Annotated in this window: 43 protein-coding genes and 1 pseudogene; 16 read left to right on the forward strand and 28 right to left on the reverse strand. The window is 69.9% G+C overall.

The window, feature by feature from the left end; genetic code table 11:
- From ABT130_RS28285 to ABT130_RS28295, 3 genes and pseudogenes are all read right to left on the reverse strand, one after another.
- Positions 1-566: pseudogene (locus ABT130_RS28285) on the reverse strand (membrane dipeptidase); the annotation flags it as partial.
- 458 nt (positions 567-1,024) lie between these two features.
- The gene (locus ABT130_RS28290; RefSeq protein ID WP_030909250.1) at positions 1,025-1,312 is read right to left on the reverse strand and encodes an HU family DNA-binding protein; all 288 of its coding nucleotides are present in this window, start codon (positions 1,310-1,312) and stop codon (positions 1,025-1,027) included.
- Positions 1,313-1,673: 361 nt separating this feature from the next.
- The gene (locus tag ABT130_RS28295) at positions 1,674-1,847 is read right to left on the reverse strand and encodes a hypothetical protein (RefSeq protein WP_350920360.1); all 174 of its coding nucleotides are present in this window, start codon (positions 1,845-1,847) and stop codon (positions 1,674-1,676) included.
- Positions 1,848-2,010: 163 nt separating this feature from the next.
- Between ABT130_RS28295 and mihF the strand changes: the two genes are divergently transcribed.
- A complete protein-coding gene (gene mihF, locus ABT130_RS28300; protein WP_350920357.1) occupies positions 2,011-2,319 on the forward strand; it encodes an integration host factor, actinobacterial type in 309 nt (102 codons plus the stop codon).
- A gap of 191 nt (positions 2,320-2,510) precedes the next feature.
- On the opposite strand, the gene aceA is transcribed toward mihF, so the two are convergent.
- Positions 2,511-3,803, reverse strand: a complete 1,293-nt coding sequence (gene aceA / locus ABT130_RS28305) for an isocitrate lyase (RefSeq protein ID WP_030909255.1) — start codon at positions 3,801-3,803, stop codon at positions 2,511-2,513.
- Between the two features lie 399 nt (positions 3,804-4,202).
- On the opposite strand from aceA, the gene ABT130_RS28310 reads away from it, so the two are divergent.
- Positions 4,203-5,672 (forward strand): helix-turn-helix domain-containing protein, encoded by a 1,470-nt coding sequence (locus ABT130_RS28310; RefSeq protein WP_451935806.1) that lies wholly within the window; start codon positions 4,203-4,205, stop codon positions 5,670-5,672.
- Positions 5,673-5,694: 22 nt separating this feature from the next.
- Here the strand turns inward: ABT130_RS28310 and ABT130_RS28315 are convergent, their stop codons facing one another.
- A complete protein-coding gene (locus tag ABT130_RS28315; RefSeq protein ID WP_350960259.1) occupies positions 5,695-7,506 on the reverse strand; it encodes a hypothetical protein in 1,812 nt (603 codons plus the stop codon).
- 131 nt (positions 7,507-7,637) lie between these two features.
- Here ABT130_RS28315 and ABT130_RS28320 point away from each other — a divergent pair, with 131 nt between their 5' ends.
- Positions 7,638-8,588 carry a glucosyl-3-phosphoglycerate synthase gene (locus ABT130_RS28320; RefSeq protein WP_350920351.1) on the forward strand — a complete coding sequence of 317 codons (951 nt, stop codon included), beginning with the start codon at positions 7,638-7,640 and terminating at the stop codon, positions 8,586-8,588.
- A gap of 246 nt (positions 8,589-8,834) precedes the next feature.
- Positions 8,835-10,049 (forward strand): acyl-CoA dehydrogenase family protein, encoded by a 1,215-nt coding sequence (locus tag ABT130_RS28325; RefSeq protein WP_350920348.1) that lies wholly within the window; start codon positions 8,835-8,837, stop codon positions 10,047-10,049.
- Positions 10,050-10,276: 227 nt separating this feature from the next.
- Here the strand turns inward: ABT130_RS28325 and ABT130_RS28330 are convergent, their stop codons facing one another.
- Positions 10,277-11,269, reverse strand: a complete 993-nt coding sequence (locus ABT130_RS28330) for a phosphatidylinositol-specific phospholipase C (RefSeq protein ID WP_350960261.1) — start codon at positions 11,267-11,269, stop codon at positions 10,277-10,279.
- 618 nt (positions 11,270-11,887) lie between these two features.
- On the opposite strand from ABT130_RS28330, the gene ABT130_RS28335 reads away from it, so the two are divergent.
- Positions 11,888-12,445: a TetR family transcriptional regulator gene (locus ABT130_RS28335; protein ID WP_350920342.1), complete on the forward strand. Its 558-nt coding sequence runs from the start codon at positions 11,888-11,890 to the stop codon at positions 12,443-12,445.
- A 216-nt stretch (positions 12,446-12,661) separates the two neighbouring features.
- Here the strand turns inward: ABT130_RS28335 and ABT130_RS28340 are convergent, their stop codons facing one another.
- On the reverse strand, positions 12,662-13,348 hold the full coding sequence (locus ABT130_RS28340) for a class I SAM-dependent methyltransferase (protein ID WP_350920339.1): 687 nt from the start codon (positions 13,346-13,348) through the stop codon (positions 12,662-12,664).
- A 283-nt stretch (positions 13,349-13,631) separates the two neighbouring features.
- Here ABT130_RS28340 and ABT130_RS28345 point away from each other — a divergent pair, with 283 nt between their 5' ends.
- Both ABT130_RS28345 and ABT130_RS28350 read left to right on the forward strand, forming a co-directional pair.
- Positions 13,632-14,264, forward strand: coding sequence for a GntR family transcriptional regulator (locus ABT130_RS28345; RefSeq protein ID WP_350920336.1), 633 nt, complete (start codon positions 13,632-13,634; stop codon positions 14,262-14,264).
- Positions 14,261-15,457 carry a CaiB/BaiF CoA transferase family protein gene (locus tag ABT130_RS28350; protein WP_350960264.1) on the forward strand — a complete coding sequence of 399 codons (1,197 nt, stop codon included), beginning with the start codon at positions 14,261-14,263 and terminating at the stop codon, positions 15,455-15,457. Before ABT130_RS28345 ends, ABT130_RS28350 begins: the two co-directional genes overlap by 4 nt.
- Before the next feature lie 106 nt (positions 15,458-15,563).
- On the opposite strand, the gene ABT130_RS28355 is transcribed toward ABT130_RS28350, so the two are convergent.
- Both ABT130_RS28355 and ABT130_RS28360 read right to left on the reverse strand, forming a co-directional pair.
- Complete coding sequence (locus tag ABT130_RS28355; protein ID WP_350960267.1) at positions 15,564-15,743, reverse strand: hypothetical protein; 180 nt, start codon at positions 15,741-15,743, stop codon at positions 15,564-15,566.
- A 164-nt stretch (positions 15,744-15,907) separates the two neighbouring features.
- Complete coding sequence (locus tag ABT130_RS28360) at positions 15,908-16,609, reverse strand: CBS domain-containing protein (protein WP_350960269.1); 702 nt, start codon at positions 16,607-16,609, stop codon at positions 15,908-15,910.
- Positions 16,610-16,772: 163 nt separating this feature from the next.
- On the opposite strand from ABT130_RS28360, the gene ABT130_RS28365 reads away from it, so the two are divergent.
- From ABT130_RS28365 to ABT130_RS28375, 3 genes are all read left to right on the forward strand, one after another.
- On the forward strand, positions 16,773-17,468 hold the full coding sequence (locus tag ABT130_RS28365) for a GntR family transcriptional regulator (RefSeq protein WP_350920324.1): 696 nt from the start codon (positions 16,773-16,775) through the stop codon (positions 17,466-17,468).
- A 28-nt stretch (positions 17,469-17,496) separates the two neighbouring features.
- Positions 17,497-18,504 carry a 1-aminocyclopropane-1-carboxylate deaminase gene (locus ABT130_RS28370; RefSeq protein ID WP_350960272.1) on the forward strand — a complete coding sequence of 336 codons (1,008 nt, stop codon included), beginning with the start codon at positions 17,497-17,499 and terminating at the stop codon, positions 18,502-18,504.
- Positions 18,505-18,595: 91 nt separating this feature from the next.
- Positions 18,596-19,054 (forward strand): hypothetical protein, encoded by a 459-nt coding sequence (locus tag ABT130_RS28375; RefSeq protein ID WP_350960274.1) that lies wholly within the window; start codon positions 18,596-18,598, stop codon positions 19,052-19,054.
- Between the two features lie 142 nt (positions 19,055-19,196).
- Here ABT130_RS28375 and ABT130_RS28380 read toward each other — a convergent pair whose 3' ends face one another.
- Positions 19,197-20,159 carry a threo-3-hydroxy-L-aspartate ammonia-lyase gene (locus ABT130_RS28380; protein WP_350960276.1) on the reverse strand — a complete coding sequence of 321 codons (963 nt, stop codon included), beginning with the start codon at positions 20,157-20,159 and terminating at the stop codon, positions 19,197-19,199.
- Between the two features lie 317 nt (positions 20,160-20,476).
- Here ABT130_RS28380 and ABT130_RS28385 point away from each other — a divergent pair, with 317 nt between their 5' ends.
- Both ABT130_RS28385 and ABT130_RS28390 read left to right on the forward strand, forming a co-directional pair.
- On the forward strand, positions 20,477-21,127 hold the full coding sequence (locus ABT130_RS28385) for an SRPBCC family protein (RefSeq protein ID WP_350960279.1): 651 nt from the start codon (positions 20,477-20,479) through the stop codon (positions 21,125-21,127).
- A gap of 342 nt (positions 21,128-21,469) precedes the next feature.
- Positions 21,470-21,907, forward strand: a complete 438-nt coding sequence (locus ABT130_RS28390) for a cold shock domain-containing protein (RefSeq protein WP_350920309.1) — start codon at positions 21,470-21,472, stop codon at positions 21,905-21,907.
- A gap of 166 nt (positions 21,908-22,073) precedes the next feature.
- Here the strand turns inward: ABT130_RS28390 and ABT130_RS28395 are convergent, their stop codons facing one another.
- On the reverse strand, positions 22,074-22,694 hold the full coding sequence (locus ABT130_RS28395; protein WP_350960281.1) for a S1 family peptidase: 621 nt from the start codon (positions 22,692-22,694) through the stop codon (positions 22,074-22,076).
- Between the two features lie 534 nt (positions 22,695-23,228).
- Positions 23,229-24,614: a glycoside hydrolase family 16 protein gene (locus ABT130_RS28400; RefSeq protein ID WP_350960284.1), complete on the reverse strand. Its 1,386-nt coding sequence runs from the start codon at positions 24,612-24,614 to the stop codon at positions 23,229-23,231.
- A 385-nt stretch (positions 24,615-24,999) separates the two neighbouring features.
- Between ABT130_RS28400 and ABT130_RS28405 the strand changes: the two genes are divergently transcribed.
- Complete coding sequence (locus tag ABT130_RS28405; RefSeq protein ID WP_350920300.1) at positions 25,000-25,506, forward strand: lytic polysaccharide monooxygenase auxiliary activity family 9 protein; 507 nt, start codon at positions 25,000-25,002, stop codon at positions 25,504-25,506.
- Positions 25,507-25,563: 57 nt separating this feature from the next.
- Here the strand turns inward: ABT130_RS28405 and ABT130_RS28410 are convergent, their stop codons facing one another.
- Positions 25,564-27,159 (reverse strand): extracellular solute-binding protein, encoded by a 1,596-nt coding sequence (locus ABT130_RS28410; protein ID WP_350920297.1) that lies wholly within the window; start codon positions 27,157-27,159, stop codon positions 25,564-25,566.
- Positions 27,160-27,208: 49 nt separating this feature from the next.
- Positions 27,209-29,203 (reverse strand): vWA domain-containing protein, encoded by a 1,995-nt coding sequence (locus tag ABT130_RS28415; protein WP_350960287.1) that lies wholly within the window; start codon positions 29,201-29,203, stop codon positions 27,209-27,211.
- 691 nt (positions 29,204-29,894) lie between these two features.
- Between ABT130_RS28415 and ABT130_RS28420 the strand changes: the two genes are divergently transcribed.
- Positions 29,895-33,896: an NB-ARC domain-containing protein gene (locus ABT130_RS28420; RefSeq protein ID WP_350960290.1), complete on the forward strand. Its 4,002-nt coding sequence runs from the start codon at positions 29,895-29,897 to the stop codon at positions 33,894-33,896.
- Between the two features lie 152 nt (positions 33,897-34,048).
- On the opposite strand, the gene ABT130_RS28425 is transcribed toward ABT130_RS28420, so the two are convergent.
- The 14 genes from ABT130_RS28425 to ABT130_RS28490 all read right to left on the reverse strand — a co-directional run bounded on the left by ABT130_RS28425 (position 34,049) and on the right by ABT130_RS28490 (position 48,347).
- Entirely contained in the window at positions 34,049-34,843 is a 795-nt protein-coding gene (locus ABT130_RS28425; protein WP_350920286.1) for an IclR family transcriptional regulator, read from the reverse strand.
- Positions 34,844-34,881: 38 nt separating this feature from the next.
- Positions 34,882-35,187 carry a hypothetical protein gene (locus ABT130_RS28430; RefSeq protein WP_350960293.1) on the reverse strand — a complete coding sequence of 102 codons (306 nt, stop codon included), beginning with the start codon at positions 35,185-35,187 and terminating at the stop codon, positions 34,882-34,884.
- The gene (locus tag ABT130_RS28435) at positions 35,184-36,260 is read right to left on the reverse strand and encodes a class I SAM-dependent methyltransferase (protein ID WP_350920280.1); all 1,077 of its coding nucleotides are present in this window, start codon (positions 36,258-36,260) and stop codon (positions 35,184-35,186) included. Before ABT130_RS28435 ends, ABT130_RS28430 begins: the two co-directional genes overlap by 4 nt.
- Positions 36,257-37,108, reverse strand: a complete 852-nt coding sequence (locus ABT130_RS28440; protein WP_350960295.1) for a cupin domain-containing protein — start codon at positions 37,106-37,108, stop codon at positions 36,257-36,259. The genes ABT130_RS28435 and ABT130_RS28440 overlap by 4 nt, the downstream gene beginning before the upstream one ends.
- On the reverse strand, positions 37,105-38,148 hold the full coding sequence (locus tag ABT130_RS28445) for an ABC transporter ATP-binding protein (RefSeq protein ID WP_350960298.1): 1,044 nt from the start codon (positions 38,146-38,148) through the stop codon (positions 37,105-37,107). Before ABT130_RS28445 ends, ABT130_RS28440 begins: the two co-directional genes overlap by 4 nt.
- Positions 38,145-39,110 (reverse strand): ABC transporter ATP-binding protein, encoded by a 966-nt coding sequence (locus ABT130_RS28450; protein ID WP_350920271.1) that lies wholly within the window; start codon positions 39,108-39,110, stop codon positions 38,145-38,147. The genes ABT130_RS28445 and ABT130_RS28450 overlap by 4 nt, the downstream gene beginning before the upstream one ends.
- Entirely contained in the window at positions 39,110-39,979 is an 870-nt protein-coding gene (locus tag ABT130_RS28455) for an ABC transporter permease (protein ID WP_350920268.1), read from the reverse strand. Before ABT130_RS28455 ends, ABT130_RS28450 begins: the two co-directional genes overlap by 1 nt.
- Positions 39,976-40,971, reverse strand: a complete 996-nt coding sequence (locus ABT130_RS28460) for an ABC transporter permease (RefSeq protein WP_350920265.1) — start codon at positions 40,969-40,971, stop codon at positions 39,976-39,978. Before ABT130_RS28460 ends, ABT130_RS28455 begins: the two co-directional genes overlap by 4 nt.
- 28 nt (positions 40,972-40,999) lie before the next feature.
- Positions 41,000-42,544: an ABC transporter substrate-binding protein gene (locus ABT130_RS28465; RefSeq protein ID WP_350920262.1), complete on the reverse strand. Its 1,545-nt coding sequence runs from the start codon at positions 42,542-42,544 to the stop codon at positions 41,000-41,002.
- 122 nt (positions 42,545-42,666) lie between these two features.
- Entirely contained in the window at positions 42,667-43,488 is an 822-nt protein-coding gene (locus ABT130_RS28470; RefSeq protein WP_350960301.1) for a VOC family protein, read from the reverse strand.
- Positions 43,485-44,936 carry an aldehyde dehydrogenase gene (locus ABT130_RS28475; protein WP_350920256.1) on the reverse strand — a complete coding sequence of 484 codons (1,452 nt, stop codon included), beginning with the start codon at positions 44,934-44,936 and terminating at the stop codon, positions 43,485-43,487. Before ABT130_RS28475 ends, ABT130_RS28470 begins: the two co-directional genes overlap by 4 nt.
- A complete protein-coding gene (locus ABT130_RS28480; protein ID WP_350960304.1) occupies positions 44,933-46,336 on the reverse strand; it encodes an aldehyde dehydrogenase family protein in 1,404 nt (467 codons plus the stop codon). The genes ABT130_RS28475 and ABT130_RS28480 overlap by 4 nt, the downstream gene beginning before the upstream one ends.
- Positions 46,333-47,556 carry an FAD-dependent oxidoreductase gene (locus ABT130_RS28485; protein WP_350920250.1) on the reverse strand — a complete coding sequence of 408 codons (1,224 nt, stop codon included), beginning with the start codon at positions 47,554-47,556 and terminating at the stop codon, positions 46,333-46,335. Before ABT130_RS28485 ends, ABT130_RS28480 begins: the two co-directional genes overlap by 4 nt.
- Complete coding sequence (locus ABT130_RS28490) at positions 47,553-48,347, reverse strand: maleate cis-trans isomerase family protein (RefSeq protein WP_350920247.1); 795 nt, start codon at positions 48,345-48,347, stop codon at positions 47,553-47,555. Before ABT130_RS28490 ends, ABT130_RS28485 begins: the two co-directional genes overlap by 4 nt.
- A 182-nt stretch (positions 48,348-48,529) precedes the next feature.
- Between ABT130_RS28490 and ABT130_RS28495 the strand changes: the two genes are divergently transcribed.
- Both ABT130_RS28495 and ABT130_RS28500 read left to right on the forward strand, forming a co-directional pair.
- Complete coding sequence (locus ABT130_RS28495) at positions 48,530-49,663, forward strand: class I SAM-dependent methyltransferase (protein WP_350960306.1); 1,134 nt, start codon at positions 48,530-48,532, stop codon at positions 49,661-49,663.
- Positions 49,664-49,673: 10 nt separating this feature from the next.
- Positions 49,674-49,895 carry a hypothetical protein gene (locus tag ABT130_RS28500; protein WP_350920241.1) on the forward strand — a complete coding sequence of 74 codons (222 nt, stop codon included), beginning with the start codon at positions 49,674-49,676 and terminating at the stop codon, positions 49,893-49,895.
- Positions 49,896-50,002: the final 107 nt, after the last annotated feature.

Below are 50,002 nucleotides of genomic sequence, written 5' to 3' on the forward strand. Positions count from 1 at the left end.
ATACCGATCTGGCGGACGCCGAAGCCGTACAGGATGTCCAGGCGATCGAGCTCGTTCTCGATCATCGTCGCCGCTTCCAGCCCGGCCACCAGCGCGAGCTGCCCGCCCGCCTTGGCCTTCTCGATCTCCGCGACCGTGCGGGCCAGGACGACGAAGTCCTGCTTGGCGAGGTCGGCGAAGCGTAGGCCGAGGTCGTAGATGACGTCGTCCCACTTCCAGCCGTGCTCGCTGGTGACGCAGTTGGTGCCGTTCATGAAGTTGTCGAAGAGCGCGGTCATGCCCGAACGCGACAGGCCCTCGTACCCGAGCACGTTGCGCCCTGTCCGGTTGTAGTCGCGCAGTTGCGTGACGTCCGCGGTCAGGACCTTGGGGTGCTCGTGCAGCGAGATGGCAATGTGCTCGGTCAGGAGGCGGCTGACTCGCACGGACTGCTCAGCCGACAGGCCCAGGTCGTACGCGGGAACACGGTCGAGTTCGGGGGCGAGGTCGAAGACCTTGAAGTCGGTATGTGGCTCCAGATAGTCGAACGACCGGTATCCCCGATAGCGATGGTTGGGGGGCTGCATGGGAGCACCTCCGAAAGGTTTGACCTTAAACGTCTGAGGTGCAACCTTCCATAGGAGACCTCTGGGCTACAAGAAGCCGGATGTGACATTCGGGTTACGGCGGTCAGGTGTACGGCGCGGGTCCCGGGGGTGTCCGGTGGCGAAACACGGGGCGGGGACGGAGTTTTCGCGCGGTCGCCGGGTTGGCGGAGATCTGTGGGTATGAGCGGGATCACACTTGGTGGAATCGGCCGATATCTCACATAGTGGTCGTATAATCACAGACCGTGACACTCGGGATCGTGTCGGGCTCGCGAGAACCCCTCATCCAAGGGGGAGAGGCAGCCGCTCAAGCTCAGGCTCTCGCTCCAGGCCCGGCGTTCGCCGCCGGGTGCCGGAGATCGGCCGGGTACGGGCGAAGACGGTCGAGTGCGCGTTCCGGGGAGCTTGCCGGGTCCGCTCGGCGAGCCGGGAGGGTGTCAGTCCTTCTTGCGCTGGCGGATCAGGCCCATGAACCCCGGGCTGGGCTTGAACTTCGCCGTCCAGGTCTCCGCGATCTCCAATGGCTCGCCGGTCTGTGGGTTGCGCCCGGTCCGTGCGGGTTTGTGGACGATCTCGAAGGATCCGAACCCGGGGATCGCCACCTTGTCCTCGGCCGCCACCGCGGTCTGGATCGTCCCCAGGATCGCGTCGAGAGCCGCGGCCGTCTGCCGTCGGGTGAGACCGGCCTCGGCGGCGGCCTTCTCGATCAGCTCGCGCTTGTTCATCACATCTCCTTGAGCGTGGAGACCCCGGGCCTCAAGCCGTGGGGAGGAGGTCAAGGAGAAAGTTAACGCCATCCCCACCCGATGAATCGAGCCCCGCCCTCCATCGGTCGCCGGTGGGGCGGGGCCCGCCCGGTTCGTGGGACGGGCACCCGCCCCCGTTCAGCGGTCGGGCTGGGCGGCCAGCCGTTCCGCCTCGGTGTGCAGTGCCTCGACGAGGATGAGCTCCAGGCGGAGATCTTCGTCAACGAGGCCGACCAGAACATCCATCGAGCCTCCCTGACTAGTCTGACGCCCCAGTGACCGCAGAAGTTGACAGTCGTACCGAACTGGACTCGGTCGTGGTCCGACCCTGAGCGTTCGCCTACGCGGGGACGAGCTCCGCCAGATCGACGTGCTCTCCGACCTCGCGGATGTTCATGCAGTACGCCACGAGAACCCGCCGCCCGTCGATCCGGCGGGTGACCAGCAGACAGGGGCCGTCGTGAACCACGATGGCCTCAACCTCTATGCCCTGAGGGCTTCGCCAGATACCCATGAGCCCGAGGCTACGGAGGGCCGGGTAAGGGCGGGGTAACCAAACGGGCATATCGTGATGCACAGTACGGGTCATGTGGATCTATCCGTAGGCTCTCCGATGATTAACCCAGTCGCTTTGGGTAACAGGACGCTGGAATTACCGTCATCAGGGAGAAAACACCATGGCTTTGCCCAAGCTCACCCCCGAACAGCGTCAGGCCGCTCTGGTCAAGGCCGCCGAGACCCGCACGGCCCGTGCCAAGCTTCTCGCCGAGGTCAAGAACGGCGCCCTCAGCCTGGAGCAGCTGCTTGGCCGCGAGGACGACATCGCCAGGCGCATCAAGGTCTCTCAGGCTCTCCGGGCGCTGCCCGGAGTCGGAACGGTCAAGGCCGCGCAGCTGATGGCGCAGGCCGATGTGGACGAGGCGCGCCGGCTGGGCGGTCTCGGCGCCCAGCAGCGCCGCAAGCTCATCGAGGCCGTCGGCCGCTGAGGCGCCGCCCGCCCCCGCGCGGTCGCGCCTGGGACGCGCCGCGGAGCGCGGGACGGGTACGGGAAGGCCCCGCCGTACGGATCAGGGGGAGATCCGCACGGCGGGGCCTCGGTCGACGACCTGGTCATCGCGCTCGCCCGGGGAACCGTTCCATGCCCCGGAAGTCGTCTGGGCGAGCCCGGTCCGGAGAGTCAGTGAGCCTCTGCGAACTGCTCCTCCTCCGTCGACCCCTTCAGGGCCGTGGTGGAGGAGTCCGGCGCGATGGCCGTGCTGACCAGGTCGAAGTATCCGGTGCCGACCTCGCGCTGGTGGCGGGTGGCGGTGTAGCCGCGTGCCTCGGCGGCGAACTCGGCCTCCTGGAGCTGGACGTAGGAGGTCATGCCGTCCTCGGCGTAGCCCCTGGCGAGGTCGAACATCGAGTGGTTCAGCGAGTGGAAGCCCGCCAGCGTGATGAACTGGAACTTGTAGCCCATGTGGCCGAGCTCGCGCTGGAACTTGGCGATGGTGGAGTCGTCCAGGTGCTTCTTCCAGTTGAACGAGGGCGAGCAGTTGTAGGACAGCATCTGGTCGGGGTATTCGGCCTTGATGGCCTCGGCGAACTCGCGGGCCACGTCCAGGTCCGGGGTGGAGGTCTCCATCCAGAGCAGGTCGGAGTGGGGCGCGTAGGCCAGGCCGCGGGCGATGCAGGCGTCCACGCCGTTGCGGACCCGGTAGAAGCCCTCCGCGGTGCGGTCGCCGGTGGTGAACGCCTGGTCACGGGGGTCGACGTCGGTGGTCAGGAGCGTCGCGGCCTGGGCGTCGGTCCGCGCGATGACCAGGGTCGGCACACCCAGCACGTCCGCGGCCAGGCGAGCGGCGCTGAGGGTCTTGATGTGCTGGCCGGTGGGGATGAGCACCTTGCCGCCCAGGTGGCCGCACTTCTTCTCCGAGGCGAGCTGGTCCTCCCAGTGCACGCCCGCGGCACCCGCGGCGATCATGCCCTTCATCAGCTCGAAGGCGTTCAGCACGCCGCCGAAGCCGGCCTCCGCGTCGGCCACGATCGGCGCCAGCCAGTGTGGCGCGTCCTGGTCGCCCTCCGACCAGGTGATCTGGTCGGCGCGCAGCAGCGCGTTGTTGATCCGGCGGACCACGGCCGGAACCGAGTTGGCCGGGTAGAGGCTCTGGTCGGGGTAGGTCTGCGCGCCGAGGTTGGCGTCGGCGGCGACCTGCCAGCCTGACAGGTAGATCGCCTTCAGGCCGGCCTTGACCTGCTGCACGGCCTGGTTACCGGTCAGCGCGCCAAGGGCGTGCACGTAGTCCTCGGTGTTCAGCAGGTCCCACAGCCGCTCGGCGCCGAGCCGGGCGAGAGTGTGCTCCTCCTGGACGGACCCCCTGAGTCGAACCACGTCCTCGGCCGTGTACGTCCGCTCGGTGCCCTTCCAGCGAGGGTTGGTCTCCCACTCGCGCCGCAGCTCGTCTGCGGCTCCCTTGAGGCGATCACTCATGGTGTAACTCCTTTTCGTCCCCTGGGTGCCTTACCTCGAGTGTGTGCCTCGACAAAACGGTCGAACAAGGCCGACTCCAGCGAAAGAATGAAGATTCTTCCCCTGTCATCAATACTCATCGGTATTCAGATGGGAAGAACTTCATAGTTTTCGCTATGGACTAGACCAATTCCGGTGGCGCGCTTTGCGGCTTGCCGGTCGTGGGTCGCCGGAGGCCGCCGCTCGGGATTTCGCCCCGCGGTCGCCACTGCCGTCACCGCGGTGCCCTGAAGGTCGCGGCCCCCCGCCTCCTCCGTCCTGCGGGGCCGACCGGAGTTTCCGGCGCGGGTGCTGCGGCGTTCTCCCAGGTGGCGCGCGTGGCTGTGAAATTTCCTAGGAAATTTCGTTTAGCATCGTGCTATGGCATCTTTGGTGGGTGAAGAACCGCTTTCCTTGACGCAGGAGCTCGATCTCATCGCGTTCGGCCAGCGTCTCAGGCACCTGCGCAAGCAGCGTGGCCTCACCCTGTCCGACCTGGGGGAACGGGTGAACCGCGCGCCCAGCCAGCTCTCCCTGCTGGAGAACGGCAAGCGCGAGCCGAAGTTGTCGCTGCTGAAGTCCCTGGCCGCCGCGCTCGGCGTGCCGATCGAGGAACTACTGCGCAGGCAGGCCCCCAACCGGCGGGCGCAGCTGGAGATGGCCCTGGAGGAGGCGCAGCGCGACCCCCTGTACGCCGGGCTCGGCCTGGCCAGGCTGAAGGTCTCCGCGCGCGTCCCCAACGACGTGCTCGAACACATCCTCGGCCTCTACGGGGAGTTGCGCTCACGCCAGGCCAAGGGCACCGCCACCCCCGAGGAGGCCCGTGCGGCGAACGCCGAGCTCCGCCGCAAGCAGCGTGAGCAGGGCAACTACTTCGCGGAGATCGAGCGGGCCGCCGCCGAGGCGCTCGCCGCGGTCGGCTACCGTTCCGGAGCGCTGTCGCAGAGCACGGTGCAGGCGCTGGTCAGCCACTTCGGCTACACCGTGCAGACGGTCCAGGACCTGCCGCGCACCGTGCGCTCCATCTCCGACCTGCGCAACCGGCGCATCTACGTCAAGCACGAGCAGGTCGGCATGCACACCCCCCGCACGATCCTGCTGCAGACCCTCGGCCACCTCTCCCTCGGGCACCACAAGCCCCGCGACTTCGCGGACTTCCTGCGCCAGCGGACCGAGGCCAACTACTTCGCCGCCGCCGTCCTGGTGCCCGAGGCGGCCGCCGTGCCGTACCTGAGGGAGGCCAAGAAGGACCGGGCGCTGAGCGTGGAGGACCTGCGCGACGTGTTCGCCGTCTCCTACGAGATGGCCGCGCACCGCTTCACCAACCTGGCCACCCACTTCCTCGACCTGAGCTGCCACTTCGTCCGCAACAACGCCGGCGGGATCATCTACAAGGCGTACGAGAACGACGGCATCGTCTTCCCCGCCGACGAGCAGGGGGCGATCGAGGGCCAGCGCATGTGCCTGCAGTGGTCCGGGCGCCAGGTCTTCCTGTCGCCCGACCGCTTCTCCGTCTACTACCAGTACTCGGACTCGCCCACCGGCACCTACTTCTGCGTCGCCCACGTCGACCCGTCGCGCGAGCGTGACTTCGCCATCACCCTCGGTGTCCCGTACCGGGAGTCGCGCTGGTTTCGCGGGCGCGAGACCACCAATCGCACCAAGTCGGACTGTCCCACCGGCGACTGCTGCCGCCGCCCGCCCGCCGAGCTGACCCAGCGCTGGGAGGGATACGCCTGGCCCTCGGCCCGGGGCAACTCCCACATCCTGGCCGCGCTGCCGCCCGGATCCTTCCCCGGCGTCGACGAGGCCGACGTCTACACCTTCCTGGAGCGCCACGCCATCCGCTGAGCGCGCGATCCGGGCACGGTGGTCACTCCGAGGGCGGGGGCGTCCGGCGCAGCGTCAGGGACGGGTGGCCGTGGAACCGGTAGGCGCCCGCGCTGTCGGGGGCCTGCCCGCGCATGGAGCGCAGCACCTCGGCCGGGGGCTCACCGGTGAAGCAGCGCCGGTAGAACTCCCGGGCCAGGCCCCCGCCGACCGGCCAGAGCGGTTCGACGACCCCGCTCGCGCCCGCGAGCAGGAACGCCTGGGCGTCCCCCGGTTCCTCCAGGAAGACGAACGGGGCACCGGCCAGGTCACGGCCCAGCGCCTCGGCCGCGGATCCGCCGGCTGTGAGGTGGACGATGTCCGGCCCCTGGCCGAGCACGCCCAGAACGTCGCCGAGCGCGGAGGAGACCTGCGTGGCACCGTACTCGGTCACCAGCGGGTGCGCCTGCGCCTCGTCGTACACCACCGCGACGTGATCCGCCCGCGCGCTCACCGGGGGCGGCAGCTCGGGGCGCCGGCCACCGAGGGGCCAGCGGCCGGTCACCGTCTGGCAGTTCAGATAGCGGGGGAGCGACGGATCGTACGGATGCTCCAGCACGGCCAGCTCCCAGGGCACGTGCGGCTCCTGGGAGAGGAACAGCACGCTCGGGCGGCGCGGTGCCACCCGGCCGGCCACCGCGTTCAGTAGTTCCCAGAAACCCCGGGGCACGCGCGAGCCGACCTTCCGTCCCAGTTCCTCGGAGAGGTGGCCCTGCTCGGTCAGTTGCCGGCCGAACTCCGAGGCCCGCATGCCGAGGTCGCAGAGCTCGGCCCGGTCGGGGGTGACGAAGTGCGGCGACCGGTAGGTCCACCACAGCCGTCCCGGCTCGTCACCGTGGACGATGGACACCGTGACGTCCGCGGGCTCGCCCACGAGGGCCGGACGGATCCGGGTGCCGGCGACCGGCTCGGGTGGCTCCTCCCGGCCGAGCCTGCCGGGCGAGCCGTGCAGCGTGATCGAGCGCAGGCCGAACCCGACCACCTGGCCGCGCACCGAACAGATCGCCTGGATCTGCCGGGCGACCTCGGGCTCCTGCTGCGCGAGGGCGACAAGGTTGACCACCGCGCGGGGGTAGGGCGACGCCGCGTCGACGCGCAGCCGTACCTGCCATCCGCCCGGTGCGTCGAAGCCCTCGGCGATGAGCTGGATGTCCAGATCGACCGGCTCGCGCGGCGCTGCGGTGCCGTCCTGCCCCTGGCCCGGGGCGACGCCGATCGACACCTCCGTGCCCCAGCCCGAGACCGACTCGGTGGGCGCCTCGATCAGCGGGATCCCCTCCCACTCCCACTGGGACTCGGGCGCCGGGGCGGGCGCATCCCCGCGCCGCCTGCGAAAGGCCCCGGTCAGCCGGTCGAGCATCGAGGAACCTCGGCTCCCGGCGGGCGGCGTCGGCGGTGCCTGCGGGGACGGTGCCTGTGGGGACGGTGCCTGTGGGGACGGTGCCTGCGGTGCGGCGCCCGCCTGGTCGGGGCGCATCCAGTCGACGCTCATGGCGCCGGTGGGGGGCAGGTTGTCGTATCCGCCGTCGTACGCGGCCCCGAGCTCCTGCGGGCCCGTGTCGGCGAGCATGGGGACCACCTGCTCGGCGACGAGGCCGTGGTCCAGGTTCAGCAGCGCGGAGAGCCGGTTCCAGGCCGGGCCGTACTGGGCGATCAGCATGATGATCGCGTCGGCCAGTTGCCCCGGAGGCCGGCTGCCGGCCTCTGCCAGCAGCGGATCCAGCCGGTCGCGAAGTTCCGCGGAGGCACCCCCCATCAAGCTGTCGAGTTCGTCGCGGACGGCGCGTGCCGCCCGCAGCACGGCTACCGGGTCCATGCCTTCCCTCCTCGTGCCGGACTGGACTGATCTTCCCACCTGCGCGGTGAGGACGGGAGCCGGTACTTGTGCGGAATCAGCGCCACATAAGGTGATACCCGTAAGTACCGAGGTGATGGGAAGGGTGGGCTGTGCTGCCTGAGGTCGAGGCATGGCTACGCGAGCGCACCTCATCCTCGGGCGACTGGTCGCTGCCGGAGCTGCTGAGAGCCAAGGGTGAGACGACGATCAGCGTCGTGTTGCCCGCGCGCGATGAGGAGGAGACGGTCGGGGAGATCGTCACCGCGATCCGCCACGACCTGATGGAGGCCGTGCCGCTCGTCGACGAACTCGTGGTCATCGACTCCCGCTCCGTCGACGACACCGCGGTACGCGCCGCGCGCGCCGGGGCGACGGTGATCGCGCAGGACGAGATCCTGCCCGACCTCAAACCGCTGGACGGTAAGGGCGAGGCGCTCTGGAAGTCTCTCGCCGCGACCTCCGGCGACCTGCTCGTGTTCATCGACGCCGACCTGCGCGAGTTCCGCACGTCCTTCGTGACCGGGCTGCTCGGCCCGCTGCTCGCCGACGAGGCGGTGGTCTACGTCAAGGGCTGCTACGACCGGCCTCTGCAGAACGTGCAGAGCGGCGGTGGCCGGGTCACCGAGCTCGTCGCGCGCCCCCTGCTCAACCTGCACTGGCCGCTGCTGGCCGGATTCGTGCAACCCCTCGCCGGGGAGTACGCCGGGCGCAGGTCCGTGCTGGAGAGCGTGCCCTTTGTCACCGGCTACGGCGTGGAGCTCGGCCTGCTGATCGACCTGCTCGACCTCGCCGGGCTCGACGCCCTGGCCCAGGTGGACCTGGGCCGCCGGGTCCACTCCCACCAGTCGACGGAGGCGCTCGGCGGGATGGCCGCCCAGATCCTGCAGACCTCCTGGTCGCGCCTGGAGCGCCAGAACATGATGGTCTCCCTGCACAGCCCCTCTCCCCGCCTGGCCCAGTTCCGCCGGGGCGCGAGCGGCCACCAGGTGAGCGTCCGGGACGTCGCCGTCGCCGAACGCCCGCCGATGATCACTGTTCCCGGCTACCGCTCCGCTCGCTGACCACGCCGTACGAGCGTGATCCCGGGCGGCGTACGGAGCCCGCGATGCCGGGGAGCGCGTGGCCCGGTGGCATTCCCGCACGGCGGTGGACGGAACCCGCGACGGCGGTGAACGAGGCCTCCGGGAGCGGGGCCGCTCGCCGGTCGGTGCCGGAGAAGGGGCGGTCCTCCGGTTGCGTGGAGCGATCCGTCCGCCGGTAAAGTTTGGGTGTTACCGTTGGTAACGCACCCTGAGGAGGCGTGGACGATGAGCGAGAGCGGCTTCTGCCCGGAGCTGAGTGACGACGTGCGCGAGGTGCGGGACTGGGTGCACGACTTCGCCCGCTCGGTGGTCCGCCCGGCCGGGGCCGAATGGGACGAGCGCGAGGAGACCCCCTGGCCGATCATCCAGGAGGCCGCCAAGATCGGGCTCTACTCCCTCGACTTCTTCGCCCAGCAGTGGTTCGAGCCGAGCGGGCTCGGGCTGACCGTGGCCTTCGAGGAACTCTTCTGGGGGGATGCGGGCATCGGCCTGTCCATCGTCGGCACCGGCCTGGCCGCCGCGGCCCTCTCGGCCAGTGGCACCCCCGAGCAGTTGGGCGAGTGGCTCCCGCAGATGTTCGGCACCCCCTCGGAGGTCAGGCTCGGAGCGTTCTGCGCCTCCGAGCCCGAGGCCGGCTCCGACGTGGGTGCCATCCGCACCCGCGCCGTCCCCTCGGGCGACGACTGGATCCTCAACGGTGTGAAGAGCTGGGCCACCAACGGCGGCATCGCCGACGTCCACGTCGTCGTCGCCTCCGTCGACCCGTCTCTGGGCACCCGCGGTCAGGCGTCCTTCGTCGTCCCGGCCGGCACCCCCGGCCTGTCGATGGGCCAGAAGTTCAGGAAACACGGCATCCGTGCCTCCCACACCGCCGAGGTCGTCCTCGACAACGTGCGCGTGCCGGGCTCCTGCCTGCTCGGCGGCAGGGAGAAGCTCGACGCCAGGCTCGCCCGCGTCCGCTCCGGCGAGCGGGCCGGGGAGCAGGGCGCGATGCGCACCTTCGAGACCACCCGCCCCTCGGTGGCGGCCATGGCGGTCGGCATCGCCCGCGCCGGATACGAGTACGCCCGCGACTACGCCCGCGAGCGCGAGCAGTTCGGCCGCAGGATCGGCGAGAACCAGGCCGTCGCCTTCCTGCTGGCCGACATGGCCACCCGCGTCGACATCGCCCGCCTGATGACCTGGCGTGCCGCCTGGATGGCCCGCAACAACCGCACCTTCGGCCAGGCCGAGGGCTCCATGTCCAAGCTGGTCGCCGGTGAGACCGCGGTCTGGGTCACCGACCAGGCCATCCAGATCCTCGGCGGGGCCGGCTACACCCGCGACCACCCGGTCGAGCGCTTCCACCGCGACGCCAAGATCTTCACGATCTTCGAGGGCACCAGCGAGATCCAGCGCCTGATCATCGGCCGCGCCGTCACCGGCCTGCCCGTTCGCTGAAAATGCCCGTTTCAAGAAACCGGCTCTGAGGGGCGTTTTGGACCCCTGGTCCGTCACTGGTCCGTCAGAGCCGGAAATGCGTCTCAAGCGCCCGTGCCGGGCAACCGCGCCGAAGTCACACAGAGTGATGGTCGGGGTCGAGGGTCACCCGCTGCAGTAGACCTCGAAGACGGCTGCGGCGGTCGTGCGGAGCGCGAGCCCCGATCGTCCCTGCCTGGCTCCAGGGATCAGAAGTTATGGGCGATGATCGTGTTCACCAGGTCCGGCCCGGGGAAGTCGGCCACCACTACGCCGGTCCTGGGCACGCTCCCCGTGGCCAGGTAGGTCAGCGCCCGCTCGTTCATCCCCGTGACGCCGAGCGCGCCGTAGGCGATCGACTTGGGCAGTGCCCCGCCGGAGGCGCTGAGGTGGTTGACGTAGAGGATTCCGCCGGCGCCGGCGCCCGCCTGCTCGAACTGGGCGCGCGCGGCGTTCCACTTCTGGGGGATGTGGAAGAGCGTCGGCAGTTGGTAATCGTCCTGGAGGTCCATGCGGTCGCCGTTCCAGCGCGGCCCGTAGCCGTGACCGCTGCCGAAGTCCTGCAGGATGACGATGCGCCCTCTGGTCTCCCCGAGGGTGGGGATCCGGCCGTCGTATCCTGCGGGCGGCCGCCACAGATGGTCACGCAGTAGGTCCCGTGTGTCGGGGTTGTCGTTGATATACCAGTTCAGGGTCTGCTCGTAGCTGCGGGTGTTCTCGGCGGCCGTGTGCTCCTGCTTCAACCGCATCAGCACCGACTCCCGGGGGTGGCCGGCCAGGAAGGCGGAGACCGAGCGCACCACGTCGGTGAAGTTGGCGCGCAGGTATTCGGCGCCGTGGTGGATCGGGAAGGCGTCGCGGTAGTGCCGGGTCCGGATGTCCAGCATCCGCACACCGGCCTGAAGTTGGACGGGCAGCGCGCTTTCCTGGGTGAGTGAGATGATGGACGCCTGGTACGCCATGGTGTCGTGCGTACCCGGGATCGACAGCGCGGCCAGGCTCGCGCCGTCGGGGAGCCCGCTCATCCAGTCGGGGTTCGACGCCAGCTGCAGGTCGCCGCTGTGCCGGCCGGCCGCCCACGCCGGGGCGGCGGGTGCGGCCACGGCGAGCGCCATGGCGACGATGAGCGAGATGAACGCGGCCAGGACGCGCAACCCGCCCCGGCGGGCCGGGGCGGGCGGACGGGGAGCCAGGGTGATCACGGTGCCTCCGTGGGGGGATGGGGAGCACGCGCCAAGTAACCCTACTGATCAGTAAGGTGGCGGGAACAGCATGGCACGGTGAGGGCGGCGGAGCCAGGCCTGAAGCCGAGCCGACCGGCCCCAGGCACGGCGAGCTCCGGTCAATCGCTATGCCCGGCTGTCGCAGCTCGGCCGGGCTGCCGTACCGCTTTTCCCGGGACTCCGCCGGTTTCGTGCGAAACGGTGTCAGCCCCCACCGGGTTTTGGTCGCGACCGGGTCTTTTCCATGGTGGTCTGCCTTGCCGGTCGGACGACGGTGGCCGGGGGCTCCCTCTTTCGAGGGGATGAGCGAGGTCCAGCGCCTGATCATCGGCCGTGCCGTCACCGGCCTGATGCGGCGTGCTGTGCGGCGCGGTGGCCGAAGACGACGGCGAGGGCGATGGTCGAGCCGGGGCCGGGGCAGATGTGGCCCGAGGCCAAGGCGGTGGTGTTGTCGTGGTGATCGTGTCGCGGTGAATCGCGGCGGCCGAGCCTGCCCGCCGTACCTGCGGCGGGGGGACCGGCGTCGTGATCCGTCGAGCGGTCATGGCGCTTCCGATAGCAACCGGACTATATAGTCCGGTTGCTATCGGAAGCGCTGTGACTGTCACGCGTCGACCCAACAGAGGACCCAGCGCCGCGGCGGAGAACCGGGCGGCGCTGATAGCGGCCGCCCGCGAGGTCTTCGCCGACGCCGGATACGACGCACCGCTCACCACGGTCGCCCGCGTGGCCGGGGTCGGTCAGGGAAGCCTCTACCGGCACTTTCCGGACCGCATCAGCCTCGCGCTGGCCGTGTTCCAGGACAGTGTCGCCGACCTGGAGGCGCTGGCCGCCGAACCCGGCACCACCCTCGCCGACATGCTGGCTCTGCTCACCGAGCAGACCATCGCCTCGACCGCGTTCATCGACATGGTCAGCGTGCCCTCGGCCGGCGATCTTCGCGTCGTCGAAGTGCGCGACCGGGTGGCGGACCTGCTGGCGGGCACACTCGCCGAGGCCCGGCGCGCCGGTGAACTCCGCGAGGACGTCACCGCCGATGACCTGGTACTGGCCGTCGGCATGCTCGCCGGGCTCCTCGCCAGGCTCCCGGCCTCCGAGCGGCGCACGACCGCCGAACGGGTGTGGACGCTGCTCCGTCACGGGATCGAGCCCTGACCGGGATCACCCGGCCCAGCCGGTCGGCGCCGAGCGCCTGACCGGCCTCGGGCGGATGAGTGCCGCACGACTCGCGGACGGGCCGGGGCGGAGGTGAGATGAGGTCTCTCACCTGACAGGTTCGCGACGGCCGCTTCGGCGAGGTGGCGGCCTGGTGCCCGTGTCACCGATGGGTCGATGCCGGCTCTGCTTCGATCGTTCGGAAAGGGGCGGGCGTCACAGAGGTGTGGCGCGTACCCACCCGCGGTCGTCGTTCAGGAATCCGGAGATGGTCAGGCCCACCTGGTTGAGGGAGTGTTCCAGATAGTCGTCGTCGAGGCGGTGGCTGACGAAGGTCTGGGTCCAGCGCCGCTCGCCGATGGTGTACTCCATGGTGGCGTCGAGCAGGTCGGGGGCGGGGCGGCTGACCTGCGTCATTCTGACGGTGCGATCGGGGCCGGCGTCGCGTTCGAACGGCTGGACGGTGTCGTACCACTCGGGGGGTTGGCGCTGCAGGATGACGCAGCCGTCGGCGGAGACGTGCGCGCCGCAGGTGCGCAGGAACGCGGCGCGCAGGTCGTCGTCGGCGGTTTCGATGACGAACGACATCAGCAGCACGAGGTCGAAGGTCCTGGGCAGGGCCAGGGTCTGGATGGGAGAGCACACGGTCTCGGCGCCGCGGATGTGGGCGAGCATCTCGGGCGACTCGTCGACCGCGACGACCTCGTGCCCGAGTTCCAGCAGGCGGTGGGTGATCCGGCCCACGCCCGCGCCGAGTTCGAGGATGCTCGCCCCGGCCGGGATCGAGGCGTGGATGAGTTCGGGTTCGCCCCTGGGGGTGAGGGTGGTGTAGTAGTCGACCGAGCAGCCGTCCGGGGTGATCGGGCCAGGGCCCGTGCCGTGGTAGAGCCGTCGTGGAGTCATGATCTCCATTCTGTGCGGCGGCGCGCCGGGACGCGGGCCGAGAGAACGGGGTTATGACCTTCACGTGATGGTCGCTCCCGGGCACCGGCCGGGCCGTCCGTCGTCGACGACATCACGTGGCGAAGCCCATCCGATGGCGGGGAGACGATCTCCGGTTCGGCCCGCCGGGGAAGCCGTTGAGGATTCCCGATCACCGCATCAGCTCGCCGCTGGTTGTATGCAAAAGCCTGTCATTTTTCTCCCACAGTGCCATTGTGGGGGAAAATTTGGTAAGGCTGTATACATGTCGACAGTCGATAGCCTGCGCGGCCTGATCCTCAGTGGTCACTACGAGCCGGGTGACCACCTCGGTGAGGTCGAGCTGGCCGAGGCGCTGGGCGTCAGCCGGACCCCGATCCGCGACGCGCTGCGGCGGTTGCAGGCCGAGGGGCTGGTCGAGATCACGGCCAACAAGGGCGCCAGAGTCGTGGTGTATCCCCGCGCCGATCTGGAGACGATCTTCGAGCTGCGCGCCAGGATCGAGGGGCTGGCCGTCCGGCAGGCGGTGGCCGTCGCGACCGAGCAGGACATCGCGGGCCTGCACGAGCTGGCGACGACCCTCGCCGAGCACGCCGGCCGCCGCGACGTCGAGGCGGTCTACCGCCTCAACGCCGACTTCCATCAGGCACTGGTCAGGCTCGGCGGCAGTCAGGTGCTGGCCCAGTCGATCAGCTCGCTGGTCCACTCACCCGTGTTGCTGCGCACCTACGGAGCCTTCGACTCCGAGGCCATGCGCCGCAGCGTCAACCATCACATCGAGATCGTGGCGGCCGTGCGCGCCGGAGACCCCGAATGGGCGGAGGCCGTGATGCGCGCCCACCTGTTCTCCGCCCGCGCGTCCCTGCTCGGTCCCCGTCGTCAGGAGAACAACACTTGAGAGGCCTTCCGCTCGGAGACATCCGAGTCGTCGAGCTCGGCCAGCTGCTCGCCGGGCCGTTCTGCGGCCAGCTGCTCGGTGACTTCGGCGCTGAGATCATCAAGGTGGAGGACCCCGGCCGGGGCGACCCCATGCGCCAGTGGGGCCGGGAGAAGCCGTACGGCCGGTCGCTGTGGTGGCCGGTCGTGGCCCGCAACAAGAAGTCGGTCACCTGCGACCTGCGCACCCCCGAGGGGCAGGACCTGCTCATCAGGCTGGTGGAGCGGGCGGACGTGCTGCTGGAGAACTTCCGGCCCGGCACGCTGGAGCGCTGGGGCATGTCCCCGGCCCGGTTGCACGAGATCAACCCCCGCCTGGTCATCACCCGGGTGACCGGGTTCGGTCAGAGCGGCCCCTACGCCCCCCGAGCCGGATACGGCTCGATCGGCGAGGCCATGGGCGGCATCCGCCACGTCACCGGCGACCCCGACCGGCCGCCGGCACGCGCCGGCATCTCGCTGGGCGACTCCCTGGCCGCCACCCACGCCTGTGTCGGCACGCTCGTCGCGCTGCACGAGCGCGAGCGCAGCGGCAGGGGCCAGGTCGTCGACTCGGCGATCTACGAGGCGGTGCTCGCCATGATGGAGTCGATGGTGCCCGAATGGCAGCAGGCCGGCTACCAGCGCGAGCGCACCGGCACCGTGCTGCCCAACGTCTCGCCCAGCAACGTCTACCCGACCGAGGGCGGCGACACCATCCTCATCGCCGCCAACCAGGACAGCGTCTTCACCCGCCTGGCGACCCTGATGGGCCGGCCCGAGCTGGCCGCCGACGAGCGCTACGCCACCCACGGCGCGCGCGGCGCGAACATGGCCGAGCTTGACGAGATCATCGCCGCCTGGACGGCGGGGATCCCCGCGGACGAGCTGCTTCGGTCGCTGCACGAGGGCGGTGTCCCCGCCGGGCGGATCTACACGGCCAAGGACATGTTCGCCGATCCGCACTTCGCCGCCCGTGAGGCCATCGTCCGCGTCCCGCACCCGGACTTCGGCGAGCTGGCCATGCAGAACGTGGTCCCCAAGCTCTCCGACACCCCCGGAAGCGTGCGCAGCGCCGGGCCCGCGCTCGGGCAGCACAACGAAGAGGTCTACCGCGGGCTCCTCGGCCTGACGGAGGCGGAGTTCACCGGCCTGTCGGCTGCCGGAGTCATCTGAAACAGAGGGAGCCCTCCATGTCCCCCCCGCCGTCCGCGTCCTGGCGCCCGAGGAACCTCTCGCGCGCCGCGCGGAGGGTGCCCGTCATCCCCGGAGCCGCGGGTGATCAGGGACCACGACGAGGTGTACGGGCGTTTCCGTGGACACGCTCGTCATCGTGGCCGCCGGCCGAGTGCCCGCCGACGACGTAGTTCACCGGCAGGGCTCTGCCGTTCGGCGGGGTGATCGCGCGAGAGCCGAGCCGGTTGCCCAGCGCCGGGTTGCCGTTGCTCATGTCGGCGTCCACGCAACACCGTGACGCCCTTCTCGGCGATCGCCTTGCTGGTGTTGCGCGGGTGCGAGCAGTTGCGGCTGAATCCGTGCTGGGCGAGCATCAGGGCCGTGGCGGTGCCGTTCGGCAGGTACCAGGTCAGGTTGTGCGAGGTTCCCGCGATGGTCGTGGAGTCGGTGCTACCGGCCCTGCCACGCGGGGACGTCGTCCTCGTCCCACTCCAGTTCGTCGATCAGGTCGACCACCCCGTGGACCCGCAGCGCCATCCGGGCCGCGATCAGCGCGTCACTGTGCCGTGCCATGTGACCGCTCAGCTTCGCGATGCCCTGCTTGACGGTGACCTTCACCTGGGAGGTGTCCACCCACAGGGAGTGATCGAGAACGTCCTCCCTGATTTCGCGGGCGATCTCGTCGTCCGTGCGCAGGAACACCTTGAGCAGGTCCTGACGGCTGACGATGCCCTCCAGTCTGCCCTCACGGTCGACCACCGGCAGGCGCTTGACGCCGCGCTCGTCCATCAGCCGCATCGCCGACACCACCGGGGCGTTCGGGGCGATGGTCACGGCGGGCGCGGTCATCAGCTCGGCCGCGGTGTCGCCCTGGGCCTTCTCCTTGGCCGAACGCCCCTCTCGGCTGAGCCGGTACCGCAGCCGGGCGCGCAGCGGCGGCCGGTAGCCCTCGCGGTAGTACTGCTCCTTGAACTCCTCCTTGGCCAGCAGGTCCGCCTCCGAGACGACGCCGAGGACATGGTTCTCGGCGTCGACGACCGGCACCGCGCTCACCCCGTGGGCGATGAGCACCTCGGCGACGTCCTTGAACGGCGTGCTGCCGTTGACCGACGCGACAGCTCGCGTCATGACCTCGTTCACCTTCACGCGCATCGTTTCCTCCTCGAAGGGGTGGAATCCTCTCCTTCATTGGACAGCGGGACCCGTCCCAGGGTGAGGGTCGGAAGTCCTTCATCGGTGGTCTTTCGGTCCTGATGAGGCATTCGGCGTTCGGGTTCGATTGACAATACGCAAAGTGTGATGTGCAATATTTCGCATGCCGGTCCCGAAAAGCCAAGGTCTCGTCGCCAGATCCCTGCTGCGGGAGGACGCCTACCGTGCCCTCCGCGACGCGATCGTCGACGGCACCCTCGCGCCCGGCGAACGTCTCAACGACGCCGATCTGATCAGCTGGCTGGGCATCAGCCGCACGCCGATCCGCGAGGCACTGGCCCGTCTCGAACAGTCGGGTCTGGTGCAGACGAAACCGGGCCGGTTCACCATCGTCAGCCCGCTGGACGACAGGGAGACCCGCAACGCCCAGTCCGTCGCCGCGGCCATGCACGAACTGGCCGTGCGCGAAGCGGTGCCGGTGCTGTCGGGTGAGGAACTCGACCTGATGCGTCAGGCCAACGAGCGGTTCGCCGTGGCGCTGCGGCGCGGTGACGTCGACGGGGCGCTGGCCGCCGATGACGATTTCCACCAGGTCGCCGTCACGGCGTGCGCGAACAACGTGGTCAGGTCGGTGCTTGAGCAGGTCACCCCCGCGCTGCGCCGAGTCGAGCGGCTGCGCTTCTCCTCGCTCACCGGCAGGGGATCGGTGGAGATGCACGACGAGATCATCGCGCTGTGCGCGGCCGGAGACGCCGACGGCGCCGCGCTGGCCGCGCGGGCCAACTGGCAGACCCTCGCACCACTACTGGACTCGGCGACCGGGGACGCGGCCGGCGGCGCGTGGAAACTCTCAAGCTGAATCGCCCCGGAAACTCAAGGAGCACGACATGTCCCTCGCGGACTTTCCCCGCTATCCCCTGCTGTTCGGGCCGAGCCCGGTACACCCGCTCGATCGACTCACCGCGCACCTGGGCGGAGCGCGTATCTGGGCCAAGCGGGAGGACTGCAACAGCGGTCTCGCCTTCGGCGGCAACAAGACCCGCAAGCTGGAATACCTGATCCCCGAGGCACTCGCCCAGGGCGCCGACACCCTGGTCTCCATCGGCGGCGTGCAGTCCAACCACACCCGCCAGGTCGCGGCGGTCGCGGCCAAGCTGGGGCTGAAGGCCCTGCTGGTCCAGGAGAGCTGGGTCGACTGGCCCGACTCGGTCAACGACCGGGTCGGCAACATCCTGCTCTCCCGGATCATGGGCGCCGAGGTGCGGCTGGTCGACGAGGGGTTCGACATCGGCTTCAGGGACAGCTGGGAGCAGGCCCTCGCGGAGGTACGGGAGGCGGGGGGCGTGCCCTACGCGATCCCGGCAGGGGCCTCCGACCACCGCCTCGGCGGCCTCGGCTTCGCCAACTGGGCCTACGAGGTCCAGCAACAGGAGCGGGAGCTCGGCGTGTTCTTCGACACGATCATCGTCTGCAGCGTCACCGGCTCCACCCATGCCGGGATGATCGCCGGGTTCGCCGGTCAGGACCGTCCCCGCAGGGTGATCGGCATCGACGCCTCCGCCAAGATCGAGGCGACCCGGGCGCAGGTGGAGAGGATCGCCCGCAACACCGCCGAGCTGATCGGTCTCGGGCGCGACCTGCGGGAAGACGAGATCACCGTGCTGGAGGGCTGGGCCGGTGACTTCTACGGCATCCCGGTCCCCTCGACGCTGGACGCGATGCGGCTCACCGGCGGCCTGGAAGGAATGATCATCGACCCGGTGTACGAGGGCAAGTCCATGGCCGGGCTCATCGACCTGGTCAAAAGCGGTGAGATCGGTCCGGACTCCAATGTGCTCTACGCCCACCTCGGCGGGCAGCCCGCAGTCAACGCCTACAGCGCCCTCTTCCGCTGACTCCCGCGTCCCCGCCCTCCTGGCCACGGGGGCTGAGTTTTGTCGGTGCCCGCCATTAGGGTCGCCGAGAACCCCGTGTGAAGGAGGGCGGATGGCCGAGCCCGATGTGACGATGGCCAAGATCGGCCAAGGGATGGAGCTGGGCCAGAGCGGCGAGCGGGCAGCCGCCCGCAGGCTCTTCTCCGAGCTGTGGCAGGAGATCGGGGCGACCGGTGATCCCCTGCATCGCTGTGCTCTCGCCCACTCGATGGCAGACGTCCAGGACGACGCGCACGAGGAGCTGCTCTGGGACCTGCGGGCACTGGAGGCGGCAGACCTGATCACCGACGCGCGGGCGCGGCAGGCGGGCGTCACCGGCCCCGCGAGCGGGTTCTACCCCTCCCTGCACCTCAACCTCGGAGACGTCTACCGCAGGCTCGGCGATCTCGATCGTGCGCGCGACCACCTCCGGCGCGGGCGCGCCGCCGTCGACGCACTCGGTGACGACGGGTACGGGCAGATGATCAGGCAGGGTCTCGACCGCCTCGCCGACCGCCTGCAGACCGCCTGACGGCCTGGATCTCGTACGCGGTCTGCGTCCTGCCGCCGCCGAAGGGGCCGTTGATCCACAGAAGCATGCGAGAACGGGCCCGGTGGCCCACCTGGTCGCACAGGTCCGGGAACGCGTGAGCACCGCGTCGATGCCTCTCGGGTCAAGAGGTCAGCAGTGCCGCGTAACGGTCGAGGTCGACGTTTCCCCCGCTGATGATCACGCCGACCCGCTGCCCGCGCAGCCGGGGGGCGAGGTTGCGGACGGCGGCGAAACCGAGGCATCCGGTGGGCTCGACGACCGTTTTCATGATGGACCCGAAGATCCTCATGCTCTCGACGAGTTCGGCGTCGGTGGCGGTGAGGATGTCGTTGACATCACGGCGGATGATGTCGAACGGGTAGGTGCCCAGGTGCTGGGTCTGCGCGCCGTCGGCGATGGTCTTCGGGGTGTCGATGTGGACGATGGTGCCCTGGCGCAGTGATCGCCGGCCGTCGTCGCCCGCTTCGGGCTCGACGCCGTACAGCGTGCAGTCCGGTGACAGCGCCCGGGTCGACAACGCCGTGCCGGACAGCAACCCGCCGCCGCCCAGCGGTACGAAGAGCGCGTCGAGCTCGCCGACCTCGTCGAACAGCTCCTTGGCGGCGGTGCCCTGACCGGCGATCACGTGGGGGTGGTCGTACGGGGGGATCAGCGTGAGGCCGCGGTCGGTGGCCAGCGCGCGGCCGATCTCCTCCCGGTCCTCGGTGTAGCGGTCGTAGCGGACGACCTGCCCGCCGTAGCCCTCGGTGGCGGTCACCTTCGCGGCCGGCGCGTCGTGCGGCATGATGATCGTGGCCGGGATGTCCAGCAGCCGGGCGGCCAGGGCGATCGCCTGGGCGTGGTTGCCGGAGGAGTAGGTGATCACGCCGGAGCGCCGCTGCTCAGGGGTGAAGCGCGACAGGGCGTTGAACGCGCCGCGGAACTTGAACGCGCCCACACGCTGGAAGTTCTCACACTTGAACACCACATCGGCGCCGACGCGCTCGTTGATCAGTCGCGAGCGCAGCACCGGGGTCCGGTGGGCCTGTGACGCGATGCGGGCGGCGGCGCTCCGGACGTCGTCGTAGGTCGGCGACTGGGGCATCGGCTGGCTCTTCTCTGCTGGACACGGCCGGGGCCACAATCTCGACGACCCGGGCCTGGGTGATCCGCACTCCTCCGGCGAAGGCAGGATTCTACCCAGAGCGCGGAAAGCGCCGCCTCTGCCGACTGTCGTGGTGACCGGCTTGGTCTGTCCTCATGTTCAGTCGAACGTATTTACCGAACCATCCGCTCACCACTCAAACACGTTCTAATATTTCTTGGCGCGCTCCAGGGAGCGCCTCCACGTGGTGAGCACCGAACCGCTGCGCGATGTCGACTCCACCACCCCGGCAAGGGACCAGACCAGAGGAGAACCGCATGATCGATGTCACCCGGCAGATCAGTGCCGTACGGCGGCGGGTCGGCAGCCGTGTGCTCGAGGCGGGTGAGGCGCGTGTCGTGATCGTCAGCCAGACATACGACACCGAGATCGAAGACCTCTGGGACGCCTGCACCAACCCCGAGCGCATCCCCCGGTGGTTTCTGCCCATCTCCGGTGACCTGCGGCTCCATGGCCGCTACCAGCTTCAGGGCAACGCGGGCGGCAGGATCGAGCGTTGCGACCCGCCCAAGAGCTATGCCGCCACCTGGGAGTACGGTGGGGACGTCAGCTGGATCGAAGTCCGGCTGACGGCCGAGCCCGGGGGCGGAACGCGTTTCGAGCTCGAGCACGTCGCTCATGTCGACGACAGGTGGGAGGAGTTCGGGCCCGGCGCGCTCGGCGTCGGCTGGGACCTGGGACTCGTGGGCCTGGCCGTCCACCTGTCGTCAGGACAGGCCGTGGACCCGCAGGAGGCCGGGGCGTGGACGGCGTCCGACCAGGGCAGGCGGTTCATGGCACTCAGCAGCCTGGGGTGGTACGAGGCAGACATCGCGGCGGGTGCGGACGAGGCCCGCGCGAGGGCCGCGGCGGATCGGGTCACGGCCGCCTACACCGCCCCGGCCGCTGAGGCGTCGAGCGAGCCCTGACGTACCGGACGGCCGGGAAAGCCGGCGGACGGACGGTGAAAGCGGTCGAGGTGATCGATGCGCGCGGCGCGCCGTCCGGGCTAGCATCGGGTCGTCCGGCCTGAACGGGGACGGTGCGGGCCCGGTCCCTCGGCGGGCCCCGGCGGGCGGCCGGTGCCGGGACCGCCCACGGATCGGGTCGTGGATCCGGTCGCGGGGTGCCCGTGCCGTCGGGTGGTGGGAGGCAGAGCGATGAGGAGGAGAGCGGTGATCCGGCGTGACAGGCGGGGCCGGATCCTTGGGCCGGAGGGTTCCGGCAAGGTCATGTAGAGCGTTGCAATTCTCTGTGTAGGTGGTGTTGTGGTGGCAATCGGTACGATCCTCCGTTTCGACGAGGTGCGCGGATACGGTTTCATCGCCGCTGTCGGAGGAGGCGAGGATGTGTTCTTCCACGCCAACGACTTCGGTGAGAACCGGCATGTGGTTCAGCCGGGCCTCCGGGTGGAGTACGAGGTCATGGAGAGTGAGCGCGGCCTCAAGGTGTCGACGGTCAGCCTCGTGGATCCGCCGGCGCGCCGGCCGGTCGCGGTGACGGCGCCGTCGGTGACGCCTTCCTCGGTCGCCTCCCAGCAGCTCGGCGACGACGACGGCGTGTGTGACGTGCTGTCGGCGAAGTCCTTCAGCGGCGCGGTCACCGAGCTGCTCATCGAGCACGCGCCCACGCTGACAGGCGCGCAGATCGGGCAGGTCCGGCAGCATTTCCTGGCGTTCGCCCGATCCCATGGCTGGGTCGACGACTGACGCCTCCGCGTGGGGCCCGCGCATCCTCCTGGATGCGCGGGTCGCGCGAACGAGAACCAGCCGATGTCGGTGGGCGTCCGTCGCCGAGAGTGATGTGGGCCGTCCTGCTCGCTCCGCAGGCTGAACGGTGCGGTGGAGATCGTCAGGACACCGGTCCCGATGGGCGTCAGAAGGGCCGAGGGGTCTCCGTGGAGGGCTGCACGACCACCAGGGATCTGTCCACCGGGACGGAGGCGACCAGGAGCCGGGTCGCCTCGGCGTGCCTGGACAGGATGACCACCTTGTTGTTCTTCACGTCGACGTAGCGGACGCTTCCTCCGATCGGGTGGTTGGGCAGGGACTCGTCGAGTTTCTGCTTGATCGCCCTGAGCTTCGCGAGCGACGCGGCAACGACCTTGGGTCGGGCGCCCGCCGCGACGATGCGGGGGATGTCGGCGGTGCTGGTGGTGGCCACCACCAGGGTCTCGGAGAGGGTTCCCATGAGCCAGGATCCGCCGAAGCAGCCGCCGAGCATGTCGCGGAGCCTCGCTTCGACCGCCGTCAGCCGGGCCTCGTTGCGCAGCCGGGTCTCGGCCTGTGCCCTGGTGAGACCGAGGTCGCGTTGGAGTGCTTCGATCATGCCCGGCGGTAGCTGTTTGATGGGATCGGGCGGTGGTTTCCGTTTCCCGGTGGACGAGGTGGCAAAGGCGCTCGCCTCCCGGACCGGGACGACAGCCGGGACGACCGACGGGGTAAGCGCGGTGAGCGTCAGAACACACCCTGCGGTGACGATGTGCCTACGGAACATGAGCCTCTCCTCGACTCCGGCTTCTCCGGACGTGAGGGGACCCCGCGTCTGCGGCTGGTGACGCGACATGGGTGATGCAATGCTAATTCAGCCGTCGCCGGTCACGGCCGCGGGGAGCGGGCGCCACGCGGATGGCGATTTCGAGCGGGGCCACCAGGCCGTTCCCGGGCCTCCCGCGCGGGGGCCGGTGCCGCCACGCCACGCTTGAACAGCGCGGATGCCCGCCTGGGGAGTCCGTTTCGCGCACACTGTGACTGATCCGTTGGAACAGGCCGTGGCTGCTGGGCTCTCGCTGATCGATGTGGAGTGGTTCGATACCCGTGGCGGTACCGAGGCCCTGCAACTGCTGATCGCCGGCTGTCTGCGGCTGCGCCTTCCCCCGCACCGCCGGCGAAGTCCTCCGGGCCGCTCCTTGAGCACGCTGACGGGTGCCCGGGATCGGGCAGGTCGGACAGCGTTTCACGCCTCCCACGGCGGGGTGATCCCGAGTGGTAGGGCCCGCGGGTCCTGGGGGACGCGCGGGCCCTACCGGGTTCAGTTGCCGAACGAGAACCAGTTGAGGTTGACGAAGTCGGCGGGTTGCCCGCTGGTGAAGGTGATGTAGACCGTGTGGGTTCCGGTCACCGAGGCGATGTTGGCCGGGACCGTACGCCAGCTCTGCCAGCCACCGGTGTTACCGATGGCGAAGTCGCCGATCGGAGCCGCGGTCAGGCTGTCGAGGCGCACCTGGACCAGCCCGCTGACCCCGCCGGCCGCCCCGGACGCGACGCGGGCCTTGAACTGGGTGGCCGCCGCGCCGCCGAAGTTGACTCCGTCGAAGCGCAGCCAGTCGCCGTTGCCGATCTGTGCGACGTTCTGCCCGCCACCGGTGTCCGTGGTGGTCTCCAGCGACGTGCCCGCCTGAGCCTGGTAGCGCTCGGCCTGGATGGTCGAGCGGGCGTCCACCCCACCTGGCGGCGGAGTGATCGTCGGGGTGGGATTGGAGCCGGAGCCGCTCTGCCAGACGGCCACGTAGTCAACGAGCATCGGGCGGCCGGAGACCGTGGCCGCGGTCGGGGTCTGCCCGGCCAGCGCGTTGGGGAACGCCCCGCCCATGGCCACGTTGAGCAGGATGAAGTAGCCCTGGTGGCCGGTCATGTTGTTCCAGGTCCCGGCGTCGAACTGGGACTGGCTGACGCTGTGGAACTGCTGCCCGTCGACGTACCAGCGCAGCTGGTTCGGGGTGATGCTGCGGTCCCACTCGAAGCGGTAGGTGTGGAACGCCGACTGGCAGGAGGAACCGGGGCACGCCCGGCTGGCGCCGATGCCGGTGGTCTCGTTGCAGGGCCCGCCGGGGTTCACACCGCAGTGGAGCACGCCCCAGACGGAGTTGATGCCGTTGACGTTCTCCATGATGTCGAACTCGCCGATGCCGGGCCAGTTCCAGTAGCTGCCGCGATACGGCGCGCCCAGCGCCCAGAAAGCGGGCCAGTAGCCCAGTGCGGCGTCACCGGTGACGTTGGGCATCTGGATACGGCCCTCGATGCGCAGGATGCGGCCGTCGGCGGGCTTGAAGTCCGAGCGGCGGGTCTCGATGCGGGCGGACGTCCACTCGCTGCCGCTCTTTATCGGGGTGATGCGCAGGTTCCCGCCGCCGTCGAGGCTCAGGTTGGCGGGACTGTCGGTGTAGCGCTGGATCTCACCGGTGCCCCAGTTGGCGGGCCCGCCCGGGTAGGCGTGGCCGGTGTCGACGATCCAGTTGGCGGAGGAGGGAAGTGACCCGGCGCCGCCGGTGAAGTCGTCGCTCCAGACCAGGGACCAGCCGGAGGGGGTTGCCGGGACGGAGGCGTGGGCGGTGATGGCGATCATCATCGGCACCAGCGCGGCGACGATGGCCGAGATCCATCCGAGAGAGCGCTTTCTTCTTGGGGGGTGGCTCATTCGAAACCTCTCACAAGGCGAACGAGGCGGACGGTCGAACATCGCTGCAGCGTAAAGACCGATTGATATCACTGTTACGCGAAGGTTAAGCCAGGGTCAACACCCGAGTCGGAAAAAGCCGGAGAGCGCTCTCAGTGCTTGTCCGCGAGGTGTTCGGTCGTCGCTCCGCGCTCCGGACGTCCTGCCCGTGCCGCCGTCCGACGTGCGGCACCCTGCCGGGGTCCGGGTGGCCGCCCGCCTTTGTCGGGGCCACGGTCGCCGGGCGCCCCGGGGGCGTCCGGCGACCGGAAGTCTGACAGCGTTTTCGGATATTCGCTGACTCGAATATTTACTGTTAGGAAAGTTTCCTTTATATTCGAATTACCCCCCAGCGAAGGAGCAGTACATGCGTAGAACGGTCACCTTCCTTGCGACGGCGATCATCGCCATCGCCGCCACCGTGTTCATCGCCTCACCGGCCAGCGCGCACGGCTACATCTCGTCGCCGCCGAGCCGTCAGGCCATGTGCGCCCAGGGCCGCGTCTCCAACTGCGGCGACATCATCTACGAGCCGCAGAGCGTGGAGGGCCCCAAGGGCCTGCGAAACTGCCACGGAAACGTCGGTCGGTTCTCCCAGCTCAGCGACGAGAGCAAGGGCTGGCCGGCCACGAGTGTCGGCAACTCGGTCACCTTCAACTGGGTGCTGACCGCCCGCCACGCCACCAGCACCTGGGAGTACTACATCGGCAACACCCGGATCGCGGTCTTCAACGACGGCGGCAGGCAGCCCGGCGCCACGGTCTCGCACAACGTGAACCTGGGCGGCAGGACAGGCCGCCTGAAGGTTCTCGCGGTCTGGAACATCGCCGACACCGCCAACGCCTTCTACTCCTGCGTCGACCTGCAGCGCTGACCCATCCGACCCGCTCCCGCCCCCTCCGCGCCCCGGCGGGGGCGGGGGCGGCTCCCGTCATCCTGGCCGCCGCTCGGGTTTCCCGCAGTGAGCGAGCGACCCGGCGGCGCCCTCCGGCGCCCTACCCTGCCGGGCGGCGCGCAGAGCGTCGGCGAACCGGGCGAGGTCCAGTTCCCTGGCGGGCAGGTCGCCGTTGACCACCGCGCGGGCGCACCCGCGGAACACCTCACTGAAAGCGGAGTAGTAGGAGTACTGCGGGCGTGATTCGGCCTTGCACAGGGCCTGGTGGATCTTCCCGGCCAGTTCCTGGAGCATGGGAGCGGTGATCTCAGGGTCCTCGCCGGGAGGGCCTGCGGCGGCGATGGCCGCCCCCGTCGAGGGATTCGCTCCCGTCCCCGGCGTGCAGTCCGTTCTCCCGGAGAAGCCCGTTTCCGTCCCGGGGGAAACCGAGAGCTGGTCGCAGGTGCGCGGGTCGCGCCGGTATTCCTCGTAGACGGATTCGAGCACCGGCGGATAGCCGCTGCAGGCGAACAGCCGCGCCTGGGCCTGGTGGCCGGTCAGGAAGTCGATGAGCATCCGTGCCTTCTCCGGATTGTCGGAGCGAGCGGAGATCGCCAGGTTGAAACCCCCGAGGATGCCGGCGCCGGGCAGTGCGGCCATGCCGAAGCGCAGACGCCGGTGGCCGTCGTACATCGAGCGGTCTGTGGCCAGGCGGTGAAACGCGAACGGCCAGTTGCGCATGTAGGCCGCCTCCTCGTCGCGGAACGCCTGGAGGCTGCTCTCCTCCGCGGAGTCCTTCGGGCCTCGTGCGAGGAAACCGTCCCTGAAGGCGTTGAAGGTGTCCTGCTTGGAGAAGTTCTCCGCCCCGCGTGCCAGGGTGCCGTTCTCCAGCAGGGCCCGCCAGCGCGCGAGCGCCTCGCGCGTCCGCTCGCCGTTGACTCCCTCGTCCAGCACGATCCGGTCACCGTCGGTGACCCTTCCACCCGCGGACAGGACCGCCTCCAGCAGGTTGACGGTGCCCCCCTCGTAGTCGCCGAGCTGCACGGCGTACCCGCCGTTCGCGGCGGCGTACTTCCAGAGCTGCTCCGTCGTGGTGGGCACGGGCAGGCCGCGGCGATGGAACAGCAGGGGCACGTCGGTGACGAAGGGCACCGCGTACTGGACTCCGTCCACCTGGCCCGTCTTCAGGACGTTGTCCACGAAGAGGCCCGCCTTCTGTGGATCGAGAGGGTACGGAAGGAGATAGCCGCTCCGGGCGAATTCGGCGGTCCAGGCCACGTCCACCGAGAGCACGTCGTAGGCGCAACTCCCCAGCCGGGCACGGCCCGCCATCTCGGCCCGCTCCTCGTCCGTACGCTCGGCCACCTCGACCAGGGTGACCTGGGTGGTGTGCGTGCGGTTCCACTCCTCGATCAGGTCGCGGCGGAAGCTGCCGGCGGTGATGTCGGCGCCGGTCGCCACGGTGAGCCGGTCAGGCCCTCCGCAGTCGGCGGGGAAGGCGGGCTTCCCGGTGAGGAGCGAGGGATCCCTCGCGGTGAGGGAGATGAGCACCGAGGCCAGCACCAGCCCCGCCACCACCCCGGCACCGCCCCAGCGACGCTGGCCGGGGTTCAACCTGCCGAGCAGGGCGCGCGGGCGTCGCGTCAGGCTCATCGAATCTCCTTGGCTGTGGAGATCCCGGGCTCCGGCCCTGGGAGGGAGGTCAACGGCGGTCCTTTCCACGCAGGCTGGAGATCAGGTGTCTCAGCGCCTGCCGCATGTCGGCTCCCGCCTCCACACACTCGCGGTACTTCCCCGCACGCGGGGGAGAGCGATCACAGCCGTTGTCGCCGAGGGCCAGCACATAGAGGGCGTTGACATTGGACGCGCGGGCGAGCGTCCCGCCGACGCCCTTCCCCCGTCGCTCGTTGTCGAAGACGCCCCCGTCGGTCACGACGACGAGGGCACGCCCAGGAGATCCGGCCCGCCGGTTCAGGTTCATGATCATGTCTGATATCGGGGCGTCGGAGCCCTCCGCCCTGGTACCGGCGACGCTCCTGGTCAGTTCGTCGAACTCGGCGCGGCCCGCCGCCGGCTGGAGCTCCCTGACCCGGGTCCTACGGCCGACCGTGGAGAAGGCGCTCAGCGCGAGGTCGTCACGAGGGGTGATCAGCGGTTTGATGTCGGGAAAGGTCTCACGCAGGCGTACCAGCAGGGAGCGGGGCGGTGCGGTCATCGAGCCGGACACGTCGAGGGCGATCTCGGCGTCGAGCCGGGGCAGGAGACCGAAGAACCGGCTCTGGGCCTCTCGCAGTGCCGCGGGGGAGCGCACGACCGCCCTCTCAGCGGAGCGCTCACCGAAGAGCGGGTTGGCGGCCAGCCACGAGCGAAGAAGGCCGAGCACGCTCGTGCGCTCCGCGCTCCGCTCGTCCGGCCAGCTGATCGTGACGAACGGGTAGTCCAGCCCGGAGAGCCCGGGAGAGAAGAACTCCTTGAGCTTGGTCATCCCGCTCGGTGCCCCCTCGGGGCAGTGGGGGTCGTTGAACCGCCCGTCGTTGTAGTCCGTCAGGCTGTGAAACGGGATCACCAGGGCGGGGCTCCGGTTGAGCTCCTCGCCGCCGGTCCCGCGGCTCGCGGTCCTGAACCGGCAGAGCAGCGAGCTGACGCTCTCGGCGACGATGTCGCGCTGCTCCCGGTCCACGATGTCGCCCAGGGGCATGAGGTCGGAGACCGCGACGAGCCCGGCGGTGGAGAGTTCGGGCTGCGGGTAGCTCACCGGCATGCCGAATTTCGATCGGACCACCTTCCACAGGACCGGAAGGCTGTGGCTGCCCGGCCGCCCCGCCGGCAGTTCCTTCCTGACCTTCTCGGCACGCCCGCTGATCATGCCGACCACCAGGCGGTCGGACGCGACCGATGGGCCGATGTCGAGGGTGGCGCCGCCCGCTCCCACGTCCTCGGCGACGAGCCTGGCCTCGCCGGTGCTGGTGGCGACCCAGGCGTCGGCCCGGGGACCGTACAGCCGGCGAAACGGCTCGTCACCCTCCTGGCGTGCGTCGTCGCGGTACCAGTTGTCGCCGAAGGCGTAGGCCAGTTCCCCGACCGAGGGCGCCACCCCCACCGAGATCGTGTACGGTGCGCAGCCGTCCACCAGCCTGCCCTGGACGAACAGGGCGATGCTCTCGCGCAGGGCGGTCACGTTCTCCGGAGCGGTGACGACGCGTAACTCCAGCGGCCGCTCGCAGTCGGGGGGCCAGATCCGGTGGCTCAGCCACGTTCCGCCCTGGACGACCCCCCACGGGACCGTTACGGCCGCGGCGCCGAGGAGGACGCCGATGTAGCCGGCCGACAACTTGAGCACGAACCCCTCCAGCCGCCGGTGCCTCCGCCCGGGCATGCCCGGTGCGGGCCTTCCCGCCGCGCGACGGCGCGCGACGGCCCGTCCGGCCGGTTCGAGCCATCGGCGCAGCAGGCGGGCGAACCTTCCCAGCGTCAGCAGGACGGCCACGGCCAGGCCGATCACCGCGCAGACGAGCAGGGCGAGACCCGTGCCGAGTGCCCGCACCCCGTCCGTCAGCACCGCGAACAGGGTGGTGACGCCGCCGGTGACCAGGGCGGTCGCGGCGATCTCCTTGAGCTTCGCCGGGAGGCCGCCGGGCTGGCCGGCGTCCGGGTCCCGCGAGTCGTCGGCGGGTGAGGAGGGGGAGGGGCCGGACATGGAGATCACTACCTGTTCGACGACGTGAACGACGGGCTCTCAGACGGCCGTACTTCGAACGGGGCACTTCGGGCGGCGAGGTTCCAGGCGATGGATTTTCCTGTGACAGGATTTTGACGGGGTTTCGAGGACGGCGCCTTGGCGTGGGATGAGCGGGGAGCGGCCTTTCCCGGCTCGGCTCCGACCGCGTCAGATCCTAATCCGTCGGCCCGTCGAATGCGATGGATATCTTGATTTCACTGTCTTTTTTATCGACACTAAACATCGATTCGGACACGAGTCTCTATGTTCGCCTTATGGCTGCATTTAGTGACAGGGGAAGTGTTTGCGGCGCACCGCCGTTCGCGGTCTGGTCGCGCGGGGCGGCTCCCCGCGGGCGGCCCTGACCGCTGACGGCCACGGCGGACCCGGCCGGCGGCTCGAAAGGGATGGCCGAGGGTGATCGCGGCACCACGGAAAAGGGCCTCTATTGAATGTGAATCGGAATGGTCGGTGTCGATGCCGTGGACATAGCAGCGCAAAGCGTGCAACATGGCTTTCTGTACGCGCGTTAATTACCCGAACCTCGGTGATTCAACTCGGCGGCAATGGGGAACAGATATCGTGCGTTCAGGGTTCCCAGCGCCCGTCTGGGCAGGGGTCGGCACTGTCGAGGTGATCGTTGGCTCGTCGCACAAAAAAATTCGCCGATATGGCCACGGCGCTTCTGGTAGTTGTTGGAATCCTGGTCGGGCTGCCGATTGGAATGGTCGGAGAATATTTTCCGGAAACGGTGGCCGAGAACCGGATCACCTGGGTCGCGATTTTCGGGTTGACCGCCTTCCTCATCGTCCTGCTGACCCGGCTGACGCCGGAACTGATGAAGTCGCGCGCTCACGGCGGGCTCTTTCGGGTGCCCGAGAGAAAGGCGGGGTGGGTCCGCAGAACCGAGCTGGACGACGTGGTCTCCACTCTGACGATGAGAGGCTCGGGAACGATCGGCCTGACCACCGGCATCGCCGGGGCGGGCGGTTTCGGTAAGACGTCCCTGGCCGTGGAGGCGTGCCACAGCGGTGAGGTGAGGAAGTGGTTCAAGGGCGGTGTCATCTGGGTCACGGTGGGCCGCGACCGCACCGGTGTCGACATCGCGGCGCTGGCCAACGACGTCACGGAGGCCGTGACGGGCACTCGGCCGGAGTTCTCCAGCCCGGAGCAGGCCGGCCACCGGATGGCCGAGATCCTGGCGGAGCGGGGCCAGACGCTGCTGGTGGTCGACGACGTGTGGAGCCTGGCACAGCTGAGACCCTTCCTGGCCGCGGCGGTGCGGTCCCGGGTGCTGGTGACGACCCGCCTGCCCAGAGCCCTTCCCCCGAACGCGATCGCGATGATCGTCGACGAGATGGCGCCGCGGGTGGCCGTCCAGTTGCTGAGCCGTGGGCTACCGCCGATGAACCCCGGCGTCGTCAACAGCCTGATGGGCCTGACGGGAAGATGGCCGCTGCTACTGGACCTCGTCAACGCGCGCCTGCGTGACGAGCACGGTGGCGGGGTGAACGCCGACGTCGCCGCCCGCCGGGCGGCCGAGCGGCTCGGCCGGGCCGGACCCGCCCCCCTGGACGTCACCATTCCCCGCCAGCGGGAGACCGCAGTGCGCGTGACGGTCGAGCACAGCCTCGAAGCTCTCGGCGTGTTCGACCGTGCCCGCTTCCTTGAGCTGGGCGTCTTCCCGCAGGACGCCGACATACCGGTCGGCACCGCCGGGCTTCTCTGGCGCGCCACCGCCGGACTCACCTCCGAGCAGACCGAGCGCCTCTGCGCGAGGCTGCACGACCTGTCACTGATCGACAGGCACGAGACGGAGGGAACGGTGCCGTCGATCACGATCCACGACGTCGTCCGTGCACACCTCCGCTCGGAGTACGGGCTGGGGAGAGAGCGCGTCGAGGCGGCCAACCGCGACTTCCTCGACGAGGCCCGCAAACTGATCCCCGACGACGACCTCGCGGCGGACGCCGAATGGTGGAGACTGCCCAGGGAGGTGCCCTATCTCTGGGACCATCTGCTGTTCCACCTCGCCGAGGGGAGAAGGCATCGGGAGCTGGAGTCGCTCCTGCACGACGTGCGATGGTTCGTCACCCGGATACGAGCCTTCGGGGTGGCAGCGGCGGAGTCGGATCTGATGCTGTCGACCTCCCGCTCCGTCGCCGGGGTCCGGCAGCTGATCGCCCGGAGCGCACACCTGCTCACCCCCTTCGAATCGGATGCCGTCTCCACCGCGAACCTGCTGGCCCGCCTGTACGCGTTCCCGCCGATGCGGGCGTCGATCGAGCGCTACAGCCAGGAGACCGAGACCCCCTTCCTGAGAGCCCGCTGGCCGCTGCCCGACATCGGCGCCACCTGCCTGCTGGGAACGCTGACCTCGACGACGAAACGGCTGAGGGACGTTTCGATCACACCGGACGGATCGAGATTCGTCGTCCACGGCCGCGACGGTGTGCAGATATGGAAGGCAGACGGCACTACCCGGACAACGCTGGCCACTCATCGGAAGCCGGTTCACGAGGTCGCCGCCGCGCCGGACGGTTCGTGGCTGGTGACCCGTTCCGGACGCCGGAGAGTGCAGGTCTGGGGGATCGACGGCACCCAGAGAGCGATCCTGGAGAACGGCGTCGGCAGGCTTGCCGGGATGGTGGTCGCGCCGGACGCCTCGTGGCTGGCGACTCTCTCCGTGCGGGGAAGGGTCGCCCTGTGGAACCCCGAAGGAAGCAGGCGCGCCGTACTGAAGAGCGGAATCGGCAGGCTTGCCGGGATGGTGGCCGCGCCGGACGCCTCGTGGCTGGCCACCTTCTCCGTGCGGGGAAGGGTCGCCCTGTGGAGCCCCGAGGGGAGGAAGCGCCTGACCCTCAGGAGCCCGGTCAGGGTGAGGACCAAGCCGCGAACCCTGAGGGACACCCTGCTGATGCGCGGCTGGAACCAGGAGAACGAGAAGGTCTCCGGCCGGAACAGGCCGATACGCGAGGTCTCCAAGATGGCCGTCTCGCCGGACGGCGGCTGGCTGGCGACCCTCTCCGGAGACGGGAGCGTGCGCCTGTGGGGAGTCGACGGCGACGAGCGAGCCGTTCTGACGGGACACACCGGAGCGGCACCCGGGATCCGCATCGCCCCTGACGGCAGCTGGCTGGCCACCTGGACGTCCACCGGCTCGGTCCGGCTGTGGGAGTCCGACGGCAGGCAGCGGGCCGTTCTGTCCGGGCATGCCGGGGTGGTGCGTCAGGTGGTGATCGCTCCTGACAGCAGCTGGCTGGCGACCCTTTCCGAGGATCGGAGCGTGCGGCTGTGGGAGTCCGACGGCAGGCAGCGGGCCGTTCTGTCCGGGCATGCCGGGGTGGTGCGTCAGGTGGTGATCGCTCCTGACAGCAGCTGGCTGGCGACCCTCTCCGGGGAGCAGAGCGTGCGGCTGTGGGAGTCCGACGGCAGCGAACGGGCAGCTCTGTCCGGGCATGCCGGGGTGGTGCGTCAGGTGGTGATCGCTCCTGACAGCAGCTGGCTGGCCGCCTGCTCGCAGGACGGGGAGATCCGGATCTGGCAGTCTGAGCGCTCCGGGCGGCAGAGCCGCAGGGGCCGGACCGGGATGGTGCGCAAGGTGACCATCTCCCCCGAGGGGAACTGGATCGCCACACACTCCGGCGACGGCTCGGTGAAGCTCTGGAACGAGGACAGGATAGAAGGAGCGACCCTCACCGTTCCCATCGAGACCGGTCACTACGGCGCGATCTCGCCGGACAAGACGTGGCTGGCCGTCTGGTCCGGTGATCACGTGATCCGGATACGCGGAGCCGGTGGCCGCAGGAGGGCCATTCCGACGGGGCACACCGGACGCGTGCGGGGAGTGGCGATCGCCCCCGACAGCACCTGGCTGGCGACCTGGTCGGCCGACCGGACCGTACGGCTCTGGGGCGCGGGTGGCAGCAGGAGGGCGGTGCTGGCCGGTCACACCGGGCCGGTGCGTGAGGTGGTGATCGCCCCCGACAGCACCTGGCTGGCCACCTGCTCGGAAGACGGCACCGCGCGTATCTGGTGGGCCGACGGCACCGAGCGGGCAGTACTGGTCGCGAACATCCGGGCGACCGCTCACATCCTCATCTCACCGGACGGCGCCTGGCTCGCCACCCTGTCCATCTACGGAAGAATCCAACTCTGGAAACCGGACGGCAGCAGGTACGCCGCCCTGAAAAGCAGGGTGGAGGCCATGGACGAGATCACCGTCGCCCCCAACGGCAGGTGGTTCGCCATCGTCTCGGTCAACGGGACGGCGGGTCTGTGGGGAGCCGACGGAAAGGCACGGGCCTCGCTCAAGGGATGCCCGGGAGCGGCCCGGCAGGTGGCGATCGCCCCCGACGGCACCTGGCTGGCCGCCTGCTTCGAGGACGGCACCGCGCGTGTCTGGTCGGCCGGCGGCAGGGATCGGGCGACGCTGCCCGCGAACTCGGGAAAGATTCGCGGCGTGGCCGTCTCCCCGGACAGCAACCTGCTCGCCACCTGCTCGGACGACGGAACCATCCGGCTGTGGGACAGGTACGGCGAGCCGGCGGGCGCCGGAGCCAGGGTCGAGGCGGGTCTCAACTGTCTGGCCTGGTTCCCCAACGGCTTCGGTCTGGCCGCCGGGGGAGACCAGGGCCTGTACGGCTTCGACCTCTACCCGCCCCCAGCCTGAACCAAGGGCGAGCGGTTTTTGGTGTCGCCGACCGGCCCTCTTCGAGGAACGCTCGTACGAAGGCGCGCGCAGGTCACAAGGCATTTTCTCGTTCCCGGCCCGCACACCGACCAGACATCAACCGGTGGATCCGGATTGCAGCGCAGGCTGGGTCAACGGAAGGTAGAGGTCCGGTGGAGCACGACGGTGGAGATGTGCCCGGCCACCTTGGCGACCAGCGGCCCATAGGAGGCGCGAGTGGTCTCGTCGAAGCGGGTGATCGGGCCGCAGATGGAGACCGAGCCGAACACCGTGCCGTCCGGGCGGAGTACGGCCGCCGCCACACTGCCGGCGGCCGACTGGCGTTCGCCGGTGCTCTCGGCGTAGCCCAGGCGGCGGATCCGCCCGACCTCCGCCAGCAGGGCGTCCGGGGTGACCAGGGTGTGCGGGGTCAGCGCCTCGAAGGGCTGGAGCCGCAGGAACTCGCTGATGTCGCGGTCGGACATGGCGGCCAGGATGGCCTTGGACGACGAGCCGGCGTGCAGGGAGTACGGTCGGCCGACGGCGACGGTCATCCGTACTTCGCGAGGGCTTTCCACCTGGTCCAGGTAGATGCGGGTCCACCCCTGCCTGATCGACAGCGTGGCGGTCTCTCCCGTGGCCTGGACGAGGTTGCGCAAGAAGGGGTGGACGGCGGCCTGGAGGCCGAGGCTGGAGATGGCGCTGAGGCCCACGCTGAGCGCGCCGACGCCCAGCGTGTAGCGCTTGGTCTCCTCATCGAACCGGAGGAAGCCGTCGTTGCTCAGCGTCTTGAGGATGCGGTGCGCCACTGCCTTGGGCAGGCCGAGGCGGCGGGAGATCGCCGAGACGCCGATGCCTGTGGAGTTCTCCTCGGCGACCGTGTAGATCACCTGCAGGGCCCGAGTGAGGCCCGACGCCGATGCCGGATCGGAGGTCTCCACGGCCATACTGCTTTCCGCGCTGGAAGTCATCGGCGCCCTCACCGTCACCCGTTGGCCAAGAGTCGATCAATATACTGGTCACGGAGGGGCATCCGATGATCATCCGCCTCGGTGATGACGCGTGTCAGGCGGTCGAGAAGGGCGTTCCCGTCCGATGCCAAGCGCTCCCTGGCCTCTCCCGCCGGGCGATAGCCGTCGACGGCCCCCGCCCGGATGGCTCCGCCCTCCGTCAGCAGCTCCTCCAGGGCGAGCACCCGCTGCCGCGTGACGTGCAGTTCCTGGGCGAGTTGCCAGACCAGCGACACCAGCCGGTCGGTGTGCGGGTCGTCGAAGTAGTGGATCTCCGTCATACCGTCGTCTCCGGCTTCTCCGCGCACAGCACGGCCCAGGGGAAGAACCATTCCCGGCGCTCCGGCCTGTCACCGGACAGCAGACCGCGTTCCCGCTCGTCGAAGGGCGTCCAGCGGGCGCCGGTCAGCCCCGCCTCGGCGCAGACGCGTGCCGTGTCGATCCCGAACAGGTCGCGGAAGTACGGTTCGTTGTTGCGTTCGGCGTGCTCATAGACGGTGGCGTCGCGCACCGGGTCGCCGGTGGGCCAGAACTCCAGGAAGCGCACCGATCCGCCGGGGCGGAGCAGCCTGGCGGCCTCGGCCAGCGTCGCCGCGATCTCCGCGCCGGGCATCTCGTGCAGCACCATCGTCCCCGTGACCAGGTCGGCGGAGCCGTTCTCCAGACCGGTGGCGCTCCCGAAGGCCTGCCGGTAGCGAAGGGAAAGGCCCGCCGAGACCGCTTGGGCGTGCGCGAGGCGCAGGTTGGGGGCCGACAGGTCGATGCCGACGATCTCCGCGTCAGGGTACTTCGCCGCCAGCGGGCGGGTGCTCTTGCCGAATCCGCAGCCGATGTCGACGACCCGGGCTGCCCCCGGCAGGTCGGGCAGCGCGGTCTCGGCGAACAGGCGGTGGAACTTGTAGCCGTCGTTGTCTCGCAGCATCACCACGCGGGCGCCCAGTTCATAGATGAACGCCGAGGCGTCGGCGGCGAAGAACGAGCCGGGCTGCAGATGGATGTCGACGTCGGTATACCAGTCGGGCAGGCTGAGCCCCGGGTCGAGTTCCGGCGATCCGGGCACGTCGAGACCGCTGGACAGTTCCTTCCTCAGGCGCAGTACCGCGTCGCCCGCGGCGCGCCACAGCATCTTCTGCTGCTGGCGTTCCAGGTGGGCGAACCACGGATAGAGCGGGGACCGGCGCAGCGCCGAGGTCGCGCCGGCGAGGGTGGTGACATCGCCGGCGCCGTCACCGCCGCGGGCGTCGGCGGCGAGGCGTGGATAGAGTTCGTGGGCCCAGCGGGCGCGCAGCCCGCCGACGAAGTCGACAGCCGAACGTTCGTCCAGGCTGAGATGCTCCTCTACGTCGAGCATCATTCACCTCCGGTCAGGGGAAGGTCATCTGTCTTCGAGGGTTCCTCGGGCGAAGGCAGGTCGCGTAGGTGAGGCGGCAGGATCGGGCGGTGCTCGGGCTCCCAGCAGAAGTCGCCGCGTTCGGTGTGATATTCGGTGCTCAGCGGTCCGCCGACCGTGCGGAACAGCATGAGGTTGCCGGTGAGCGAGCCGAACGGCCCGTGCCACTCTTCGGGAGGACGCCAGAAGTAGGCGCCCGGACGCATGATCCCCAGATGCCCGACCAGTTCGCCGGAGAGCAGGAACATCTCCTCCACGACTGGATGCCGCTCCGCCTTCTGCCCCTGGCGCAGCGGCATTGTGCCGAGAACCCAGGTCTCGTCCCCGGTCACCGGGTCACGGCGCAGCCATTTGCGGCCGGCCCCCGGCGGGAACTCGGGGTGGAAGCCGCCGCCCCACGCTCCGTCGAGCGCGTCGATACGCTCGACGACCCGCTCGCTCACGAGCGTGGGCAAGTGGCTTGAGGTGGGGATGGCGTGCGCCTCGGCGGCGAAGAACGTCAGCACCACCGCGCCCGCCGGTGAGGACATGCCCGCCCGATGGTAGCCGGAGGGCAGGTGGCCGTAGGAGTAACGCCCGTAGTCCACCTCGCCGATCCGCAGCGACCCGGAGAGGACGAAGAACTCCTCATCGGTGTCCAGCGCCTCGTCCCGTTCCCTGCGCCATCCGGCCGGATAGCGCACCAGCGTGCTGCAAGCCCCGGTGGCGGCGTCGCGGCTCAGCTCGCGCACCTCCGCGCCTTCCCTGACTCCCCCCGCGCCGCTCCACGCGAGGCGCTGGGTCTGCAGGAACTCGATGAAAGGACGGTTCACGTCGTGACCTCCGAAGAGTCGAACAGCCGGGGGCCCGGCAGCTCACCGGGATGGAAGCAGGCGACCTCGCGCCCCGTGGCGTCGGTGACCGGCTCGGGCGACTCAACGCGGCAGCGCGGCCGGGCGATCGGGCAGCGCGGGTGGAAAGCGCAGCCGGGGGGCAGGTCGAACTGCGACGGCGGGCTGCCCGGCAGCACGATCCGCTCCCGCGCGCCGGTGCGGCCCAGCGAGGGAGCGGCCGACAGCAGCGCGGCGGTGTAAGGGTGCAGGGGGGCGCTCACCAGTTCGTCGCAGGATGCCTGTTCGACGATCCGGCCGAGGTACATCACGGCCACGCGGTCGGCCAGGTGGTGCACCAGCGCCAGGTCGTGCGAGACGATGAGATATGACATCGTTCTCTCGCGCTGGAGGGCGCGCAGCAGGTTGATGATCTGTGCCTGGATCGACACGTCCAGAGCCGACACCGGTTCGTCGGCCACCAGCACGTCCGGTTCCAAGGCCAGGGCGCGGGCGATGGCGATGCGCTGCCGCTGCCCGCCGGAGAACTGCGCCGGCCGCCGGTCGAGGGCGTCGGGCGGTAGACCGACCTGTCCCAGGAGGGCGAGTACCCGCTCGCGGCGGTGCGCCCGGGAGGCCAGGCCGTGGGCGCGCAGTGGCTCGCCCACGATGCGTTCCACGTTCATCCTCGGATCGAGGCTCGCGTAGGGGTCCTGGAACACCATCTGGACCCTGCGCCGGAAGGGGCGCATCCGGCGTTCGGACAGGCCGGTGACATCCTGCCCGTCGAATATGATCTGGCCGTGTTCGGGCCGGTGACCGCCCATCATGGTCAGTGCGAGAGTTGTCTTGCCGGAACCGGACTCCCCGACGAGCGCGACCGTCTCGCCGCGGCGCAGGTCGAGGCTCGCCCCGTCCACGGCGCGCAGCGGCCGTCCGCCGCTGAGGAAGGTGACGCTCACGTCCCGTGCGGACAGCAGCACATCCGAAGCGGGAGCCCGGTCCAGGTCAGGGGTCGTGCCGGAAGCAGGTTCTGGGGTCATCGGGCGTCCTCCTCAAGCGGTCGCCAGCACATCACGCCGTCGATCTCGGGAGGTTCCTGGCCGAGGCAGGTCTCGTCGGCATGGGGGCATCTCGGGGCGAACCAGCAGCCCTCGGGTCGTTCCGCCGAGGTCGGCGGGCTGCCGGGGATCGGCCGCAGTTCGGCCCGCGAGGGGTCGAACCGCGGCACGGCGGCGATCAGCCCCCGGGCGTAGGGGTGGCGGGCCCGGCGCAGGATCTCCCGGGTGGGGCCCTGTTCGACGAGCTTGCCGGCATAGGCCACCAGTACCCGGTCGCACACCTCTGCGGCGACGGCCAGGTCGTGGGTGATCAGCAGCAGCGAGGTGTCCCCGAGGGTGGTTCGCAGCACGTCGAGGATCTGGGCCTGGATGGTGGCGTCCAGGGCGGTGGTGGGCTCGTCGGCGATGATCAGACTGGGCCTGTTCACCAGGGCCAGTGCGATGACGACGCGTTGGCGAAGCCCGCCGGACAGCTGGTGAGGATAGGCGGTCATCCGGTCGGCGGGGGCGGGTACGCCGACCGCGGACAGGGTGGCCACGACCGCGTCGGCGGCGGCGCGTTTGCCGATCCGCTGGTGGCGGCGGACCGCCTCGACGAGTTGGGATCCGATGGTGCGTACCGGGTTGAGCGAGGTCAGCGGGTCCTGGAACACCATGGCGGTGTCCTTGCCGCGCATGCGCCGGAGGGCGGGTTCGGCCGCCCCGACCAGCTCGGTGCCGGAGATCTGCACCGAACCGGTGACCCGGGCGTGTTCGGGGAGCAGGCCGAGCAGGCTCAGCCCCAGCATCGTCTTGCCCGAGCCTGACTCGCCGACCAGGGCCACGCGCTCACCGGGCTCGATGCGCAGGGACACGCCCCGCACCACCTCGCGCCAGCCGGTGGCCGTGGCGAAGGCGACCCGCAGGTCTCTGACGCTCGCGACCGCTCGTGTGGTCTCGTTCATTATCCCGCCCGCGTGTTCTTGAGCCGGTCGCGAGCGGTCAGCCCGTCACCGAGCAGATTGGCCGCCAGCACCGAGGCCACGGTGGCCGCGGCGGGCGCGAGCATCAGCCAGGGGGAGGTCGCCAGATAGGACTTGCTCTCGGCCAGCATGTTCCCCCAGGTGGGCACTCCGAGCGGGGCGCCGAGGCCGAGGAAGGACAGACTGCTCTCCGCGATGAGCATGTCGGCGAACATGAAGGCGGCCATCACCTGAAGCGTGGGCCGCAGCGCCGGGAGCACATGGGAGAAGACCGAGGCCAGGCGTCCGACGCCGATGAGCCGGGCGGCGGTGACATATTCGCGCTTGGCGAGGCCCAGGGTCTCGGCGTAGACCACGCGGGCGAAGGTCGGCCAGCTCACCAGGCCGAGTGTCAGCGCCAGTGGCCAGAAGCCGTGCCCGACCACGGCGATGACGGTGATCGCGGTGACCAGATAGGGAAAGGAGATACCGATGTCGACGGCACGGGTCAGCACGACCCGGACCCAGCCGTGCGACCAGCCCGCCCCGACGCCGATCATCGTGCCGGTGACGGCCCCGAGCGTGGTGGCGACCATGCCTATGCCGAGGGACCAGGAGGTGCCGGCGAGCACCCGGGACAGCACGTCGCGGCCGAGCTGGTCGGTGCCGAGCAGGTGGTCGCCGCCGGGAGCGAGCAGCCGGCGGGCCAGCTCGGAGGCGCCCGGGTCGTGCGGCTCCAGCATCCGATGGGTGAGGGCCAGCAGGACGAGGACGGCGCACATCCCGACTCCCACGGCCAGGGAGAGTGGCGAGCCCCGGCCGGGGCGGCGGCGCAGCAGGCCGCGCGGTTCCGCGGCGGAGGGGGCGCTCATGCCCGGCCCCGGCGCAGTCGGGGATCGGCGATCTGGAAGATCGAGTCCATGACGACGTTGACGGCGAAGACGAGCAATGCCACGACGCAGACCGACGCCTGGACGACGGGGAAGTCCAGGTGCGTCACGGAGTTGACGAGCAGCAGGCCGAGACCCGGCCAGGAGAAGAGGAATTCTGTGATCATCGAACCGGACATCATGTAGGCGAACTGGGCGCCGAGCAGGGCTGTGGTGGCCAGCAGGGCGTTGGGGAGCACATGCCGTACCAGCAGGGTGGTCGGGCCGGCGCCGGTGGCGCGGGCGGTACGGACATAGTCCTGATTCATCGACTCCGACACGTTCGCCGCCGAGACCCGGATGAGCTGGGGCGACAGGAACGCGGCGAGGGTCAGGGAGGGCAGTATCCACTCCAGGCCGCCCCCGCCCGACACCGAGGGGAGCACGCCGAGCCAGACGGCGAAGATCTGGATGAGCAGCAGCCCGACGATGTAGGCCGGGATGCCCTGGGCGATGCTGGTGAGGCCGTTCACCAGCCGCCGGGGCCCGGTCTGCGACCGGGCCCCGAGCCAGCTCCCGATCGGGATGGCGATGAGCATGTTGACGATGGTGGCCAGGGCGGCCAGCTCCAGCGTGGGCGGGAGCTGGCGCAGCACCAGGTCGAGGGCGGGTTCGCCGGTGGACAGCGAGCTGCCGAAGTCCAGCAGCAGCATGTTGCCGATGAACGTGGCATATTGCATGACCAGCGGGCGGTCGAGGCCGTATTGCGCGCGCACCTGCTCCAGCGTCTCCGGCGAGCTGTCCTCGCCGGCCAGGATGCGGGCCGGATCTCCGGTGAGCCGCAGCAGGAAGAACAGCGCGGTCGAAACGACCATGATCAGGACCACGACCTGGATGAGACGAGGTCCGACGGTACGGAGGATCCGGCGGGCCACGGTGAGCCCGGTCGAGGCCGCCGTCGCGGCGGGTGGGGTGGTGAGTGCCTGCTCGGCCATCGGCGGCACCTCCTTTCGGTGTCGGCGCTCAGCCGCCGACGGTCATCTGCTCGTAGTGGATGAACCGGCTGTCGTTGAGATAGCCCTGTACGCCCTTGGCGGTGGCGTTGACGTCGGTCTGCTGCACCAGATAGAGGGACGGCGGGTTGTCGTGCACCTTCCGCGCCAGCTCCTGGAGTGTGGACAGCCGCTTGGCCTCGTCGAACTCGTTGTTCGCCTGCTCGATCAGCGGCATGACGCTCTTGTCGCAGAAGAAGGCGGTGGCCTTGGCGCAGGAGAAGATGCGGTAGGCGCGGATGGCGTCCATCCAGGGGGCCGAGTTCCACGACAGGCCGAACATGTCGCCGCTCCAGCCGTTGGTCTGGTATTTCTCCAGCCACTCGGCGAAGGTCATCTGCCGCAGGGTGAGCGTGACACCGACCTTGGCGAGGTCGGCGGCGACCGCCTGGTAGAGCTGGTCGTCCGCCGGATAGGAGCCCACGACCACGTCGGCGGTGAGGCTCAGCCCCTTGTCGTGCCCGGCCTCCTTGAGCAGTTCCTTGGCCTTCTCCGGGTCGTACGGATAGGGCTGGGTCTGCGGGTCGTAGCCGAAGGTCGACTCCGACGCGCCCTGCCCGGTCACCTTGGCCAGGTCGCCGGTCAGGTTGGTGACGATGGCCTGCTTGTCGACCGCGTAGTTCAGCGCCTGGCGCAGCTTCTGGTCGGCCACCTTGGAACCGGACTTCGTCTGGTAGAACGCCAGGGACATGACCTGCGGCGCGGGGTCGGTCTGCGGGGTGCCGCCCGCGGCGCGCACCTGCTCGATCTGGTCGGGGTTGAGCTGGATCGCCACCTCGATCTGTCCCGACTGCAGCGCCTGGAGCCTGGCGGCGGCGTCGGGCAGCTTGATGACCTGGAGCTTGTCCACCTTGGGCTTGCGCCAGGAGTCGGGGTTGGCCGACAGCTCCCAGCGGTTCTGAGTGATCGAGTCCACCTTGAACGACCCGGTGCCGACCGGCGCGTTCGCGAACGCCTTGGGGTCCTGCTGCCACGCCTTGGGTGCGACGATGTAGAGCTCGGACAGGACCTTGGGCAGGATCGGGTCCGGCTTGGCCGTCGTCACCTCCACGGTGCGGGGGTCCACGGCCTTGGCTCCGGAGACGTTCATCAGGTCGACGCCCACCGGAGTGGATCGGGCGGCCTCGCTGTTCACGTGGTCGATCGTCGCGATGACGGCTGAGGCGTCGAACACCTCGCCGTTGGAGAACTTCACGCCCTCGCGCAACGTGAACCGCCAGCGGGTCGGCTCGACCTGTTCCCAGGACGTTGCCAGCGCGGACTGTACTGTGCCCTTGGCATCCACGAGGGTGAGCGCGTCGAAGATCGCGGACCACGTGTAAATGCTCGGGCTGCCGGTGGCGGTGAAGGGATTGCCCTGTCCTGGAGCCAGCGACGCCACGCCGACCCGCAGCGTCTGTGTCTTCCCGCCGCCCGAGGCCGGGGTCCCGCCGTCGGTCGAACCGGACGAACAGGCGCTGGACAGGAGCAGTGCCGCGCCCGCGGCGATTGCGATGCCGAGTCGGTGGTTGTTCACACCGTGTCCCTACGTTTTCATGGTCGCCGCCTGAGAAGGCGGCCCCGTGTTCCATAACAGAAGCTGTTCCTATAGAAGGAACGTTGTCCCGATTAGCGAAAAGGATTGCCGAGTTCTTCCCGTCAGGTCAAGGGATGAGGCCGGATCGTTTCCTTATGTGAGACAGGGGTCCGATAAATGTGCGTCGTCGGCTCCACCTCCACCAGCCCGCCGTACGGCAGGGCGAAGGCTGCGGGCTCGGCGCCGCGCACCGTCACCACGCCCATCCCGGGGACCGGCCCCGACCGGGGTGCGGCCCGGGGTCGCGCGGTCCCGGGATACTCGTCGATCTCGATGGCGGCCCGCTCGGCCAGCCGTACCGAACTCAGCCGGTGCTCGGTGGTATCGGGCAGGCCGAAGGCGTGGTTGAGCACCTGGATGCGGGCCCGCCGGTCGCTGGCCCGGACCGCGCCGAGCCGCGACTCCACCACCCGCCGGCTCTCTTCGAGGTCCGGGGTCGCCAGTACCGCGATGAACACCCCGTCCACCGGATCCCGTTGCCGGGGCAGCGCGAACCCGGGCACCTCACCGAGGATCTGGGTGAGGTACACCCCCTCCCCGCCGGTACCGGCGAGCTGGGCCGCGCGCAACGGCAGCGTGCCCAGCCGCAGCGGCGGGACGAGCACCGTGAAGCCCGCGCGTTCGGCGTCGAGCACTGCCTGGTCCACGTCGCGCACGGCCAGTTCGAGCGCGGCCCAGCCGTACGTCGTGAACGGTGCCGGCGGGCTGCCCTCAGTCCGGACGAGCCGCACGTCGCCGCCCTGGCCGCCGGGTGGGCCCACGGTGATCCTGTCTCGTTCTCCATCCGGCCGCACGGTCCAGCCGAACGCGGCGAGGTAACGTCCGGCCGCCGTCGGGGGATCGGGCACCCCGACGGTCACCCGGACGATCGGGCCCGCGCTCACAGGAGGTGCACCGCCTGGAAGCGCAGGTAGGAGGCCAGGGCCTCCACGCCGAGCTCCACGCCGAGCCCGCTGCCGCGCCGCCCGGCGAACGGGGCCGCGGTGTTGAAGCCGAAGCCGTTGACGCCCACCGACCCGCTGTCCATCCGGGAGGCCAGGGCCACGCCGCGTTCCTCGTCCGCGGTCCAGACCGATCCGGCCAGGCCGAAGTCGGAGTCGCCCGCGAGTGTGAGAGCCTCCTCCTCGGTGTCATAGGGGATGACCGCCAGCACCGGGCCGAAGATCTCCTCCTGGCATATCCGCATGTCGTTGGTCGCGTCGGCGAACACCGTGGGCTCGAAATACCAGCCCGGCCGGTCCGGCGCGCCACCTCCCGTGGTCAGTCTGGCGCCCTCGTCGAGTCCCGAGCGCACATAGGAGGCGACCCGGTCCCGATGTTCGGCGGTGATCAACGGGCCGACCCGGGTCGCCGGGTCGAACGGGTCGCCGACCGCCAGTCCGGCCGCGAACGCCGTGACGGCCTCCACCACCTCGGCATATCTTCGCCGGGGGGCCAGGATCCGGCTGTGGATGAAGCAGTTCTGGCCGCTGAACAGGAAGCCGAGCACGCCGAGCGAGCCGACGAAGGCCGACAGGTCGGCGTCCTCCAGCAGGACGGCCGCCGACTTGCCACCCAGCTCCAGCGTCACCGGTTTAAGGGCGCGCCCCGCCAGTTCGGCGATGCGCCGCCCGGCCGCCGTCGACCCGGTGAAGCCGATCTTGTCGATTCCCGGGTGGGTGACCAGCCACTCACCGGTCCTGGCGTCGCCGGGCACGATGTTGAGCACGCCGTCCGGAATCCCCGAGGCCGCGACCGCCTCGGCCAGGAGGTAGGACTCCAGCGGCGCCTGCGGCGGCGGCTTGAACACCGCCGTTCCACCCGCGGCGAGGGCCGGGGCGAGTTTGTACATCGGCAGGGTCAGCGACCCGTTGTAGGGGGTGATCGCGGCGGTCACCCCGATCGGCTCGCGGCGCACGATGGAGTGCCGGATCGGTGAGGTGGCCTCGGGGGCGGCCCGCCGCTCCTCGGTCACCAGGGTGCGGATCACCTCGGCGTAGTAGCGCAGCAGCTCGCTGCCCCGCAGCGTGGAAGCCCGTCTCCCGCCCACGGGTCGTCCGGTCTCCCAGGCGAGCAGCGTGGTCAGCTCGTCGATCCGCTCGTCGAGCAGCCCCGCCAGCCGGTCAAGGGCCGCCGCCCGTTCCCCGGCGGGCCAGGTGCGCCACCCGTCCGGGTCCCGGAAGGCGGCGCGGGCCGCGGCCACCGCCGCGTCCACGTCATCGCGCCCGGCGCACGGGACACGGCCCACCGGTTCCTCGGTGGAGGGAGAGATCACCTCGACCGTTTCATCCGAGATCGGCGCGACCCGCCTGCCGCCGATGAACAGGTGGTCGTGCCGGTAGAAGGTGCTCATCGTGCCTCCGTGAGGTAGGCGGCGGGCATGCCCGGCTCCATCGACGTCCACACGCTCTTGGGCCTGGTGTACAGGTTGACCGCCTCCGTTCCGTTCTCGTGGCCGAACCCCGACCGGCCGACGCCGCCGAACGGCACCAGGTCGGACAGGATCCGGTAGGTGTTGATCCAGACCGTGCCGACGCGCAGTTCGGCCGCCATCCGGTGGGCACGGCCGACGTCGCGCGTCCACACCCCGGCGGCCAGCCCGAACCGCGTGCGGTGGGCCAGTTCGACCGCCTGGCGTTCGCCGTGGAAGGGCGCCACCGACACCACGGGTCCGAAAATCTCATCGGTCAGCAGCGGTGCGTCCGGCGCGACGTCGGCGAACACGGTCGGCGGGACGTAGAAGCCGTTCCTGAGCCGGGGGTCGTCCGGCGTCGCGCCCTGCGCGACCAGGCGCGCCCCGCCCGCACGGCCCTCATCGATGTAGCCCAGCGTTTTTTCCGCCTGAGGCAGAGTCACCTGCGGCCCCACCTGGGTGCCGGGCTCACGCGGGTCGCCTACCCGCAGGACGCTCGTCCGCGCCGCCAGTCGGTCGACGAAATCAGCGTATGCCGGTTCCTCGACGTAGACCCTTGACCCCGCCACGCACATCTGGCCGCACGCTCCGAAGATCCCGCCGAGTACCCCTTCAAGAGCCGCGTCCAGGTCGGCGTCGGCGAACACGAGCTGGGGCGACTTGCCGCCGAGCTCCAGCGCCGAGGGCGCGAAATGCCCAGCGGCGGCCTGCGCCACCGCGCGGCCCGCCGGATGGGATCCGGTGAACACCACCAGGTCGGTCCGCTCGTCGCCCACCAGGGCCCGCCCGACGTCGGCCCCGCCGGGCAGGATCTGCCCGACGCCCTCGGGTAGCACCTCGGCCAGGATGCCGGCCAGCACCAGCGCGGTCAGCGGCGTCTCCTCCGCCGGCTTGACGATGCTGACGTTGCCGAACGCCAGCGCCGGGGCCAGCTTCTTGGCCGCGAAGAAATAGGGAACGTTCCAGGGGATGATCCCCACCGCGATGCCGTACGGCTCCCGCACGGTATAGGTGTGGAACGGGCCGGGCACCGGGATGACCGTGCCGGTCACCTTGTCGGCATAGCCGCCGTAATACTCGAAGCAGGCCGCGGCCCGCTCTGCCTCGCGTCGCGTGTCGCTCAGGAGCTTGCCGGTGTTGAGTGTCTCCAACTGGGCGACCTCCTCGACCCGCGCGCGCATCCGGCGGCCGACCTCGACCAGCAGCCGTCCCCGCTCACTCGCCGGCATGCCGCGCCAGCCGGGCAGCGCTCGGGCCGCCGCGCTCAGCGCGACCTCGGCGTCGCCGGGCGCGACGTCGCCGATGACCTGTCCGTCGATCGGGCTGTAGATCTTGCTCATCGAGCGGTCAATCCCTTCCGTACGCGCTCCGGCAGCGGAGCGGTGAGCATGCTCGCGGCCATCACATGGGCGCGGGAGCGGTCCTCGTCGGCGGCGATCTCGGCCAGCTCGGCCAGCCGCTGCCGGCGCTTGGCGGGGTCGCGCTGGGCGAGCCTTATCGCGCCCTCATGGGTGAGGGGCTGCACGAATTCCATCGCGGCGGCCCGCCGTGCCGCGCCGTACGTGGCGGCGGCCTCATCCGCGTCTGCTCCCGAGCGGATCACCGGGACCAGCCGGTCGGCCGCCTCGAACGCGTCGTGCACGCCGGAGTTCAGGCCCATGCCGCCCGTGGTGCTGTTGAGGTGCGCGGCGTCGCCGACCAGCAGCAGCCGTCCGAGGTGGAAGGTCTCGGCGACCCGTTGGTGACTGCGGTAGGTCTGGTGCTGGATCAGCTCGACGTCCCCGGCCGCGCCGGTCAGCAGGCCGAGGCCGGTGCGGACCGCCGGATGCGGGTCGGTGGTGCTGCCGCCCTGCTCTCCGGGCGCGGACACCGCCAACCGCCAGACGTCGGGGGTCCTGATCAGCGAGAGCCGTCCCGACGGGCCGCTCCAGTAGCTCACCGGAGCCACGTCTTTGACCACCCGCTCGAACGGGAACGGGCTGGCCACCACGATGCTCTGTGTGTCGAGCGTGACGCCGGGGAAACCGATGCCGGCGTGCTTGCGCAGGGCGCTGTGGCTGCCGTCGGCCGCGACCAGAAAGGCCGCGCGCAGTTCGACCCGCCCATCCGGGGTGTCGGCCGTCACCGTCACGCCGTTGTCGTCCTGCCGCATCTCGCGCACCGTGTGGCGGAACCTGAGGTCCACCTCGTCGGCCCGTGCTGCCCGGTCGCCGAGCAGGCGCAGCATCTTGTACTGCTCGAACTGCGTGCGGAAGGGGTAGGGCGTGCGTCCTTCGAGCAGGCCGAAGTCGAACTCGACGACCTCGTCGAACTCCAGGTCGCGATGCTGCACCCGGTCGACTCGCGTCGAGCCGGACAGGATCTCCGGCGTGAGGCCGATCTCGTCGAGCAGTTCGAGCGTCGGCGGATGCAGGGTGGAACCGCGCCATTCCGCGCGCACCGACCCGTCGCCCGACTCCAGGAGCACGACGGGCACGTCATGCGTGGCCAGCGCCACGGCGGTGGTCAGCCCGACGGGACCACCACCGACGACGATCACCGGAGCATCTTGACTGATCATGCTGAGGGGCCTCTCCTGGAGGTTCCGGCAAGCTGGGGGAGGACGGCGTCGGCGGTGAGCCTGCGCATCGCCGGGCTCGGCGACTCGCGCAGTTCCTCGCTCGCGCCGGCGGAGGACGCGAGCCACCACGCGCCGCAGAGATTGGACGATAGGACCGGAACGCTCAGCTTCCCGGCCGCCGCGTCCATCGCCGCGAGGCTTGGCGCGCCCGTTCCGGCGACGAGGACCGCGTCGGCCCGGCCCGGCCGTACGGCGTCGATGACGCGGCGGACGTCCTCGCCGGTCAGGTCGTAGATCGCGCCACTGCCCGGAATGGGCAGGACGTCGTTCACCTGGTGGCCGGCCTCCCGCAGGAATCCGGCGCACTGCTCGGTGAGCCAGGCGGGGTACGGCGAGACCAGGAGGAGCGACCGCGCGCCGAGCGCGGTCAGGGCGGCCAGCACACAGGACGCGGCGGTGAACACCGGAAAGCCGTGGCGCGCGGACAGGTCGGAGCAGAGCCGGGCGTCACCGTCCGGTCCCAGCGGATAGGAGGACCCGGTGCAGGCCAGCAGCGCCGCGCGCAGCGGCAGGCCTCCGAAGGAGGCCAGCGTCCCGGTGTGGTCGTCGTTGTAGCGCGACAGGCGCGTCCGCAGGTCCACCCCGTCGTGCACCGGCAACCTGGCCGTGTGGGTGATGAGCGATCGGGGGAGCAGGCCGGTGATCTCGGGTTCGGCCGAGGGGTTGCCGGGAGGGACCACGACGCCGACTCGCGCAGGTGCCTCCGCGAGTCCGTCAGCTGTTCCACTCACTCGAACGATTCCTTTCGGGGTCGGAATGGATACTGCCAGCTGGAGCGAGCGTTGGGTAGAGGATAACCAGACATTAGGGCACCTTATTCGTGGCTGTGTCGTCGAGGGCCGGTTGTGGGCTGTCCGTAAGCGGTGTTAGTTTCCAGCAGAGTGGATAGCGCATTGTTCCCCTGAGAGGAACAATGGTGAAGCAGATAATCGGAGGACAGATGGCGCTGCCCAGCGAGACCGAGATCCCGCCCGTGCCTGTGCCGCAGGCGAAGGTGAGTGACTTCCTCGATTGGCGTGAGCACGAGGTGCCCCGGGCCGCGACGCTGCTGGGGCTGCGCCGCTATTGGATGAGCACGCTCTATCCCCGGCTGGCCGAGCGTTACGCCGAGGCCGCCGGCGACCCCGAGCCGCGGTCCTTCGAGGCCGCCCGAGAGGTCATCGACGCGCTGCCGGGCCGCGATCGCTTCCTCTGGATGGATCGTTACATCCACCTGCGCATCTGGGAGGAGGTCGGGCGGATGGCCGACGAGCGGCTCGCCAAGCGGCCGGACCTCCTCGACGAGCGCGAAGACGACCTTGGCTCGCTGACCGTGCCGGAGGGCTTCCAGGCGCCCGCGTATTACACGGGATACGACTTCCACCGCCAGGACGGCGGCATCTGGCGCGACGACCGGGGCGCGCTCGTCTACGCCCTCGGCGCCCGTCTCGTGCACGCGGGCCGGCGTGCGCCCTCGGCTCTGCACGACGCTCTGACCGCCGCGATCCCCGAGGATCTCGCGCCGCGCCGGGTGATCGATGTGGGCTGCGGGTTCGGCAAGACCACCTTCTCCCTGGCCCGCCGCTATCCCGACGCCCAGGTCTCCGGCGTGGACCTGTCGCTGCCCGTGCTGCGGCTCGGCCGCAAGATGGCGACCGAGGAGGGACTGGCCGTCGACTGGGTTCAGGCGGACGCCGAGGCGCTGCCCGGCCCCGAGGGAAGCGCGGACCTCGTGGTGGTCTCGATGGTGCTGCACGAGATGCCGCTCTCGTCCATCGAAGGGGCCATGCGTGAGGCCAGGCGGGTGCTGCGGCCCGGCGGGGTGTTCGTCGCCCTGGAGACCAGGTTGATCGGCGATCCGTTCCGCGACGTGCTCGGCGCCTACCACAGCGAGATCACCGGCGAGCCGTACATCAATGCCTTCCGGGCGCGTGAGTTCGGTTCCTTCGCCCGCGCGGCGGGCTTCGACGACGTGACCGTGCGCGGTTTCGCCCCGCCCGGCGCGCCGGAAAAGGTGGACCGGCACATTTGGTCCACTCCGTGGGCGCTGCTCACCGCCCGTAAGTAGGCGCGAACCAATGAACGAACGAGACGACGAGAAAGGCGCAGCGGTGAATTTGCCGACCGACGGATTTCTGACCCCGGACATGGAAGCGTCACTGGAAATCAACTGCAATCTCATTTTCGAGCTGGTGCAGGTGCGGTCCCGGCTGGCCGTGCTCACCGAGGGGACCGATGAAAGCGTGTGGGCCGAAGCCGAGGCCACCGTCGCCCGTGTGCTGAGCCCCCTGCTGGACTGAGTCCGGCCGCCCCCATCCCGATGCCGCCCGCCCGATTAAACGGGGGGGGGCCGGGGGGGGGGGGCCCCCCCGGGGTCATGTGCGGGGGGCGGGGCGACGGGGCGGCC

Origin of the sequence: Streptosporangium sp. NPDC001681 (assembly GCF_040298085.1) — a bacterium.
Classification (GTDB): domain Bacteria; phylum Actinomycetota; class Actinomycetes; order Streptosporangiales; family Streptosporangiaceae; genus Streptosporangium.

What these genes read in the sequence shown, in the direction of transcription:
- ABT130_RS28290 (WP_030909250.1), bottom strand. Translation starts at nt 1,312, where the DNA reads ATGAACAAGCGCGAGCTGATCGAGAAGGCCGCCGCCGAGGCCGGTCTC.
- ABT130_RS28295 (WP_350920360.1), bottom strand. Translation starts at nt 1,847, where the DNA reads ATGGGTATCTGGCGAAGCCCTCAGGGCATAGAGGTTGAGGCCATCGTG.
- mihF (WP_350920357.1), top strand. Translation starts at nt 2,011, where the DNA reads ATGGCTTTGCCCAAGCTCACCCCCGAACAGCGTCAGGCCGCTCTGGTC.
- aceA (WP_030909255.1), bottom strand. Translation starts at nt 3,803, where the DNA reads ATGAGTGATCGCCTCAAGGGAGCCGCAGACGAGCTGCGGCGCGAGTGG.
- ABT130_RS28310 (WP_451935806.1), top strand. Translation starts at nt 4,203, where the DNA reads ATGGCATCTTTGGTGGGTGAAGAACCGCTTTCCTTGACGCAGGAGCTC.
- ABT130_RS28315 (WP_350960259.1), bottom strand. Translation starts at nt 7,506, where the DNA reads ATGGACCCGGTAGCCGTGCTGCGGGCGGCACGCGCCGTCCGCGACGAA.
- ABT130_RS28325 (WP_350920348.1), top strand. Translation starts at nt 8,835, where the DNA reads ATGAGCGAGAGCGGCTTCTGCCCGGAGCTGAGTGACGACGTGCGCGAG.
- ABT130_RS28340 (WP_350920339.1), bottom strand. Translation starts at nt 13,348, where the DNA reads ATGACTCCACGACGGCTCTACCACGGCACGGGCCCTGGCCCGATCACC.
- ABT130_RS28345 (WP_350920336.1), top strand. Translation starts at nt 13,632, where the DNA reads ATGTCGACAGTCGATAGCCTGCGCGGCCTGATCCTCAGTGGTCACTAC.
- ABT130_RS28360 (WP_350960269.1), bottom strand. Translation starts at nt 16,609, where the DNA reads ATGCGCGTGAAGGTGAACGAGGTCATGACGCGAGCTGTCGCGTCGGTC.
- ABT130_RS28365 (WP_350920324.1), top strand. Translation starts at nt 16,773, where the DNA reads ATGCCGGTCCCGAAAAGCCAAGGTCTCGTCGCCAGATCCCTGCTGCGG.
- ABT130_RS28370 (WP_350960272.1), top strand. Translation starts at nt 17,497, where the DNA reads ATGTCCCTCGCGGACTTTCCCCGCTATCCCCTGCTGTTCGGGCCGAGC.
- ABT130_RS28375 (WP_350960274.1), top strand. Translation starts at nt 18,596, where the DNA reads ATGGCCGAGCCCGATGTGACGATGGCCAAGATCGGCCAAGGGATGGAG.
- ABT130_RS28380 (WP_350960276.1), bottom strand. Translation starts at nt 20,159, where the DNA reads ATGCCCCAGTCGCCGACCTACGACGACGTCCGGAGCGCCGCCGCCCGC.
- ABT130_RS28385 (WP_350960279.1), top strand. Translation starts at nt 20,477, where the DNA reads ATGATCGATGTCACCCGGCAGATCAGTGCCGTACGGCGGCGGGTCGGC.
- ABT130_RS28395 (WP_350960281.1), bottom strand. Translation starts at nt 22,694, where the DNA reads ATGTTCCGTAGGCACATCGTCACCGCAGGGTGTGTTCTGACGCTCACC.
- ABT130_RS28400 (WP_350960284.1), bottom strand. Translation starts at nt 24,614, where the DNA reads ATGAGCCACCCCCCAAGAAGAAAGCGCTCTCTCGGATGGATCTCGGCC.
- ABT130_RS28405 (WP_350920300.1), top strand. Translation starts at nt 25,000, where the DNA reads ATGCGTAGAACGGTCACCTTCCTTGCGACGGCGATCATCGCCATCGCC.
- ABT130_RS28410 (WP_350920297.1), bottom strand. Translation starts at nt 27,159, where the DNA reads ATGAGCCTGACGCGACGCCCGCGCGCCCTGCTCGGCAGGTTGAACCCC.
- ABT130_RS28415 (WP_350960287.1), bottom strand. Translation starts at nt 29,203, where the DNA reads ATGTCCGGCCCCTCCCCCTCCTCACCCGCCGACGACTCGCGGGACCCG.
- ABT130_RS28420 (WP_350960290.1), top strand. Translation starts at nt 29,895, where the DNA reads ATGGCCACGGCGCTTCTGGTAGTTGTTGGAATCCTGGTCGGGCTGCCG.
- ABT130_RS28425 (WP_350920286.1), bottom strand. Translation starts at nt 34,843, where the DNA reads ATGGCCGTGGAGACCTCCGATCCGGCATCGGCGTCGGGCCTCACTCGG.
- ABT130_RS28430 (WP_350960293.1), bottom strand. Translation starts at nt 35,187, where the DNA reads ATGACGGAGATCCACTACTTCGACGACCCGCACACCGACCGGCTGGTG.
- ABT130_RS28435 (WP_350920280.1), bottom strand. Translation starts at nt 36,260, where the DNA reads ATGATGCTCGACGTAGAGGAGCATCTCAGCCTGGACGAACGTTCGGCT.
- ABT130_RS28445 (WP_350960298.1), bottom strand. Translation starts at nt 38,148, where the DNA reads ATGACCCCAGAACCTGCTTCCGGCACGACCCCTGACCTGGACCGGGCT.
- ABT130_RS28450 (WP_350920271.1), bottom strand. Translation starts at nt 39,110, where the DNA reads ATGAACGAGACCACACGAGCGGTCGCGAGCGTCAGAGACCTGCGGGTC.
- ABT130_RS28455 (WP_350920268.1), bottom strand. Translation starts at nt 39,979, where the DNA reads ATGAGCGCCCCCTCCGCCGCGGAACCGCGCGGCCTGCTGCGCCGCCGC.
- ABT130_RS28460 (WP_350920265.1), bottom strand. Translation starts at nt 40,971, where the DNA reads ATGGCCGAGCAGGCACTCACCACCCCACCCGCCGCGACGGCGGCCTCG.
- ABT130_RS28475 (WP_350920256.1), bottom strand. Translation starts at nt 44,936, where the DNA reads ATGAGCACCTTCTACCGGCACGACCACCTGTTCATCGGCGGCAGGCGG.
- ABT130_RS28480 (WP_350960304.1), bottom strand. Translation starts at nt 46,336, where the DNA reads ATGAGCAAGATCTACAGCCCGATCGACGGACAGGTCATCGGCGACGTC.
- ABT130_RS28485 (WP_350920250.1), bottom strand. Translation starts at nt 47,556, where the DNA reads ATGATCAGTCAAGATGCTCCGGTGATCGTCGTCGGTGGTGGTCCCGTC.
- ABT130_RS28495 (WP_350960306.1), top strand. Translation starts at nt 48,530, where the DNA reads ATGGTGAAGCAGATAATCGGAGGACAGATGGCGCTGCCCAGCGAGACC.
- ABT130_RS28500 (WP_350920241.1), top strand. Translation starts at nt 49,674, where the DNA reads ATGAACGAACGAGACGACGAGAAAGGCGCAGCGGTGAATTTGCCGACC.